Genomic DNA, 57671 nt, shown 5'->3' on the forward strand with positions numbered 1-57671 from the left:
CGGCAGATCGCGCACAGTCTCGACCCCGAGGTGGCCGAGATCGTTCGCGAGGTGCTCGCCGAGACGGGGCACTCGGAGTTCGTGGTGCACGAGGTGTCCGACCGGGTTCGCGCGAGCTCGCAGGACAAAGCACGACTGATGCTGTGGGGTCGTCGTCTGCTCGGTGAGGCCATCACCCAGGCGCAGTTCGTTCTCGCTCGCCGCGAGTCACTGACCGATCTCGTCATCACTGCGTCGGGAGACCTCAACGGAGTGGTCGCACTGTTCGATCGCATGCAGGAACAGCACGCCGAACGGATGTCCTCCCTCGGCCTGGACTGACCGCACAGGGCACTGTTCGCTGACAGCACAGGGCGGTGTTCGCTGACAGCACAGGGCGTCGGGCGTCCGGGGCGAGGCCGCTGCACTAGCCTGGCGTGAGCAGAGTTGTCGAGAGTTCGGAGGTTGACCGTGGAGGTCAAGATCGGTGTTTCGGAGAGTTCCCGTGAGCTCGTCGTGAACAGCACGCAGTCCCCGGCCGAGGTCGAAGCGCTCGTATCGACCGCCTTCGCCGGTAAGGACGGAGTGCTGTCGTTGGAGGACGAGAAGGGACGCAAGTTCTTGATTCAGGCTTCCAAGGTGTCGTACGTCGAGATCGGTCCGTCCGATGCTCGGAAGGTCGGATTCGCGACCGCCTGAGACGGCTCGGAACGAAAACACGCCCCTCACTCGCATCGAGTGAGGGGCGTGTTGCGTTCGTGGGTTCGTACCTACGGTGCCTGCAGGGGAACGTGTGACAGACCGCCCCAGGCCAGCGACACCGTGGTGTCGACGGCGTCTTCCTTGGAGATCGGCCGGTCGGCTTCGAGCCAGTACCGAGCGGTGAACTGGCTGGCACCGACCAGGCCGACAGCCAGTACGCGGGCCCGGTACGGATCGAGTCCGGAGTCGTGGGCAACCAGATCGAAGACGGCGTCGACACACGCTTCGGTCGCCTGCTCGACGCGCGCATTGACCTGCGGGTCGCCCATCAGATCGGACTCGAATACCAGGCGGAAGCCCTGAGTGTCGGTGTCGACGAAGTCGTAGAACGCCAGCACCGCAGCACGGACGCGTTGCCGATTGTCCGTGGTCGAGCGCAGGGCCTGGCGCACTCCTGCGATCAGGGTGTCGACGTAGCTCTGCAGCACCGCCAGATACAGCTCGAGCTTTCCCGGGAAGTGCTGGTACAGGACCGGTTTGCTGACACCGGCGCATTCGGCGATCTCGTCCATTCCGGATGCGTGATATCCGCGGGTCACGAATATTTCGCTCGCAGCAGCGAGCAGTTGCGCCCGACGAGCATCGCGCGGCAACCGTGCGCCGCGGCGATTGCCGGTGGTGGCCGGCCGGTCGGAAGACCGCCGGTCGTCGAGATCTGTCATCAATTATGTTCCCATCCGCGTCGACAGCTGCGCTCGTCTTGGTTCGACAACGAACGGTCCGGCATGAACTTCCGGCGGGTGGCCGTCGGTTCGGACCGCGCGTAGCGCAGATCACGGGCAACGATACTCGTGGCTGCCCCCACCCACGGGATCCTGGGGGGACCGTTGCGGAAAGTGGGCAATACCGGATCATGTCGAGCGGTTTGTTCGTACGATGTTTCCGTACCGAAAACCCGATAGTTCCGTTCCCGGTATCGGCGTGCCGAGCAGCGGGCGGTGAGGATTGTGAGATCGTGAGCGAGTGACTGACCGAGGCGGGCCGCGTATCCGCGGTGGTGTGCAGTCGGGCGGCGTCGACGAGAGTTACGACGATCGGTCGGACGATTTCCCACGCACCGTGGGAAGTCGTGGGTCGCATCAACCGCTTCGCGCGCAGTGGGACCCGACGCAACGCGAGGTCAAGCAACGCAGTCGTCGACCGGATCGCGACATCAGGAAGCAGAGCAAGCTCGGAAAGTTCGCGTCCACGTACGGCTGGCGGGCGTACGCGGTTCCGATTCTGATCGTTGTCACCGCTCTCGTCGTGTTCGATGCCGTGCGTACGGGTGACCCCGTCACCGGCACTGCGGCGCAGTCCACCAACGCCGATCCCGGATTCGGCACCTTGAGTGCGGATACGACGTCGGGCACCGGCGTCATCGGCGTGCCGCCGCAGGCCGACGGAAACTTCGCGGCTTCTATCTCATCGGGTGAACTACCCGACGGTGGTCCGTTCGCGGTGCAGGGAGCCGGAACGTGGCACATCGTGCCGGGCACCACCGAGCAGGTGGGTCAGGGGACCGAGCGGGTGTTCACCTACACGGTCGAGGTGGAGGACGGCGTCGACACGGTCGGGTTCGGCGGCGACGAGTCGTTCGGTCGATTGGTGGATCAGACCCTCGCCAACCCCAAGAGTTGGACGAACGACCCACGGTTCGGATTCCGTCGAATCGATCAGGGTGATCCGGACTTCAGGATCTCTCTGACGTCGCAGATGTCGATCCGGCAGGCCTGTGGCTACGACATCCAGCTCGAGGTCTCCTGTTACAACCCCGGCATCGAGCGTGTGGTGCTGAACGAGCCGAGATGGGTGCGTGGAGCGATCTCGTTCCAGGGCGACATCGGCTCGTACCGTCAGTACCAGATCAATCATGAGGTCGGCCACGCGATCGGCTACCAGCAGCACCAACCGTGCGAGACCGACGGCGGGCTCGCACCGGTGATGATGCAGCAGACATTCGGAACGTCCAACGACGACATCGCTCGACTGGATCCCGCGGGAGTCGTTCCGATGGACGGCAAGACGTGCCGTTTCAATCCGTGGCCCTACCCGCGAGGCTGATCGGCTGGGTTCAGGACGGGCCGGGGGATTAGATTCGAACGTGGCGAGCCGGGTACTCGGTCGCCGTGTCGAGTCGAGGAGCGTCGCTGCGTCGTGGTCCACCTACCCCCGCTGGTCGAACCCGCAGGCGAACTGACGCCCGAGGACGTCGCCCGATACAGCAGGCACCTGATCATTCCCAGTGTGGGAACCGACGGTCAGAAGCGACTGCGCAACGCCCGCGTACTCGTCGTCGGTGCCGGGGGACTGGGCTCACCCGCGCTGCTCTACCTCGCGGCCGCCGGTGTCGGGACTCTGGGCATCGTGGAATTCGACGATGTCGAACTGTCGAATCTGCAACGGCAGATCATCCACGGCCGATCCGACGTGGGTCGTCCGAAGGCCGACAGTGCCAGGGACTCGATTCTCGAACTCAACGACGGCGTCGAGGTGGCGCTGCACCGTGTTCGACTCGACTCGTCGAACGCGCTCGAGCTCTTTCGGCAGTACGACCTCGTCCTCGACGGGGCCGACAACTTCGCCACCCGATACCTGGTCAACGACGCGGCCGCGCTGGTCGGAATCCCGTACGTGTGGGGTTCGATCTACCGGTTCGAGGGGCAGGTGTCGGTGTTCTGGGATCAGGCCCCCGGCGACGCAGGCATCAACTATCGCGACCTGTACCCCGAGGCTCCGCCGCCGGGCATGGTGCCCTCGTGCGCCGAAGGTGGGGTGCTGGGGGTGCTGTGCGCGTCGATCGGATCGGTCATGGTGACCGAGGCCATCAAGCTCATCACCGGAATCGGCGAGACGCTGCTGGGCCGATTGATGATCTACGACGCGCTGGCGATGAACTATCGAACCGTCGGTCTGACTCGGGACCCGCATCGAACGCCGATCACCGAGCTGATCGATTACGAGACATTCTGCGGAGTGGCCCCGGCCACCGAATCCACCGGCGAGTCGATCACCCCGGCGGAGCTGCGCGAAATGATGGAGTCCGGTCGCGAGATCGCCCTCATCGACGTGCGTGAGCCGGTGGAGTGGGACATCGTCCGCATCGACGGTGCGCGTTCGATACCGAAGGATCGGATCCTGTCGGGGGCGGTGATGGCGGATCTACCGCAGCACATCCCCATCGTGCTCTACTGCAAAACCGGCATCAGGTCCGCGGAGGTGCTCTCCGCCCTCGTCGGTGCCGGTTTCGCCGATGCCGCCCATCTGCACGGCGGAATAGTGGAGTGGGCCAAGCAGATCGATCCCGGTTTGCCCATGTACTGATGCGGTCCGTGTGCGCGTCGTCCGCAGTGGCACCGCGATCGGCGGTAGCGTGACGCTCGTGAGCTCTGTCGAACCTCCTCAGCACGTGATCTCTACGTTCGGGCTGCGCGATGTCGAGCCTGCACCTCTCGGTGCGGACTGGGACGGTGGATGGCGTCTGGGTGACGTCGTCCTGTCTCCGGTGGCAGACCATGCCCGCGCCGCGTGGTCGGCCAAGGTACGCGAGACATTGACCGTCGACGGGGTTCGTCTCGCCCGACCGGTGCGTTCGACCGACGGCCGATACGTCGTGTCGGGCTGGCGCGCAGACACGTTCGTCGCCGGCGAACCGGAGCCCCGCCACGACGAGGTCGTCTCGTTGTCGATGCGGCTGCACGCGGCGACCGCGCAACTCGAGCGACCCCGATTTCTGGTTCAGCCTCCCGTGGCCCCGTGGGCCGACGTGGACGTGTTCGTTGCTGCCGACAGAGCTGCCTGGGAAGCGGTTCCGCTGCGCTCTGCTCGCGGCGCCGGGGCACCCGAGCCGTCGTCCAGTGATGGCAAGAGCAGCCTGGAATTGGTCAAACAGCTTGCGACACTACGCAAGCCCGTCGAGTCGCCCGACCAGTTGGTGCACGGTGATCTGTTCGGAACGGTGTTGTTCTCCGGAAGCGACGCTCCCGGGATCAGCGACATCACCCCGTACTGGCGTCCCGCGCCCTGGGCTGCCGGGGTGGCCGTGGTGGACGCACTGTCCTGGGGTGACGCCGACGACGGTCTGGTCGGCCGCTGGGACGATCTTCCGGAATGGCCGCAGATGTTGCTGCGCGCGTTGATGTTTCGTCTCGCAGTGCACGCACTTCACCCGCGATCGACGTCGGAGGCCTTTCCCGGCTTGGCGCGAACAGCCGATCTGGTGCGCCTCATTCTGTGAATTCCGCTGCGCGAGCTGGGAGATCCGTTGCGCGAGCCGGGGATTCGGAGAGTTCGTGGAACAGTGACCTGGCCGCCTGCATCGCACGGGCGGCGTCACCTCCGATGACCGCTGCCACGAGTGCGGTGTGTTCTTCGATGTAATCGTCGTCGTGCTGGGTGGCATGGTGGCGCATGGCATCGTGGATCACCGGTAACAGCGAATCGTAGAACTCCAGATAGATGGCGTTGTGGCTGGCCGCGACGATGGCGCGGTGCAGGCGTGCGTCGATCCGAACGGCATCGGCCAGCGGAGTCTCGTCGGACCATGCCGCATTGCGATCGGCCAGCGCGGCCAGCATGGCACGGATGTCGGCGTCGTCGCGTCGGTCGGCCGCAAGTGCCGCTGCAGTGACTTCCAGGGTTTCGCGTAGCTCGGTGACGTCGCGGTGCCGGGCGTCCGAGAAGTACTTGCCCAGGGTTCCGCCGACGTCGGAGCACGTCATGACGAATGTGCCCGAGCCCTGCCTGCGTTCGACCATGCCTGCATGAACGAGTGCCTGCACTGCTTCGCGCACGGTGTTGCGCCCGGTACCGGTCATCTCGCACAGTTCGGCTTCGGTGGGAATGCGGGTACCCACCGGCCATCGCTGCGACGTGATCTCCGCGCGCAGCGCAGCCGTTACCTGGGAAATCAGGCTCGATCGCTGGACCTGCCGCACGTGGGCTCCTCATGCCGGGGATGGTGCAGCGTCGATAGTAATACTTTGCACCCAATGATCCGGTCATCCTATGATTGCGCGGTGAGTGCGCCCACCGTCCCCGCCGGCCGAATTGTCGGTACCTCGCTCCTGCGCGGGCGGATTCTGGTCTTCTCCGCCATCGTTCTGTCCGCATTGACTCTGCGCGCTGCCGTGACCTCGATCAGCCCGCTGTTCGGCAGAATCGGCACCGACCTCGAATTCGGTGCCACGGTGATCGGCATCGTGGGCATGTTGCCTCCCGCGATGTTCGCAGTGTTCGGTTTGGCAACGCCGTTTCTTGCCAAGCGCACGGGGCTCGAGCGGGCCGCATTGCTGGCCATGGCACTGACCACCATCGGTATGGCCACCCGCGCGTTCGCGCCGAACACCACGGCGTTGTTGGCGCTGTCCGCGATCGCCCTCGCCGGCATGGGCATCGGCAACGTCGTCATCCCGCCGCTGGTCAAACGCTACTTCTCCGACCGACTCGCCGTGGTGAGCACCATCTACATCTGCGCCCTGCAGGTCAGCACCATGGTGCCGCCTCTGCTGGCGGTCCCCGTCGCCGACGCCAACGGGTGGCGGCTGTCCATCGGAATCTGGGCGGTCGTCGGCCTGGCAGCAGCACTGCCGTGGCTCGGTGTCGTGGTGGCCCGACGCGGCCACGACGAGAAGGATGTGACGGCCGAGGCCGGATCGGACGCGGTGCACGTGGAGCCGAGCGGCCGAATCCACCGGTCCTCGCTGGCGTGGGGGATGGTGCTGATGTTCGCGATGACGTCCACGATCACCTATGCGATGTTGACGTGGCTGCCGACGCTGTTGATCGATGCGGGTATCGGCGAAGCCCTGGCGGGTGCGTCGGTGGCCGCATTCGGGGCGATGGGCCTGATCACGTCGCTCGCCGCGCCGACTCTCTGTGCGCGGGTGCGTAATCCGTACGGCATCGTGGTGGTCGCGGCGGCGTGCTATCTCGGCGGCTTCGCGGGCCTGCACTGGTCGCCGACGGCCGGTACGGTCGTGTGGGTGTGTCTGGTCGGGCTGGGCACGATGACCTTCCCGATGTCGCTGACGCTGATCAACCTCAGGACGCGCACTGCGGTGGGATCGTCCTCGCTCTCGGGATTCACCCAGGGGTTGGGCTACGTGGTGTCCTCGACCGGTCCGATTCTGTTCGGGCTGCTGCACACGCGGTCCGGCGGCTGGGGACTCCCGTTGATGCTGCTGACCGGTTGCGTGGCGGTTCTGCTGGTCGGAGGGTTCCTGTGCTGCCGACCGAGGATGCTCGAAGACACCTGGTGACGCAGAGCGACTGTCGACGCTTCATCTCACGACGGTGTGGGTGAGCGCGTGAGACCAAGTTAATCTTCCGAGTCACCGCACGCAGCGCCGCTGCAACATGGCTTTCCTATCTTCGGTTCACACACCGATCAGGAGGCCACACGTGACCAGCCTTTCTCGCAGCGCTTCGGCAGACGCCGGCTCAGCCACCACGGCGACCGTTCCACCCGGAACGGTTCCCGTCTCCGTGAACCATCACATCGCGCACTGGAATTCCGAGGACGTCGAGGCCTGGGAGGCCGGGGGCAAGCAGATCGCCAAGCGCAACCTGATCTGGTCGGTCATCGCCGAGCACGTCGGATTCTCGATCTGGTCGATCTGGTCGGTGATGGTGCTGTTCATGCCGTTGTCGGTCTACGGCATCGACGCGGCGGGCAAGTTCTTCCTCGTGGCCGTCCCCACGCTCGTCGGCGCAATTCTGCGGATTCCGTACACTTTTGCCACGGCCAAGTTCGGCGGGCGGAACTGGACCATCTTCAGTGCGCTGGTGCTCCTGATTCCCACCGTGCTGACGATGTACTTCATGCTCAACCCGGCGTCGTACACCACGTACATCATCGTTGCGGCGTTCGCCGGACTCGGCGGAGGTAACTTCGCATCCTCGATGACGAACATCAACGCGTTCTATCCTCAACGCGAGAAGGGATGGGCGCTCGGCCTGAATGCGGGCGGCGGCAACATCGGTGTACCCGTCATCCAGCTCATCGGCTTGCTCGTCATCGCCACCATCGGCAACACCGCTCCCGAGATCGTCTGCGCCGTCTATCTCGTGTTCATCGCAGTGGCCGCCGTCGGTGCCGCGTTGTACATGGACAACCTCGACAACCAGAAGACCAACGGGCGCTCCATGATCGACGTGTTGAAGTTCTCGGACTCGTGGTGGATCGCCTTCCTGTACATCGGCACGTTCGGATCGTTCATCGGCTTCAGCTTCGCGTTCGGCCAGGTACTGCAGATCAACTTCCTCGCCGGACTCACCGACGGCGGACCCTCGACTCCCGCTCTGCAGGCGCAGGCATCGCTGCAGGCCGCTCAGATCGCCTTCATCGGACCGTTGCTGGGATCGCTGTCGCGTCCGTTCGGCGGCAAGCTCGCCGACAAGATCGGTGGCGGCAAGATCACCCTGTACACGTTCGTGGCCATGACGTTCGCCACCGGAATTCTGGTCGCGGCCAGTACCTGGGACGATTCGACGCCGGGGGCGGCCAGCGGCACGGTGATGGTGCTCTTCGTCGTCGGATTCATCGCACTCTTCCTGCTCTCCGGTATCGGAAACGGATCGGTCTACAAGATGATCCCCGCAATCTTCGCCGCGAAATCGGTTGCGCTGCAGGGCATGACCGTCGACGAGCAGCAGCACTGGTCGCGCAAGATGTCCGGGGCACTCATCGGCATCGCCGGTGCGATCGGCGCTCTCGGCGGAGTGGGAATCAACCTGGTGCTGAGGGCGTCGTACTCGGGCACCGCGAAGTCCGCGACGACGGCGTTCTGGGTGTTCCTCGCCTTCTACGTCGTGTGCGCCCTCGTCACCTGGGCGGTCTACCTGCGCAAGACGAATTCCGCCGATGCCGACGCCCCGGTCGCCGTCTGAGGGTCCATCACCGGATACAACGAAACACACTGCACGGCAACGTAGATCGGAAGGACCCGCAATGAAGAACGCGGTAGTGGTAGGTCACGGGATGGTCGGACACCGATTCGTCGAAGCATTGCGTGCGCGGGACGAGGCGGCCGAGTGGAAGATCACGGTCCTGTGCGAGGAGGCACTGGCGGCGTACGACAGGGTGGGACTGTCGTCCTACGTCGGTGCCTGGGACCACAAGGAACTCGCTCTGGCGGGCAACGACTATCCCGGTGATGCACTCGTCGAGATGCGCACCGGAGTACGGGCCGATCGCATCGACCGCGACCACCGCACAGTCCTGACCTCGGCGGGAGACACGGTCGACTACGACGCTCTCGTCCTCGCCACCGGTTCCTACCCGTTCGTGCCGCCGATCACCGGACACGACCTGCCCGCGTGCTTCGTCTACCGCACCCTCGACGACCTGGACAGGATCCGTGCCCGGGCCGACGCCGCGGGACCGGGAGCCGTCGGCGTGGTTGTCGGCGGTGGCCTCCTCGGCCTCGAAGCGGCGAATGCGCTGAAGAAGATGGGTATGACCCCGCACGTCATCGAGTTCGCTCCACGGTTGATGCCGCTGCAGGTGGACGAGGGCGGCGGCGCGCTGTTGGCTCGCCTCGTCACCGAACTCGGGTTGAACGTGCATGTGGGAGTGGGCACGTCGTCGATCTCCGAGAACGACAGCGCAGGCCTGACGGTCGAACTGAGCGACGGCAGCACCATCGACGCTGCGCTGTTGGTGTTCTCCGCCGGTGTACGTCCGCAGGACCGACTGGCACGCGAGAGCGGTCTCGAGGTCGGTGAGCGCGGCGGCATCATGGTCGACATCGGTTGCAGCACCTCCGATCCTGCCGTCTACGCGATCGGCGAATGTGCCGCAGTGGAGGGTCGCTGCTACGGCCTGGTCGCCCCCGGATATTCGACGGCGGAGGTCGTGGCCGACCGATTGCTCGGCGGCGCAGCGCAATTCCCGGGTGCCGACATGTCCACCAAGCTCAAGCTGATGGGCGTCGACGTCGCGAGTTTCGGCGACGCGATGGCGGCCACACCGGGTGCACTCGAGGTGGTGTTCAGCGACGCGCCCAAGGGCACGTACGCCAAGCTCGTCGTGACCGACGACGCGAAGACCCTCCTCGGCGGCATCCTCGTCGGCGACGCCTCCGCGTACTCGCTGCTGCGGCCGCTCGTCGGACGCGAGTTGCCCGGCGACCCGGGTGCCCTGATCTCACCGGCAGCCGAACAGGTCGGTATCGGTGCGCTGCCCGACGACGCCGAGATCTGCTCGTGCAACGGCGTGAGCAAGGGTGCGATCTGCTCGGCGATCGCCGACGGGGCGTGCGATCTGGCGGCCGTGAAGAGCTGCACCACTGCGGGCACCACCTGCGGCGGATGCCTGCCGTCCATCAAGTCGTTGCTGGCGGCATCCGGGGTGGTGCTGTCGAAGTCGTTGTGCGAGCACTTCGCTCAGTCCAGGGCCGAGCTGTTCGAGATCGTTCGGGCCACGAACACCCGCACCTTCTCGTCGCTGATCGCCAAGTACGGCACGGGAACCGGCTGCGACATCTGCAAGCCCGTCGTGGCATCGATTCTCGCGTCGACGTCCTCGGATCACATTCTCGACGGCGAGCAGGCGTCGCTGCAGGACACCAACGACCACTTCCTGGCCAACATCCAGAAGAACGGCACCTACTCGGTGGTGCCCCGCATGCCAGGAGGCGAGTGCACGCCCGAGCAGCTCATCGTCATCGGTGAGGTCGCTCGCGATTTCGGGCTGTACACCAAGGTGACCGGAGGCCAGCGCATCGACATGTTCGGTGCCCGCGTCGAGCAGCTGCCGGCGATCTGGAAGCGGCTCGTCGACGCCGGCATGGAATCGGGCCAGGCGTACGGGAAGTCACTGCGGACGGTCAAGAGTTGCGTGGGGTCCACCTGGTGCCGCTACGGCGTCCAGGACTCGGTGGGGATGGCGGTCGATCTCGAGAACCGCTACCGCGGTCTGCGGTCGCCGCACAAGATCAAGTTCGGCGTCTCGGGTTGCGCGCGAGAATGCGCCGAGGCCCGCGGCAAGGACGTCGGGATCATTGCGACGGAAGGCGGCTGGAACCTGTACGTGGGCGGTAACGGCGGTCAGTCGCCCAAGCATGCTCAATTGCTCGCCTCGAACCTCGACGATGCCACCCTGGTCAGCTACATCGACCGCTACCTGATGTTCTACGTGCGTACCGCCGACCGGCTGCAGCGCACGGCACCGTGGCTCGAATCGCTCGACGGGGGACTCGATCACCTCAGAGCCGTCGTGTGCGAGGACAGTCTCGGGATCGGCGCGGAGCTGGAGGCCGACATGGAACGCCACGTCGCCGGGTACAAGGACGAGTGGGCCGGCGTGCTCGAAGACGACGAGAAGCTCGGTCGATTCGTCTCCTTCGTCAACGCTCCGGACGAGGCCGACCCCACCATCGCGTTCGACGAGTCCGGGGCGCGCAAGGTACCCGTGCTGATGGGAATGCCACGTATCGGCGCGTGAGCCGACGCGGGAGCTGACAACCGGCAGGTCACGAAACTGAGTGCATGTGCACAGACGAGTAATCGCGACTTAACGGGTCAGAAACACTAGCAACGTGGAATAGCTGATCAGGAGGTGCGCCATGACTGTCATCGATTCATCAACAGTGAAGTCACCAACAGCGGTACCGAACGGCATCGCTCGTGATTGGACCCCGGCCTGCACGCTCGACGCGCTGATTCCGGGGCGCGGAGTGGCGGTGCTCCTGCGAGGCGGCACCCAGGCGGCGCTGTTCCTGCTCGACGACGGACGACTGTTCGCGGTGGGCAACATCGATCCGTACGGGCACGCAGCAGTGATGTCACGCGGACTGGTGGGAGACCGTGGAGGCGAACCCACCGTCGCATCGCCGTTGCTCAAGCAGGTCTTCTCCCTGGCCGACGGGCGCTGCCTCGACGACCCGCAGGTCACCCTCGGATCGTTCGAGGTCTCCTGCGTCGAGGGTGTCGTGCTCGTCCGCGGCGGATCTACGTGAGCGAAATCGCCGGGGCAGCAACGCCTCTGGCCGGGTTCACGGTCGGAATCACAGCGTCGCGTCGAGCCGAGGAGTTCGCGACTCTGCTCGAGCGGCGCGGTGCCACCGTGATGCATGCACCCGCAATCCGCATCATCCCACTGGCCGACGACGCCGAACTCGAACGCGTCACCGCCGCCGTCATCGCCGATCCGCCCGAGATAACCGTGGCCACAACAGGAATCGGATTCCGTGGCTGGATCGAGGCAGCGGACGGGTGGGGGCAGGCAGAAGAACTGGGACGCGCACTGGGCGCGTCCCGCCTGCTGGCTCGCGGACCGAAGGCGAAGGGAGCCATTCGAGCGGCCGATCTGCGCGAGGAATGGTCGCCCGCCTCGGAGTCCTCGGCCGAGGTACTCGAACATCTGCTCGCCGAAGGGGTGGAGGGCAAACGCGTCGCGGTGCAGCTGCACGGTGCGACCACCGAATGGGAGCCCGTCCCCGACTTCTGCGAGGTGTTGCGCTGCGCGGGCGCCGAAGTGGTTCCGGTGCCGGTGTACCGCTGGACTGCACCCGACGACCAGAGCCCGATGGACCGGATGATCGAAGCCGTCGTCGTCGGCGATCTGGACGCCCTCAGCTTCACCTCGGCACCGGCGGTGGCGTCGATGCTGATGCGCGCCGACGAGAACGGCGTGCTCGAACCGCTGCTGCAATCGATGCGATCGAGAGTGCTGCCGGCCTGCGTCGGGCCGGTCACGGCCGCACCCCTCGAACAACTGAATGTGGCCACCACCCAGCCCGCACGGGCGCGTCTGGGGGCACTGGCACGGCACATCGCCGAGGAGCTGCCGAGGCGATCCGGCCGGCTTCATGCGGGTGGGCACGTGGTCAGTGTGCGCGGAAAGTGCGTGGTGGTCGACGGTGAGGTTCGACCGGTGTCCCCGGCAGGCATGGCGCTGATGAAGACATTGGCGCGCAATCCCGGACGCGTCGTCTCCCGCGAGGACCTGTTGGCGTCGCTGCCCGGCGGAGGCGGCGACACCCATGCGGTGGAAACCGCGATGACCAGACTCAGGTCCTCGCTCGGCGCGCCGAAAGCAATCCAGACCGTGGTCAAGCGCGGCTATCGCATCGCACTCGATCACATCGAGACCGAACCGGACTGCGATTCCGACGAGCCCGCCGTGCACGCGCGTGCGGCCGTCGTCGAAGGAGGAAAGTACTGATGACACCGACTCTGGTGTTGGTTGCACACGGCACCCGAAACCCCCGTGGTGTCGAGATGATCGCCGCACTCGCCGATGCCGTGTCGACGCAGATCGGTACCACGCGAGTGGCGTTCGTCGACGTCCTCGGGCCATCCCCGGCCGAGGTGCTGCGCGACACCGCCGAGTCGGCGGTGGTGGTTCCGGCTTTTCTCGCATCGGGCTATCACGTGCACACCGATGTGCCGCGAGAGATCGCAGACAGCGCCCACACCTCGGTTGCCGTCACCCGCGCTCTCGGACCCGACCTCGTGCTGGCCGAGGTCATGCTCGACCGACTGCGCGATGCCGGATGGCAGTCGGGTGACTGCATCGTGCTCGCTGCCGCAGGATCTTCCGACACTCGCGCGTTGGAAGAACACCGGCGCGCCGCGGCGATGTTGGCCGACATCGCACGGGTCCCGGTACGGATCGGGTACGTCGCCACCAGTACCCCCACCGTGTCCGACGCGGTGTCGACCCTACGAGAGGACGGGCACCCCCGTGTGTTCGTGGCGTCGTATCTGTTGGCGCGCGGGCTCTTTCACACTCGTTTGAGTGCCGCCGGTGCCGACGGCGTCGGTGAACCGCTCGGAGTGCATGCCGCGATCGTCGATCTCGTGGTCGCGCGCTACCACGAGGGTGTTCGCGCTCTCGGTGAATCTAGCGGTGCGGCAACGGAAGAATTGTCACCGGCTCGTCGGCGCTGACCTCGGCCGGAATCACTGCCAGTGCATCGCGGCCGACGAGGTGAGCCAGGTGCGCCGTGCGGACCTGGGTGTCTGCTCGCCACCGCGTGCCGTCCGCGGTGACCGGGACGATGCGAGGAGTGGTGGATCGAACCTCGGCGGCATTGGACAACAGGCCGATTCGTGGGGGGCGCACCGTTCGACCGGTCAGGGCATCGACGATGGCGGGCGCGGTGAGCATCGCGGTGCCGACGGCCGCCAGCGGGTTCCCCGGTAGGCCGAGCACCACCGTGCCGTCGGGCAATGCCGCGGTGATCTGAGAACCGCCGGGACGCATCCGCATTCGCCCGACGACCGTCTCGGCATCGAGGCCGGCGAGGGTGGCGCGGAGCTGATCGGCGGCCCCGCCTCCGGTTGCCCCGACGACGATGATCACGTCCACATCTCGGGTTCGGGTCAGCACGTCTCGAAACCCCGTCGCGGTGTCGTCGAGCAACGTCACATCGACGACGGCGATACCGCAGTGGGCCAGGTACTCCGGCAACACCGAGCCGAGAACGTCCCTGGTCTCGCCGGGGGCGAGTGGTCCGGTGGATCGAATCTCGTTGCCGCTGATGACCACTCGTCCGCGGACCGGACCGCGCACCGCCACCTCGAACACCTCTGCGCTGGCGGCGAGCGACCGTACGGCGGCATCGATCGGGGCGCCTGCGGCGACGAGTTCGGTACCGGGCAGCCAGTCCTCGCCGCGTCGACGTGTGTCGTCGGACTGCGGGGCCGTCGGCATGCGCCGAGCCGGACCGTCGGGCTCGCGGGTCATGTGCTCGTCTCGAACCACCGACGTCGCTCCTGGCGGGAGCGCAGCGCCGGTCGCAATACGCACGGCCGTTCCTTCGGTGAGTCGGGCGATGTCGGAGCTTCCGGCGTACGCGATATCGGGCCGCAGCGTCCATGGTTCGGTGCCGCAGACGGCGTAGCCGTCCATCGCGGAGATGTCGACTGCCGGCAACGCGGTCCGGGTCACGAGCGGTTCCGCGAGGACAGTTCCAGCACTGTCCGGCAGAGGAATTCGCCGGATCGGCAGGACGGAGATCCGGTTCCGAATGCGTTCGAGTGCGTCGCTCACCTCGAGTGTCTCCGACGGCCGTACGGCGAGGCGGGCGGCGAGAAGATCGGCGCGGGTGTCGCAGTCCTCGACACCGGACACCGCGATCACCAGATGATCGGGCGGAAGGATCGTGCGCATGGGCGCACCCTCCACCGAATCCAGCTGTGCCAGTGCGGAACGCAGTGCGGATCGTCGCCAGATCCCGAGCAGGAATTGCGTGCGGCCAGCATTGTCGCGGGCGAAGACGGCGTCGGTCTGCGAGTGCGAGATGGAACCGATCAGCGATTCGACCGCCGCGGCATCGAGAAAGGGCAGATCCGACGCGACTACGACAACCAGATCTGCAGTGCCCTCCGAATCTGCACAGTCGTCGAGTGATCGCAGTCCCGCGGCGAGGGCGGCGACGGGCCCACCGCCTGCGGGCGACTCGCGAGTCTGCATCACATGCTCGGGCACTCCGGTACGGGTCGGGCCCACCAGAACCGTTCTGCGACAACTCGATACTGCGTCCACGGCGATGTCGACCATGCGCCGCCCGCCGACGGTCATGGCAGGCTTGTCGACCTCTTCAGGCGTGGTGGAGTGCTCGGGATCTGCCATCCTCGATCCTCGACCGCCGGCGAGAACGATCGCGTCGCAGATCGGCGTCATGGTGCGAGCGCTGTCATGTCGGCAGTGGCACGTTCTGCAGGCGAACCTGCCCACGCGCAATGGTCTTGCCGCTGTCCGAGGCGGTGATCGTGACCAGCCACAGTTGCTGAACGCGGCCCTGCTGCAACGGTTCTGCGACAACGTCGACGCGTCCGCCCTTGCTGGCGCGCAGAAAGTCGGTGCCGTTGTGGACGCCGACCGCGAACTCACCGCGATCCTTGACCGCCTCGCTGGCACCGATGCTGGCGGCGCTCTCGACGGCGGTGGAATAGACACCGCCGTGGACCACGCCCCACGGAGTGAAGTGTTCGTCCGTCAGATCGATGTGCCCCGCAACCCTGGTGCCCGAGACCTCGTCGACGACGAGACCGGCGGAGGCGACGAAGCTGCTCGCCTTCGACAGCGCGTACTTCGCCGTGGGGCGTGGGTCGAACTGCTCGAGTGCGTCCCTGATGTTCATTCTCCGAGATTAGTGGTCGGCGGCGGTGGCGGTGGGAGCGCCCCGAAGTCGAACCGTATCGAGTTCAGTGGCACGCGCCCGTCGTGTATCGGCACGCCTTCGCCGGCCAGGGTCTCGAGCTGTCGCGAGGCCAGGTGCGCGGCGGGCTTTCCGCTCGCGCCGAGAACTCGATGCCAGGGCAGATCGGCAGAGTCGGTGCGCATGATCCATCCGACGATGCGGGGGCTGGACAGATCTGCGGCAGCCGCGATGTCTCCGTAGGTGGCAACGAACCCCCGGGGGATCGACGCGACCAACGCGCGAACTCTCTCGACCTGGGCTTCGGTGATCGGGGCCATCTACAGCAGGGATCGCACCAGTTCGGCGACCTCGACCGGCTTGGCCTGGCCGACCATGTGATCGCAGTCGAGTTCGACGGTACGCAGATTCTCGCCCAGCCGGTCTCGCAGAGCCGAGAGGAATTCCTCTGTGACATAGGGAGGTTGGACGCGCATCGCCCGCACCACGACGGTCGGGATGCTCTCGGCCGGAACGACCAGCGGGCGGGCCAGCTCGCCCCACGTCGCGACGACGGCCGGAATGGACATCCGCCACGCGACTTTCCCGTCGTCGGTCGGCACCAGATGTTCGGTGATCTCGCGGTCGAGGAGTTCGGTCGGCACGTCGGCCCACGCTCCGTGGATCTTCTCCGAGCGCGCTTCGTCGGCGTCGGTGTAATCGGGGAACTTCGCGGTCGCCTCGGCCACTTCGAGCAATTCCTCCGGCGGCAACGCGATCGCGGGATCGAGCAGCACCAGGGCGCGTACCGCTTCGGGGAATTTCTGCGCGAGGTGCACGGCCAGCGCGCCGCCGTACGAGTGCCCGAGAACCACCACCGGTCCATGCGCATGGGCGTCGAGCACGGATTTCAGAGCGGTGACCTGTGCGTCGATGTCCCAGGGCGGTGTGGATGTCGAATGGCCGTGACCGATGAGGTCCGGTGCCAGAATCCTGGCCTCGGGCAGGTGGTTCTCGGCGAGATCCCACCACCGGGCACCGTGGCCGGTCACACCGTGGACGGCAAGGATTTGGGGACCGTCTGCGGGTCCGAACGTATGCAGATTCAACTCGGGCACGTCGACCACTATGCCGCATGCGCGATCGCGTCTCCGGTTCGACGGGTGTCGACGACTGCCGTGGCCCGGTCTGTCGGTAGCTCGTGATTGCATCTGTGTCATGAGCTCGGACGGCAGACACGGCGCGACGGTCACTCTCGTCCGTGCACCCAAGGAGGCTCGCCCGGCACGGGAGTGGACCGGCTCGGCAGCTCGGCTGCTGTGCTCGACACCCGACGCGGCAGCCGAGGCCGCGAAAGGCGCGCCGCGATGGAATCCATGGCAGATCCTGGGTGGCCCCGGCGCGGGTAAGACCTCGCTCGTCGCGGACTACGCCGTCTCGCGCATCGTCACCGGTGATCCGGAGTCGGTTCTGGTGCTCACGCAGTCCAAACGAGCGGCAACCGCGGTCCGCGAGGTCATCACCTCGGGTCTGTTCAGCGGCGATCACGCCCTGCGGGCGACGCGTGAACCGTTGGTGCGCACGGTGCACTCCTATGCCTTCGCGGTGCTGCGGCTGCAGGCCTCGCTGTACGGCAATCCGCCACCCCGATTGCTGACCGGAGCCGAGCAGGACGCCGTGGTGCGCGAGATGCTGCGCGGCGATCTTGAGGACGGGGCAGGCGACTGGCCGGAGCGACTGCGTCCGGCCCTCGGCACCGCGGGATTCGTCACCGCGGTGCGAGACATGATGCTCAGGTCCGCCGAACGCGGGATCGGTCCGGAAGATCTCGTCAAACTCGGTCGCAAGCACGGCAGACCCGAGTGGGTTGCCGTCGGGAGGTTCGCGGCCGGATACGAGCAGGCCATGTTGTTGCGAGGTGCCGTCGGAGTGGAAGCGGCCGGGGCCACTGCACCCGGTCTGGACGCCGCCGAGTTGATCGGTGCCGCGCTCATGGCGTTCGCCACCGATCCCGAACTCCTGCGCAGCGAACGCGCCCGCATCCGGCACCTCGTCGTCGACGACGCCCAGCACCTCGATCCGCAAGCGGCACAGCTGGTTCGGCTGATCGGCACCGACACCGAATCCACCGTCGTCGCCGGAGACCCCGATCAAGCCGTGTTCACCTTCCGTGGTGCCGACCCCACCTTCGTGGCCGACCTGGTCGAGGCGGATTCGCCGCGTCGCGTGCTGCTCACACGCAATCACCGCTCCGTGCCCGAGGTCGCCGAGCTGACCGACATCGTGGCGAGAAGATTGCCGGGCCTCGGTCGGCACCGCTGCCCCGAACCGGTGGGCAGCGCCCGATTCGGAGCGCCAGCAGCGCGGGTGCACGTCGTGTCCTCGCCTGCGAAGGAGGCGGCGATCATCGCCGACGCCATGCGTCGAGCCCACCTGATCGATGGCATGCCGTGGTCCGAGATGGCGATCGTGGTGCGGTCCGTGCCGCGTACCCTCGCACCGTTGCGCCGGGCTCTGCACGGCGCAGGGGTTCCGATGATCACCCCGACCTCGGAGCTGCCGCTGCACCGCCAGCACGGGGCCGTGGGTCTCCTGCTGGTACTGCGGGCGATCTCCGACCCGAGCTTCGACGGTGAAGACGCACTCGCGTTGCTCTCCGGGCCGATCGGCGGAGCCGACCCGGTGGGTCTGCGCCGATTGCGCCGGGGCGTGCGCAGGCTCGAGCTCGCATCGGGCGGCGAGCGCGACTCGGCCGAGTTGCTCAGAGTCGTACTCACCGACGACGCTCGGGGGAGTGCCGGGTGGACGAACGGACTCTCGGACGTGGAGTCCGCCCCGTTGCGCAGAGCCCTCGGTGTCATCCGGAAGGCACGGGCGCTCGCCCGCACGGGCCGCGGTGTCGAGGACGTGTTGTGGGCGGCGTGGCAGGCTTCGGGACTCGAGCGGCGTTGGGCCGCCGCGTCCGCCTGGGGTGGTTCGGCCGGTGCCCAGGCCGACCGCGACCTGGATGCGGTGGTGGCACTGTTCGACGCGGCGGCAGCATACGTCGACAGGTTGCCCCGGGCACAGATCGGTGGATTCCTCGATTACATTGCGCAGCAAGAGATTCCCACTCTGAACACACACCGACCCACGGTCCGGGCCGACGCGGTGACGCTGCTGAGCGCGCATTCTGCCGCGGGTCGGGAATGGGAGCTCGTCGCGGTTGCCGGGGTGCAGGAAGGGCTGTGGCCGAGTCTGCGGTCACGCGGCAGTCTCCTGGGCACCGACACCCTGGTCGACCTCTCGTCCGGCAAGGTCGATGCCGCCGCGGCGCTCGACGGGCGACTGTCGAAGTCGGCACCGTTGCTGGCCGAGGAGCGCACCCTGTTTCTGGTGGCGTGCAGTCGCGCTCGATCGACCTTGCTCGTCACCGCCGTCGATTCCAGTACCGGAGACGCCGATCTGGTCCGGTCGCGATTCGTGGACGAACTACGCGGCGTCGACGGCGGAGAGGAGTCGGATCTCGCACCCGAGCTCCCCGGGCCGGAGGCTGCACACCGAGTGTTGGCGCTGCCGATGCTGGTGGCCGAACTGCGGAGTGTGGTGTGCGATCCGGTTGTCGCCGAACAGGATCCGGACAAGCGAGCCCGAGCGGCCCGGCATCTGGCCACTCTCGCCCACGCCGGTGTCCGCGGCGCACATCCCGACGAGTGGTTCGGGGTGGCAGGGCCCAGTACCGACGCGCCGCTGTGGCAGCTCGGCGACGGTCCGGTGCCGCTGTCGCCGTCCACGGTGGAACAACTCACCACCTGTCCGCTGCGGTGGATGCTCGAACGTCACGGCGGCAACGACGGCACCAACACCCATGCGGTCACCGGCACGCTCGTGCACACTCTCGTCCAGGCAGTGGCCGGTCGGATACCACCGGAGCAACTCCGTCGCGCTCTCGAAACAGCATGGGATGCAGTGGATCTCGGATCGCAGTGGTACTCACGGCACGAGCTCGATCGAACCGGAGCGATGCTCGAGACCTTCGAGACCTGGCTGCAGGGCAGTCGAGGCGAGCTCACCGAGGCCGGAGTCGAAGTGCGCGTCGACGGCATACTCGACGCCCGGTCCGAGGACGAACCGGCGGTGGCGTTGCGCGGCCGCATCGACCGACTCGAGCACGACCCGGACGGACGGCCGGTAATCATCGACGTCAAGACGGCCAAGACCGTGATGTCCAAGGAGGATGCCCAGGGCCACCACCAGCTGGCCACCTACCAGGTCGCCGCAGCAGCCGGTGCCATCGAGGGCGAGCCTGCGGGCGAGCCCGGCGGAGCGCGGCTGGTGTTCGTGGCCAAGCCTCACAACAAGGACGGGGCGACGCAGCGTGTCCAGGACGTGCCGACACCGGAAAAACTCGAGGAGTGGCGAGACACCGTGCACCAGGCCGCATCGGCAACGCAGGGACCCATGTTCGAGGCGCGGATCAACGACGGTTGCAGGCACTGCCCGGTCAAGTCCAGTTGCCCGGCACACGAGACGGGTAGGCAGGTGACCGAGCAATGACGACTGCGACGAAGGCACGGACCGGTTCGGTGCGGGTGTCGCCGGTCGAGCTCGCCCGTGCGCTCGGGCAGAAGCATCCACCGACCGACGAACAGGCTGCCGTGATCGCCGCCCCGCCCGGCCCGACGCTCGTCGTCGCGGGAGCAGGTGCGGGCAAGACCGAGACCATGGCGGCCCGCGTGGTGTGGATGGTGGCCAACGGTTTCGTCGACCCCGACCAGGTTCTGGGTCTGACCTTCACTCGAAAAGCCGCACAGCAGTTGACCTCTCGGATCAGAGCTCGGCTGGCTCGGCTGGCCGGATCCGATCTGGTGCGCGCACTCGATCCGAGTCTTGCGCTGCGCGAGCGAATTCTCGGTGCCGAGCCGGAAGTGAGCACCTACCACTCCTATGCCGGCCGTTTGCTCACCGAGCACGGCTTGCTGTTGCCGATCGAACCGTCCGCGACACTGCTCTCGGAAACCGAACTGTGGCAGCTGGCCCACCGTGTCGTCAGTACCTGGGACGGCGACCTGGACACCGACCGCAACCCCACGTCGGTGACCGAGGCCGTACTCGCGCTGTCCGGTCAACTGGCCGAGCATCTGGTAGATGCAGAGGATCTGCGCCACGCGCACGTGGAACTGGAGAAGCTGGTGCACACGCTCGGGCCGGGGCCGCGACAACGCGGCGGCCCCACCAAGGAGCTGCTGAACATCCTCGACGCACAGCATCAACGAATCGGGTTGCTGCCGTTGGTGGAACGGCTGGCGCAGACCCTGCGGCGCGAGGGCGCACTGGACTTCGGCTCGCAGATGTCGATGGCCGCGCGGGTCGCCGCCGAGCATGCCGAGGTCGGAATCGCCGAACGGCAACGATTCCGGCTGGTGTTGCTCGACGAATACCAGGACACCGGGCATGCCCAACGCGTCCTGCTGTCGTCCCTGTTCGGTTCCGGCAACGACCCACACTTGGCCCTGACCGCCGTCGGCGACCCGATGCAGTCGATCTACGGATGGCGCGGCGCATCGGCAGCCAATCTGCCTCGGTTCGCCACCGATTTTCCGAAGGCCGACGGAAGTCCGGCACCTCGGCTCGAATTGCTCACCAGCTGGCGAAACCCGCCCGAGGCATTGACGCTGGCCAACCTGATCACCGACCCATTGCGCCGCGTCGGTGTGCCGGTGCCGACTCTGCGGGCCCGCCCTGGTGCGATTCCCGGCGATGTTCGACTGGCCGTCACCGATACCGTTCCGGACGAACGCGAGTGGATCGCGGATCGAATTGCGGGGGAGTACCGAGCTGCCCTCGAGCAGGATCGCACGCCGCCCACTGCCGCGGTTCTGGTGCGCCGCAACGCCGACGCCGAGCCGATCGCGGAGGTACTGCGCAGCCGCGGATTACCGGTGGAGGTCGTCGGGCTCGGTGGATTGCTGCACGTTCCCGAGGTGGCCGACGTCATCGCGATGCTGCGGCTGGTCGCCGACCCCACTGCCGGTAGCTCGGCGATGCGCATCCTCACCGGTTCCCGGTGGCAGATCGGGCCGACGGATCTGCGGGCACTCTCGCAGCGCGCCCGAGAACTCGAGATCCGCGGCGGGTACGGCACCGCGGGTCGCGTCGACGACCCGGAGGCACTCGAGGCGGCGCTCGGTAGCGTCCTGCCCGGCGAGCAGTCGGAGCAGGCCGGTCTTGCCGACGCGATAGCCGATCCCGGTCCGGCCGAGCGGTACTCGGAGGTGGGGCAACGCCGGATCGTCGCCCTGGCGGGCGAGCTGCACCTGCTGCGCGACCGAATCGGTCAACCGCTGACGGAGTTGGTCGGCGACATCGAGCGGATCATGGGTATCGGTGTCGAAGCTCAGGCTCGTACGCCGATCAGCACCGACGGCGCGGTCGGTCGTGAACATCTCGACGAATTTGCCCATGTGGTGGCCGATTACGCTGACAATCCGACCGCAACGGTCACCGGGTTCCTGTCGTTCCTCGCCGCCGCGGAGACGGTCGAGGACGGCCTCGCCCCCGGTGAGGTCGACGTTGCCCCTCATCGCGTTCAGGTGCTCACAGTCCATTCCGCGAAAGGCCTCGAATGGGAGGTGGTGGCGGTGCCGCACGTGGCGAAGGGTGTGTTCCCGTCCTCGAACGCATCCTCGACCTGGCTCGGGGCGATGGCCGAGCTGCCGCCGTCGTTGCGCGGTGACCGCGCGCTCGACGGCGAAGGCTCGGAAGGGGTTCCGGTCCTCGAACTCGAGGGGCTCCACAATCGCAAGGAACTGGAGGATGCCGTCAAGCGTCACAAGGATGCGCTGGCGAGGCGTCGACTCGCCGAGGACCGCCGACTGTTCTACGTGGCACTCACCCGAACCGAACGGGTGCTGCTGGTATCCGCGCATCACTGGGACGAGACCTCCACGAAGCCGCGTGGGCCGTCGGAATTCCTCGACGAGTTGCACACTCACATCGAGGAATTCGCCGACATCGCGGTGATCGAGCAGTGGGCCCCGGCCCCGGAGGACGAGACGTCGAACCCACTCGGGGCCGTGCCGCACACCGCGTCCTGGCCGCGTGATCCACTCGGTCCCCGACGAGGAGCGATCGAGAGCGGAGCGCAGGAAGTGCTGCGCGCGCTGGCAGACATCTCGGCCACACCGAGCGAAGACGACGGCACCGATGACCGAATTCAGGAGGACCCCGAGAACTGGGCTGCGGACGTCCACACTCTGCTGGCCGAGCGGGCCGCAAGATCGGTTGCAGGAGTCGACGTCGCTCTTCCCGGCAACCTGTCGGTGACGCAGCTGGTCGACCTCGCGGCGGACCCCGATGCCTTGGCCTCACGCCTGCGGAGGCCTCTTCCGTTTCCGCCGAATCCGTTGGCGCGCAGAGGAACTGCCTTTCACGCCTGGATCGAACGGAGGTTCGGTGCGACCCGACTGCTCGACCTCGACGAACTACCGGGCTCGGCCGACACCGGGGCCTCGGCCGACGTGGACCTCGAAACCCTCCAGCAGGCGTTTCTCGAATCGGAGTGGTCGCTTCGTAGCCCCGTCGAAGTGGAAGTGCCGTTCGAGACGTCCGTGGCGGGAACGGTGCTGCGAGGACGCATCGACGCGGTGTTCGCGGACCCGGACGGCGGCTGGACCGTCGTCGACTGGAAGACGGGCGCAGAGCCGACGGCGTCGGAGCAGCGGGCGGTAGCGATGCAGCTCGCGGCCTACCGATTGGCGTGGGCCGAGCTGATGTCGATCGGGCGCGCCGAACCGGTACCGCTCGACCGAGTACGCGCAGCGTTCCACTACGTACGCAGCGGTCTCACCATTTCGCCCGAGAACCTCCCGGACGCAACAGAATTGGCCCAGCTGCTGGAAGGACCGGCCGGGCCCGAGCAACCGGGGGCTACGGTGCGTTCCGACGAGCCTTCAGAGCCTCGGTGACCAGGGGAATCTGCAGCGGCAGTCGGGCGATCATCGCTGCTTTGAGAGCCGGCGAGGTCTTCGGGCTCTGTACGTACTTGTATGCCAGGTTGATGTTGGCGGGGAAGACCACGACGAACAGGGCAGCCGCGAGTGCACCGCCCAGTCGACGGGTCTGCGGTGCGGCAAGCGTTGCGGCCACGGCAAGTTCGGCGACTCCCGAGACCTGCGTGTAGGTCCGCGCCGAGCCGGGCAGGGCCGTAGGTACCTGTGCATCGAAGAACTTCGGCGTGGCGAAGTGCAGAACTCCGGCTCCGGCGAGCAGTCCTGCGAGGCGCATTGCGGCTGCCTGACTCGATCTCTGTGTCATGCCCATACCGTGCCACACCCGGCGTCGTCGGCACAGAAGCCTGGCATGGGGTTACGCTGCGTGCCGTGAATGATCTCGACTTCGGTGGGTACCTCGGCGGACGACGTGGCAGGTAGGTTGCGAGCGCGCTTGAGTGACAGTGGCGCGCTGACCGACAAGCCCGACTTCGCCCTCGTCGGAGTGCTTCGGGTTCCGGAGCTGGAGTCGAGCCCGTGGCGCGCCATCTACAAGCGGGTGCTGATGGCGCTCGGAATCCTGTTCCTCGCGGCATTCGTTGTCTATCTCGATCGAGACGGCTACAGCGACAACCAGAACGGCGAACTGTCGTTTCTCGACGCGTTCTACTACGCGACGGTGTCGTTGTCGACCACGGGATACGGTGACATCGCACCGATGAGTCCGTCGGCGCGACTGGTCAACATCCTGGTCATCACACCCCTTCGGGTCCTGTTCCTCATTCTGTTGGTCGGTACGACGCTGTCGGTTCTCACCGAGCGGTCCCGGCAGGCATTCAAAATTCAGCGATGGAGACGCAGCGTGCGCAATCACACCGTGGTCATCGGTTTCGGCACCAAGGGCCGTACCGCAGTCGACGCGATGCTCGGAGACGGCGTGTCGGCGTCCGACATCGTCGTCGTCGACACCGATCAGACGGTTCTCGACGCCGCATCGGCACTGGGTCTGGTCACCGTGCACGGTTCGGCGACCAAGTCGGACGTGCTCCGGCTCACCGGGGCGCAGCACGCGTCGGCGATCATCGTGGCGACGAACCGAGACGACACCGCTGTGCTGGTGACTCTGACCGCACGGGAGATCGCTCCCAAAGCAAAGATCGTCGCGGCTATCAGGGAAGCGGAGAACACGCACCTGCTGCGTCAGTCCGGTGCCGATTCGGTCGTCGTCTCGTCCGAGACCGCGGGCCGGCTACTCGGGATCGCGACGTCGACTCCGTCCGTTGTGGAGATGATCGAGGATCTGTTGACGCCGGAGGCGGGCTTCGCGATCGCCGAGCGTGAAGTCGAGCGTGACGAGGTGGGCGGTTCCCCGAGGCACCTGACCGACATCGTTCTCGGAGTGGTGCGGGGCGGCAAACTGTTCCGAGTCGGCACTCCTGAGGTCGATGCAGTCGAGGCATCCGATCGCTTGCTCTACATCCGTCGCGTGGGTGACTAGGCGAGGCCAAGTAGGGTCGTGCGCGTGCCGAACTTCCAACTCGCCCACCCACCTCGACTGTCCCGATCGCCACTGAACAGGGCAGAGGAACTGCGCCGAGACACCGCAGCGTTGACAGCGGGTTGGCCGACAGCTCGCATCCTGAACGTGGACGGCAGAGGCAGATTCCCGGTGGACGAGAACGGCCTGGTGCTCGGCTCTGCCGCGGACGTCGGTGCCGAACCGACGGCCGATGCGGTCTTCCTCGGAATTCACGGCGATCGACACCTGTGGGCCCGCCGGGTGGAGGTCGTGGCAGGCACGGTCGGTGACCTGCGTACCGACGGAGACCGACTGGACAGCAACGCGTTGTCGATGGTGACCGGTGCCCTGGCGATCCTCAACTGGCACGCGAGTGCTCAATTCAGTTCACTCGACGGTGCGCCGTCCGTTCCGTCGAGCGCGGGGTGGTCGCGGACGAGCACGTCCACCGGTCACGAGGAATTCCCGCGTACCGATCCGGCGGTGATATGTCTGGTTCACGACGGCGACGATCGAGTGCTGCTGGCCAGAGCCCCTGCATGGCCCGAGCGTCGGTTCTCGGTGCTGGCGGGTTTCGTCGAGGCCGGTGAGTCGCTGGAAACCTGTGTGGCACGGGAGATCAGAGAAGAAGTTGGCCTCGATGTGTCCGAGATCGAATATCTGGGGAGCCAGCCCTGGCCTTTTCCTCGTTCGGTGATGATCGGGTTCTCCGCCGTCGCCGACCCGGAGCAACCTCTGCACTTTCAGGACGGCGAGATCGCCGAGGCCCATTGGTTCGATCGAGCAGAGGTTCTCGCAGCGCTCGAACTGGGTGACTGGGGATCGGATTCGACCTCCCGGTTGCTCCTTCCCGGCTCGATCTCCATCGCCCGTGGAATGCTCGAGGCGTGGGCGGCGACGGCCTGACGGTCGGTCAGAGCGACAGCGCGCGCTTGACCTCGGCCAGAGTGGGGTTCGTGGCCGTCGAGCCGTCGGCGAAGAGCACGGTCGGCACCACGTGGTTGCCGTTGTTGACGCTGCCGACGAAGTCGGCCGACTCCGGGTTCTGCTCGATGTCGATCTCGGCGTACTCGATTCCGGCCTGGTCGAGCTGGGTCTTGAGCCGGCGGCAGTAACCGCACCACGTGGTGGAGTAGACGGTCAGCGCGGCCGGGGTCTGCGGGGTGTTCTCGGTAGTGGTCACGCCAACAGTCAACAGGAGTGCCGACGCGATTGTTCCGGCCGACACCCGCATCGGCCGTCGGCCACCCGGTTCGGCCCCGAGTGGAACTGTCGGTACGCACTGACACAATGGACCTCATGGCTGACGACGCGATGACCGCCGGACTCGATCCGGAGCAATCCGCGGCGGTACTGGCTCCCCGCGGCCCGGTCTGCGTCCTTGCCGGTGCGGGCACGGGGAAGACCCGCACGATCACCCGACGCATCGCGCATCTCGTTTCGGCGGGGCACGTGTCCTCGGGGCAGGTGCTGGCGGTGACGTTCACCGCGCGCGCGGCCGGCGAGATGCGAGGCCGTCTGCGCGAGCTCGGCGTGGGGGGCGACGGCCCTCCGGTCCAGGCTCGTACGTTTCACGCCGCGGCCATGCGCCAGCTCAAGTATTTCTGGCCGCAGGTGGTCGGTGACAACGGATGGCAGCTCCTCGATCGCAAGTTCACCGTCGTCTCGCAGGCGGCCAACCGCGCCGGGGTGTCGACGTCGACCGACGCCATCCGGGATCTCGCGGGAGAGATCGAATGGGCCAAGGGATCGTTGATCGCACCCGAGGACTATCCGCGCATCGCGGCGAGCAATCGCCGCGACGTTCCGATGGACGCGACCAAGGTCGCTGCCGTGTACGCCGGCTACGAGGAGCTCAAGTCCCGCGGCGGCGACTCGATGTTGCTCGACTTCGACGACCTTCTGTTGCACACGGCCGCTGCGCTCGAAGAACATTCGTCGGTGGCCGACGAGTTCCGCGAGCGCTACCGCTGCTTCGTCGTCGACGAGTATCAGGACGTGACGCCGTTGCAGCAACGGGTGCTCGACGCCTGGGTGGGCGAGCGTGACGATCTCACCGTCGTCGGCGACGCGAACCAGACCATCTATTCCTTCACCGGCGCATCCCCGCGGTATCTCCTCGACTTCTCGCGGAAGTACCCCGAGGCCACCGTGGTTCGGCTCGAGCGCGACTACCGTTCGACGCCCGAGGTGGTGTCGCTGGCGAACCGCGTCATCGGAGCTGCCCGCGGTCGCATCGCCGGCACCCGACTGCAACTGATCGGTCAACGCGAGCCGGGACCCGAGCCGGAGTTCTTCGAGTACGACGACGAGCCTGCGGAAGCCGACGGCGTTGCGCGAGCGATCAAGAGGTTGATCTCGAAGGGCGTGGAACCGGCCGAGATCGCGATCCTCTACCGCATCAACGCTCAGTCCGAGGCACACGAGCAGGCGTTGACCGAGCTGAAGATCCCCTATCAGGTGCGCGGGGGCGAAGGGTTCTTCACCAGACCCGAGGTGCGGCAGGGCGTCAACGCGTTGCGGCAGGCAGGCGGTCGCGACGATCTGCCCGACGGCGCGCAGTCGGGCGAGGGACTACCGGCTCTGGTGCGAGCGGTGCTGGCTCCGCTCGGCCTGACGGCCACCGAGCCGACGGGTGCGCAGGCCCGCGAGAAGTGGGCCTCTCTCGGCGGTTTGGTGCAGCTCACCGAAGAGTTGCTGGTGCACGAGCCCGACCTGACTCTCGACAAACTGCTGGGCGAGCTCGCCGCACGCGCCGAGGCTCGGCATCCGCCGACGGTTCAGGGCGTCACTCTCGCCTCGCTGCACGCGGCGAAGGGACTCGAGTGGGACGCGGTGTTCATCGTCGGTCTCGCCGACGGCACTCTGCCGATCTCGCACGCGATCGGCAACGACCCCAGTGCCAGCAACGAGGCGGCCGTCGAGGAGGAACGCAGGCTGCTCTACGTCGGTGTCACGCGTGCCCGTGTGCACCTGCATCTGTCCTGGGCGCTGGCCCGCAACGAGGGCGGACGCAAATCGCGGCGCCGGTCGAGGTTTCTCAACGGTCTGATCCCCGAGGACTCACCTGCTTCGCGTATCGCCGCGCCTGCCGCCAAGAAGTCCGGTCCGAAGTGCCGGTTGTGCGGCAAGCCGTTGATCGGCACGTCCGCGACCATGCTCGGTCGATGCGACAGTTGTCCGTCGAACGTCGACATGGCTCTGCTCGATGCGCTGAAGTCGTGGCGATTGGACAAGTCCCGTGAACTGAAGGTGCCCGCGTACGTGGTGTTCAGCGACAACACACTGACGGCCATCGCGGAACAGCAACCGCAGGACGAGCGTGGGCTGGTGGCGATTCCGGGAATCGGAGCCAAGAAGCTGGAGCGGTTCGGCGACGAAGTCCTCACCGTCGTGCGGGCCTCGGACACGTGACGCGGGTATGGAAATTCTCGCGAAACCGCAGGTAGAAAATAACTTGTGCAGATATCGGCAGGGGGCTTAGTCTGTTTCACGTGCCGCGGGAGACCGCGCACTGTCCAATCCGCCAACGAGACCAGAACAGGAGCTGAAGAAAATGATCAACACATTGCACGCCGCCGTTGCCCACGCAACCGTCGCGTTCAGCCCTGTCCTCGGTACGGCACCTTTCGGAGTTGCCCCCCTCGGCACTCATGCCGCCGCCGCAGGCTCTGTTGCGCAGACGTGGATTCGTTGCTCCTCTTTCGCCCCCATGCACGAGTCCGCATACGCGGCCTCGGGGTCGAATTCCCCCCAGGTCGCCCTGGCACCAGGAGCAGAAGCCGTTGCTCAGGCAGCCCGACGTCACCGCGCACCACGTGCGTCCGTGCTCGACAGCAGACACCGACTTCACTGTCGGTAGACGCTTCGACAAGCCCCACCAGGCCACGGACCCGCACTCGCGGACCGTGGCCTTTCTCGTTCAGGTAGTTCCTCTATCCGAGCGTGAGGCCGACAGGTTCGCACTACCCCTCGAACCGATAACGACGCCGCACGAAAAGTAGAGGAGACCGACGTGTCAACCGCCACGATCCGGACGACATGCCGACCAGAGTCCGAGAGTGCCTACGCTGCACAGTATTCGACCGAATCGGTCGAGCTGGCACTGTCGGTGCCCTGCCGAGCGGCGAACCCCGACATGTGGTTCGCCGACACCCCTGCCGAACTCGAGCAGGCCAAGGCGCTGTGCGCCGAATGCCCCATCCGGCGTACTTGCCTGAGCGCGGCTCTCGACCGCGCCGAGCCGTGGGGCGTATGGGGCGGCGAGATCCTCGAGCAGGGTGTCGTCATCGCCCGCAAGCGTCCCCGCGGACGGCCGCGGAAGAACGCAGCATGATGTCCGAGACCGGTGCCCGGTTTCGCCGAACGAATCAGTCGGCGAAGCCGGGCAGCCACTCGGTGAGAATGGCCATGTACGGCGCGTAGGCGTCCAGCTGCGCGCAGATACCGACCAGCCCGCCGAGCACTCGGAAGATCATCACGTACTCGGCAGGCATGTTCAACGCGCGAACGGTGCGGAACTGCGCACTGTTGAAATCCGCGGCGGTGCCCGCAGCCTTCTGCAACCAGGCCCTGGTGAAGTGGAACGATTCGGTGTGAATCGGATCGGTGAACGGACGTAGATAGTCCTCGATCTCCTTCTGCGTCACCGTTCGGCCCGGCACCACGAAGCCGCTCTCGGTGAACAACACCACGAGTTCGTCGAATTTCTCGTCACGCGCGAGCGAGACCATTCTGCCGAGAACCGGAGGGAGGCCGTCGGGCATCGGAGCGCAGGCACCGAAATCGATGACGCCCATGCGTCCGTCGTCGAGCATCATGAAATTGCCCGGATGGGGATCGGCGTGCAACAACTTCGCCCGCGCCGGAGACACGAATGCGAACAGTGCGAGCAGTTCGCCCGCCCGATTGCGTTCCTCGGCCGTTCCGTTCGCGATCACATCGGCCAGCGGCCGACCGGTCATCCATTCGCTGACAACCACTTTGGGTGCACTGGCGACGATCTTGGGAATGGCGAACTGTGGATCGCCCGCAAATTCCTTGCTGAAGGCACGTTGATTCGCCGCCTCGATGCGGTAGTCGAGCTCGTCCTCGGTACGGGCCGTCAATTCCTCGAGCACCGGCTTGACGTCCGTGCCCGCGAGCACCGTGCTGAACAGGTTCGCGAACCTGTTCAGCGTCTTGAGGTCGGAGCGCAATGCGTCGTCCGCGCCGGGGTACTGGATCTTCACCGCGACATCGCGTCCATCCGACCACGTAGCTCGGTGCACCTGTCCGATGCTGGCCGAGGCGATCGCAGTGTCGTCGAAATCGAGAAAACGTGACCGCCACGCAGTTCCGAGCTGTTGGTCCAACACCCGATGCACGGTCTTCGCGGGCATCGGCGGTCCCTGCGCCTGCAGCTTGGTCAGCGCCTCGCGGTACGGCTCCGAAAACTCCTCAGGAACGGCCGCTTCCATCACCGAGAGCATCTGCCCGAGCTTCATGGCACCGCCCTTGAGTTCCCCGAGGACGGAGAAGAGCTGTTCTGCTGCTTTGGCGGCCATGTCCGCATCGATTTCGTCGCGATTGCCGCCGGCGAGCTTCTTGCCGAACCCTACGGCAGCACGACCGGCCATTCCGAGGGGAATGCTGGCCAGTTTTGCAGTACGAGTCGATCCACGGCGCGGTATGTCAGACACAGCTCCATCATGGCTGAACCTTCCGACAATTGCTCGGACCGCCCCGCACCGACCGCTGTCGGTCGAGGTGAACTCGCGTTCGGTGCGTTTCGTCAGTGCCAGCAATCGCAGTGCGGATGCTTGGACCACAGCCGTTTGTGCACGGTGGTTCCGGCTGCCGCGAAGTCCAGCTCCATGGTGCAGTCGGCGGTCTCGGGGAGCGCGGCGTCGGAACGGCCGATGAGGTTCTCCAACTGAGCGAACGCGAACGCTGCCGTGGCCAACACCGTGGCGCTGCTCGCTTGGCCGACCGTGCCGAGCAGTTGGGCGGACAGATGCGGCCACTCGGGCTCGAAGTCACAGCGCGTCAGATCTGCGCACCGCAGGCAACTCGTGCGGCCGGGCACCACGAAAGGACCGACTATGCCCTTGCCGTCTCGTAACCGCACCTGCAGATGTGAGATGCGCAGACGCACCAGATCGGTCACCAGTCGAGGTTCGGCAACCAGATCGTCGGCCAACACCACGACGTCGTAGTTCCACGACCTCACCACCGAGTGCGGGTAGCGCGTCGGAGTAAGGCTGGTCCTGCTCACCGTGACACCGGTTCGACTCAGACCGGAGGCCAACGCGTCGGAGATCGGACCCCGCCCCACGAGGTGGACGGTCTTGACCGCTCTCGGCCCGGCCTGCGAGGCCCGAAGCGAATTGTCGGGCTGCTGCACCGGTTCGCTGGTGCCGTGCATCAGCAACCCGGAATCTTCCAGTTCACCGAGCATCGACGATGTCCGATTGGCGGACAGCCCCAATGTCATTGCGTGACAGACGATGTGAGGCCTGGAGTGACCCGCGGCGAGGAGTCGGAGAATTTCGAGTATCGAGCCCGGCTCGGCACCGGGAGGTGGAGTGACGACGACGCTGGTCTCGGGATTCCAACCCAACTGAACGGTGCCGTCTCGACGCGGCAATATTGCCACCGCAGGATCGAGTCGAACGGTCGGTGTGATCATGGAACACACTCTGACAGCGCCGACAGCGAAGAACGCCCGCTCGGGGCACGTTATCCACAGGGTGGAAGGGCCTCCGAGCAGGCGTTCGACGATTTCGATCGAAGTGGTGCGAAACCGGCCGGGTCAGGTTGTGGATGAACCCTTCTCGGGATCACCGTCGGTGCCCTTGTCGTCGTTGTCCGCGGCGCGCTCGGCGCGCTCTTCGGCTTCCTTGGCCTCCATCGCTTCGAGCTGCGCGATCGGGTCGTCGAAGCTCGACGTTCCACCGCCGACGACTCGGTCGATGAACGCCGCGGGGTTGTCCAGATCCGACGAGTCGGGCAGCAGATCGGGGTGTGCCCACACACCGTCGCGTCCCTCGATGTCGGCTGCGGCGAGGAGCTGACGCCACAGATCGGCTGCCTCGCGGACCTTGCGGGGTCGCAGTTCGAGGCCGACCAGCGTCGCGAAGGTCTGTTCGGCAGGGCCTCCCGACGCTCGGCGTCGCCGGATCGTTTCGCCGAGCGCGACGGCACCGGGCAGGCGGTCGCCCAGAGCGGCCGCAACCACCGTCTCGACCCATCCTTCGACCAGGGCCAGCAGTGTCTCGAGACGCTCGAGTGCGTGCTTCTGCTCCGGCGTCGTCTGTGGCTCGAAGGCACCCTGTTGCAGGATCGCCTCGATCTTCGACGGATCGGTCAGCGCGGACGGATCGAGTCCCGCGGCGGCTTCCTCGATGGCCGAGAAGTCCATTCGGATTCCGCGTGCGTACTCCTCGACAGTGGCCAGAACCCGCTGCCGCAGCCACGGGACGTGGCTGTATAGCCGCTGATGGGCGGCCTCACGTGCGGCGAGGAACACCAACACCTCACGGTCGGGCTGCTCGAGTCCCTCACTGAACGACGCGATGGCCGACGGCAGCAGCGCCGCCGTTCCCGACGGTCCGAGGGGCAGGCCGATATCGGTGGACGTCAGAACCTCCTTGGACAGCTGGCCGAGAGCTTGGCCGAGCTGCGAGCCGAACGCCATCCCGCCCATCTGCGTCAGCATCCCCATCATCGGCCCGGCCATCTGCTGGGCCTCGGCGGGCAGGCCCGAGGTCCACATGCCCGAAATCTGCTCGGCGACGGGGTCGCACAGGCGCTTCCAGGTGTCCATCGTGTTGTCGAGCCAGTCGACCGGTGTCCACGCGACGGTCTTCGTGGCACCGGCGGGCAGCGTCGTCGCCCCGTCCAGCCACAACTCGGCCAGGTGCGCTGCGTCGGTGACGGCCTCTCGTTCGCCCGCCGACACCGGGCTGAAGTCGCCCATCTGCTGACGTGCCAGCTGCTTGGCCAGGTCGTAGTTCACCGGTCCCGAACCGGTCCCGCCTGCCGCTCCCATTCCGCTGAGCATCTGGCCGAACTGGGTGAGCATCTGGCCCAGCTGGGCGGGGTCGAAGCCCTCGCCGCCGAAACCGAAACCGGCGGGGTTGCCCGAGCCGTCCGGATCCTTCTTCTTGTCCGGGTCGTCGTCGGAGGCACCGAAACCAAAATTGCTCATGTCTCAACGGTACAAGCCCGGCGAACGGAGAGAGTGGTGGATCGTCACGCTGACGGCGAACACCGGGACCGTGAGAAGTCGGCACGGACGCACTCGGTAGGGGCGGTCTGCACCGTCGACCGTATTCGGATCTAGTGTCTACGGAGTGAACCGAAGGATCGCCACTCTTGTCGCTGCCCTGGTACCCGTGGTGGTGCTGGGCGTCACCGGCTCGGTCGTCACCGTTCCGTTCGCCGCCCTCGGCCCCGGCCCGACGTACAACACTCTCGGCGACGTCGACGGGGTGCCCGTGGTGCAGATAGACGGAACCGAGGTCGACCCGACCACGGGTCACCTGAACATGACGACCGTGGCCGTGCGCGATCAACTCAACCTGTTCGAGGCTCTCGGCTTCTGGGCCAGCGGCAGGCAAGGACTCGTTCCGCGCGAGGAGGTCTATCCGCCGGACAAGACGAAAGAAGAAGTGCAGGAAGGCAATCAGGCGGATTTCGAGGAGTCCGAATCGAGCGCCGAACTCGCCGCGCTGCATCACCTGGATCTGCCGGTCTCGCTCGCGGTGGCCAGCGTGGCCGACGACGGGCCCGCTGTCGACGTGCTGAACGTGGGGGACACGCTCGTCTCGGTCGGCGGCACCCCCGTGGCCACGGCGGCCGCGGTTCGTGAGGCGGTCAGCTCCCGGGCTCCGGGTGATTCCGTCGATATCGAGTACGTCCGGGACGGCATCACGCAGACGGGTTCGGTGGTACTCGGAGCCCGGCCCGACGACGACACCAAGGGCTACCTCGGCGTCACGCCCGAGGAGCAGCCCGATGTGCCGTTCGAAGTGAAGTTCAATCTCGCCGATGTCGGCGGACCCTCGGCCGGACTGATGTTCAGCCTGGCGGTGGTCGACAAGCTCAGTCCGGGTGAGCTGAGCAACGGAGAGTTCGTCGCGGGGACGGGAACCATCGACGCCGAAGGCACAGTCGGCCCCATCGGCGGCATTCCGTACAAGCTGATCGCCGCCCGCGAAGCCGGAGCCACCACGTTCCTGGTGCCGGACGCCAACTGCGGTGAGGCGCAACAGAACGTCCCCGACGGCCTCAGATTGGTGCGTGTCGAATCGCTGGACAGTGCTGTCGACTCGCTGCAGGCGATCGGCTCCGGCGGCGACGCGCCGTCCTGCAGCTGACCGGACCCTGCGGTTAGTCGTCGTCGACGACGTCGAACGTCGCGTAGAGGCCGTGTACGACGTTGGGGGCCAGGTCCTCCGCGATGCGAAGGTCGATGGGTGCGAAGGGGTCGGCGTCCTCGTCCGGGTGCAACTGCAGCAGAGTCAAGGACGGACCGTCCTTGAGGACGGCGACGATCAATCGAGCATCGCGTTTCTCGGGATGGTTCTCGGCAGCCGAGCGCGCGGCCTCGTCGGCCGCATCGGGATCGGCGAGCAACGGCATCAAGGCGTCGTCGAGGGTCGATTCGGCGGCGGGGGGAAGCACGACGATCTCTTGCACCAAAGCGCATCCGACGACACCCTCGGGCCACGTGGAGGTGGCCAGGAACTCGTCCAGCGCAGGGGAGCCGCCGGTGATGTCCTCGGGCAGCGAGTGCTGTTGGATCGGAGTCAGAGCAGCGCCGTCGGCGAGATCGTCGAGCAGGCCGGGTTCGGCCGCGGCGAGCGCAGCCGTGGGCACAAGCGCGAACATCTGCGGGGCCTGGTGCCAACCGCCCGCATCGACGAAATCCGCCACCTCTCGGGCACATCGGGCCAGAGCCTCGGCCACGTCCTGCCCACCCGACTCGGGGTCGAACTCGCTTCCGAAATCGTCTCGGCCGGGCAGTCCGTTGCTGTCGTTGCTCACCGCACTATCCTCGCATTCCGATGGTTCCGTCGGACGCGACGCTCCTGACCTGCGGTCGGCGGAGGCCGCAGTACGGTTGTCGCAGCCGTAGGATCAACGTACGTACAGTAGGGCGAAACGGACATGCGGTGCACACTGAGTGCATCGCGGAAGTCATCTGCGGCGCCGATCGGCGCCGCCCGAAGTTGGAGTGTGGCACGTGGGCATGAGGCCCCCCACCGGTATGCCGTCCTTGTCGCGGCGCAGCCGGATCTTGCTCGTATTGGCCTTGGTGGCAGCAGGTTTGCTACTGATCGGTCCCCGTCTGATCGACATCTACACCAACTGGTTGTGGTTCGGAGAAGTCGACTTCCGCGGCGTGTACACCACTACTCTGCTGACGCGGTTGGTGATCTTCCTCGTCGTTGCCCTTGTCGTCGGACTCATCGTGTTCGCGGCTCTGGCGGTGGCGTACCGCAACCGGCCGGTGTTCGTTCCCGTCGCCGGGCCCAACGATCCGATCGCTCGGTACCGCACCACGGTGATGAGCCGGTTGCGCCTGTTCGGCATCGGGATCCCGGTGGTGTTCGGGTTCCTGTCCGGCATGATCGCCCAGACCAACTGGGCGACGGTGCAGTTGTTCCTCAACGGCGGCGACTTCGGGATAACCGACCCGCAGTTCAACCTGGACGTCGGGTTCTACTCGTTCGATCTGCCGTTCTACCGCTTCGTTCTCAATTGGCTGTTCGTCGCCATCCTGGTTGCGTTCTTCGCGAACCTGGTGACGCAGTACGTGTTCGGCGGGATTCGACTGGCCGGACGCGAGGGTGCGTTGACCCGCGCCGCACGCATCCAGCTCGCCGTTCTGGCCGGTACCTTCGTCCTGCTCAAGGCCGTCGCATACTGGTTCGACCGGTACACCCTGCTGTCGAGCAGTCGTAAGGAACCCACGTTCACCGGTGCCAGCTTCACCGATATCAACGCGGTGCTCCCGGCCAAACTGATCCTGCTGGCGATCGCGGTGATCTGCGCGATCGCCTTCTTCGCGGCGATATTCCTGCGTGATCTCCGGATCCCGGCGTTGGCCACGGCTCTGCTGGTGCTCTCGTCGATCCTCATCGGGGCCGTCTGGCCGCTGGTGATGGAACAGTTCTCGGTGCGCCCGAACGCGGCGGACAAGGAGAGCACGTACATCGAGCGGAACATCGCGGCAACCAGAGATGCGTACGGGTTGAACGACGACGTGGTGACCTACCGGAACTACTCCGGTGAGGCGGCGCTGAGCCCAGGTGAGGTGGCTTCGGAGTCGGCCACGATGTCCAACATCCGCCTCCTCGATCCGAACATCCTCGCGCCCACGTTCACCCAGCAGCGTCAGATCCGTAACTTCTACGGGTTCCCCGACACTCTGGCCGTCGACCGCTACCCCGATGCGGACGGCAACCTGCGCGACTACGTGGTTGCAGCCCGTGAGATCTCACCGCAGACGCTCGACGCGAACCAGCGTGACTGGATCAACCGCCACACCGTGTTCACACACGGCAACGGCTTCGTCGCAGCACCGGCCAACTCCGTCGACGAGGCCGTCGCCGACGAATCCAGCGGTGGGCGCGGCGGATACCCGAACTACCAGGTCAACTGGATCGAGAACGATTCCGAGGGCACCATCCGCAAGGACGGCCCCGGCGACCTGGACCAGCCGCGCATCTACTTCGGCCCGGTCATCGCCAACTCCGATGCGGACTACTCGATCGTCGGTTCCACCGGCGAGCCTCGGGAGTACGACACCGACAGCAAGAGCTACACCTACACCGGTGCGGCGGGCGTCGACGTCGGCAACTTCTTCAACCGGCTCGTCTTCGCCAGCAAGTACGCCGAGCGCAACATCCTGTTTTCGAGCGTGATCGGCGACGAGTCGAAGATCCTGTTCAACCGTGACCCCCGCGACCGCGTGCAGAAGGTCGCACCGTGGTTGACGACGGACGGATCGACCTACCCGGCGATCGTCGAGGGCAAGCTCGTCTGGATCATCGACGGGTACACCACGCTGGACAACTTCCCGTACGCCCAGCGGATGTCGCTCGAGGACGCCACGGCCGACAGCATCGAGTCGACGACGACTCGTGCGCTGCCGAGCCGAGAGGTGTCGTACATCCGAAACTCGGTGAAGGCCACCGTCGATGCGTACGACGGCACAGTCAAGCTCTACGAGCAGGACGAAAACGATCCCGTGCTCAAGGCATGGGAAGGCGTGTTCCCGGGAACCGTCATTCCGAAGGACCAGGTGTCCGACGAGCTTCGTGATCACTTCCGTTACCCGGAAGATCTGTTCAAGGTCCAGCGTGAACTGTTGACCAAGTACCACGTCAACGATCCGCGAGAGTTCTTCACCAACAACGCGTTCTGGGAAGTTCCGACCGACCCGACCGCCGAGAACACCGCGGCCAAGCAGCCTCCGTACTACGTCGTCGCATCCGACATCTCCAACGAGGAGAATCAGGCGTCGTTCCAGTTGACCAGCGCGCTGGTCGGATATCGCCGAGAGGTGCTGGGCGCGTACGTCAGTGCGGATTCGGACCCGGAGAACTACGGCAAGATCACCGTGTTGCGATTGCCGACCGATACGTCGACTCAGGGTCCGAATCAGGTGCAGAACCAGATGACGACCACGACGGACGTGTCCGAGAGTCTCGGCATCGTGCGCCGTGAGAACACCGTGGAGTTCGGCAACCTGCTGACACTTCCGGTCGGCAACGGCGGATTGATCTACGTGGAGCCGGTGTACGCCTCTCGTACCAACGAGGCGTCCGCTTATCCGCAGTTGATTCGTGTGTTGGTCTCGTACGAGGGCCGCGTCGGGTACGCCGCGACACTGCCCGAGGCCATCGAGCAGGTGTTCGGAGCGGGTGCCGGACGAACTGTCACCGCACCCGGTGAGACCGACGGAACCACGCAGCCGGGCGCTGTTCCCGAGACCGCGCCGTCCGACGGTGGCACGCCTGCGGCAACTCCTGCCCCCGCCACCGGCGGTTCGGCGACGAGGGATGCTGCCGTCACCGGTCTGAACGCTGCACTGTCTGCTGTGCGCACTGCGCAGCAGAGCGGAAATCTGGCGGAACTGGGCACTGCGCTCGAGAACCTGCAGACCGCGGTCGACACGTACAACCGGGCCGGCAACTGATCGGTTCGGGTCAGGTCCGCTGACCTGAACCGGTCGATACGAGCGGAAGGGCCGCCTCACCGAATGGTGAGGCGGCCCTTCCGTCGTTCGTCACCTACTCGCGCGTGAGACACGAGGCAAGGTGAGAGGCAGTTCGAGGAACTGCCGGGTGATCAGCGTCCGATGGGCGCGAGCACCGGGGCGTTGGCAGCAACGAGGTGCTGGAACTGCGTGCTCAGGCCGTACTGATCGGCGAGCGTGGACACTGCGTCGAATGCGCCCTGTGCAGCCTGCGTGGCCGCTGCGGCCTCGGGAGCCACGGCCGGTGCCGGTGCGGGAGCCGGCTGCGGTGCCGGTGCGGGAGCTGCCTCAGGCTCGGGAGCGGAAGCACCCTTGCTCAGCTGCTGACCGCACACGGGCCATGCGCCCGGTCCCTGGGTCTGAAGAGTGTTCTCCGCGACGCGGATCTGCTCGGCCTTGGATGCGTTGGCAGGTGATCCGGATCCGCCGTTGGCCGTCCAGGTGCTCTGCGAGAACTGCAGGCCACCGTAGTAGCCGTTTCCGGTGTTGATGCTCCAGTTGCCACCGCTTTCGCACTGTGCGACCGCGTCCCAGTTGTTCGGGGCTGCGTTGGCGGTTCCGGCAGAGACGCCGAGGGGGATTGCTACAGCGGCACCGGCGACAACGGCCAATCCGAGTGCGCGCCGGAGCGGAGCCTGCGTAGCGATCCGGGTCTGCTTGCCGAGATTGTTCTGTGTGGTCATGCGGGGTGAATCCTCTCCGCGCTCGACTGGCGCGACTGGCCTGCAATCACCTCGCCGGGATGTACGGCGTTCGTGACCAGGCACTTCGTATCGTCGCGGCTCTGCCCCCGTACGTATTGGGGACCACACCCGCGGGGCAGAGCGAAGGAAGCGGCGGGGTGGTGCAGGCCCAGCGGTTTAGGGCCGTCCGTGAAGGTAGTCGAGGATCTGCTCACCGTCACTGAGCCGAAATGGGACGGCAGGCGTCCACATGTTGGGATAGAAAAGGGTATTTACGCAGCTCAACCCATCTCGTGGCGCTATTGTTTCAAGTCTGTAACCCGACCGTTATGTGACTCGAAACACGCAACAAAAGAGACGCGGAGCACTATTTTGGACCACCTTCGACGTGATAAACGCGCGCCGTGACGGGTCGCAGTGCACTCGTTCGGGTGCGCGAGTGCGCCGAGAAGTCACGTGATTTGCATTGGCCGTACGCACGGTAGTAACTTCGTAGATGCAACGCGGGGTGGAGCAGCTCGGTAGCTCGCTGGGCTCATAACCCAGAGGTCGCAGGTTCAAATCCTGTCCCCGCTACTATCGAAAAAGACCCAGGACAGATGTCCTGGGTCTTTTTCTGTTTCCATTGGTGAATGACCGCCGCTCGGGCGACGGGCGAACGCGATACCGCCGAGAGGACGACTCGTTTGATTCTTCCCGCCGTCCGAGACCCACGCCTCATCACAGTTCAGCGCGGCGGACTGTTGTCCGAGGACGACCATCGGAGCCTCGCGCTCTGGGCGGCCGAGTGTGCGGAACACGTTCTCCATTTGTTCGAGACGGTCGAACCCGCCGACCCGCGACCACGCGAGGCGATCGAGGCCACCCGCGCGTGGGTGCGCGGCGAACTCGCGATGATGGCGACCCGCGCCCTGGGCGGCCACGCCATGGGAGCGGCACGGCCGCTGGACGGTTGCTCTCGCTTCGCCGCATACGCCGCGGGTCAGGCAGCCTGCGTGGCTCATGTACCCGAACACGACCTCGGAGCGGCCGCCTACGCCATCAAGGCAGCTCGGGCGGCGGCACCTGCCGGTCGAGAGACGAGTGCAGGTAGGGAAGAGCTCGAGTGGCAGCGCGACCGGCTTCCGAACAGCGTTCGGCAGCTGGTGCTGGAAGACCAGAAGAGAAGAAACAGTATCTGTTGGTCCGTGTTCGACTGATTCCGGCTACCGGTTGGTGTGTTCGAGCATCTCGGACAGTGCCGCGACGGTGGACATCCCGCGTCGGGCATGGCCGTCGTCGAGCAGAACGGGTTGAAGTTCGTCGACGAAACGCACATCTTTCGTGCTGACGACAGGCTTTCGTACCGCGACGCCGTTGTCGAGTCCTCGACCGGTATCGGATACCTCGATCGTCCCGTCCGAGTGCACAGTCACGGTCGCGTGACCACCGCCCTGGTGCTCGGCTTCGTCCGCCGCGTACGCGAGTACCTCGAGAACGAGGTGCAGGACTCCGCCGGGCGCGTATTCGCCGGGTCGGGACCTGATGTGCGACAGATGATCCAGATCGACGTCCACCGACCAATCGTGTGTCGTCGTGGTCCAGGTGTGACGACTGGACATCGGGGGTTCAGTCCGAGACCTGCTCGCGGGCATCGTCACTGGTGACCGTTTCGGAACGGGCGGTGTCTTCTGTGTCTTCCGCGTCGTCGTCGGCATCGGCGGTGAGATCGATCGTGTCCACGCCCTCGAGCGCCGTCAATTCCTGCTCCGCCTCCGCGATGAGGCCCTTCGCGTTCTCTTCCATCTTCTTGACCCACTCGGCCATGACGGTCACACCCTTCGCTCGATCGTGTACCACCGGTCTACCAGACTTCGTCGCCCTAGGATTCACGGTGTGCGAACACGAACCTCGCGTCTCGACCTCGACGAGCCGGTCGGCACCGATCTCGATGCGCTGTACGCGATCTGCAGCGACCCGCAGTCGTGGACCCACTATCCGAGCCTGCGGCACACCGATCCCAGAGCAACCGAACGAATGTTGCAAGGCTGGTCGGAGCAGTGGCGGCGGGATGGATTGGCCACCTGGATCATTCGTGAGCGCGGCAGCCGCACGGTCAGTGGCTACGGCGGGTGCTCGAAGCGTCGGAACGCCTTCTGGAACCTCGGCTATCGCCTCCATCCCGATGCGCAGGGCAACGGGTATGCCGCGGAGATGTGCGAGATCGCAGTCGAGTGCGCACACCGAATCGAGCCCGAACTGCCGATCGTGGCGTATCTGCTCGAACACAACGTCGCGTCGGCCCGGGTGGCCGAACGCGCCGGCCTGGAGTTGATCACCCGTGGACCCGACATCGGCAATCCAGACGCCGACGCAGTTCGCCTGGTGTACGCAGACCGCGCGTTGACGGCAGATCAGGTGGACGTGGTTCTCTCGGCCTGACCGCAGCAGGTTCCCACCTCGGCGAGCCGACGTCGGAGCAGGCGCTTCTCCGGTGCGGTTCGGGCGAAATCCAACGCTCGGCGATACTCGACCGCGGCCTCGTCGAACCTACCGAGTCGTTGCAGCAGATCGGCTCTCGCCATGGGATACGGATGATAGCGGCGCAACGACGCCTCGTCGGCAAGCTCGTCCAGCTCTCGAAGTCCTGGTCCGGGGCCGTCGCGCATCGCCAGTGCAACAGCCCTGTTCAGCGCGACGATTGCGCTCGGTGTCCGTGTCATGAGCAAGTCGTAGAGCGCAACGATCTGGGGCCAGTCCGTGCTGTCGGCGTCCGGCGACTCGTCGTGCAGTGCAGCGATAGCGGCCTGCACGGCGTACGCGCCGCCCCGGCCGCCGCCGAGGGCCTCGACCACGAGTTCCGTCCCTTCACCGATGAACTCGGCGTTCCAGAGTCGACGGTCTTGATCTGCCAACAGCACGATCTCGCCGTCCGGGCCGGTCCGAGCGTCGCGTCTGGCCTCGATCAGCAACATCAACGCCAGCAGCCCTGCCACTTCGGGTTCGGTCGGTAGTGCGCTGTGGAGAAGTCGTCCCATAACGATGGCTTCGGTGGTGAGATCGACTCGCCCGATGCTCTCACCCGAGGTTGCCGAATAACCCTCGGTGAAGATCGAATAGACCACCTCGAGCACCATCGGCACCCTGCCTGCCAGCTCGTCCGGGCCCGGGAGGCGAAACGGAATCCGTGCGGCCCGAATCTTGTTCTTGGCTCGCACTACTCGCTGCGCTGCCGTGGCGGGCGGGATGAGCAGCGCCCGGGCCACCTCGCCGGTGCCGAGGCCGGCCAGGCATCGAAGAGTCAGTGCGAGCCGGTCACCGGGGGCGAGGGCCGGATGCGCGCACGTGAAGAACAACTGCAGTCGGTCGTCGGGCAGAGCATCGTCGAGCGAATTGCGGCGGTTCGGTTCGCTGCGATCCGTATCCGCCTGCAGCACTCCTACTTTCGCGGCCAGGCTCTGGTCGCGTCGCAGGCGATCGACCGCCTTCCGGCGGGCAGTGGTGAGCAGCCACGCACCAGGCCTGACCGGGACGCCATCGACCGGCCAGTGTTTCAGGGCCGATTCGATGGCGTCCGAGGTCACTTCTTCTGCGAGGTCGAGGTCGCGATACCGCTGCACCAACGAGGCGAGCAGAATCGAGCGCTCGGCTCGGAAGACCGATTCGAGCGCTCGGTGAACCCCGGAATCGTTCACCGACGAATTCAGCGTGTCCGGACTGCGCCGGTCAGAATTCTGCAAGGGGTCGCACGATCACCGCGCCGCCGTCCTTGGAACCCGGGCATCTGGCCGCCCACTCGAGTGCCGCGTCCAGGTCGGGAACGTCGATCACGTCGTAGCCGCCAAGAACCTCGTGAGACTCGGCATACGGTCCGTCGGTGACGGTGCGCTCTCCGGTGGCGGCGTCGACACGCACCGCCGTGGCTGTCGTGAGGTCGGCCATCGCGTGACCGGAGACGTGAACGCCTGCCTCCTTCATCTCCTTCTCGTAAGCCATCCAGTCCTCGACACTGCTGCAACCCGGTGCTGATCCGGGCGTGGTGTCGGCGTTGATCAAGAGGATGTACTTCATGGTGCGCTCCTGGGGTTCGGTACCTCGTTGTCGCGGCGCGAGTCGCCGTACACGATGACGACGTTCGACAGACCACGATATCGACACCGGTCACGGAAATTTCTTTCTCAACCACGAAAAACGGCACCGGACACATGGTCCGATGCCGTTTCGCGGTAATTCCTCGGCTCGACTACGAGCCAGGTGGTCACTTCAGTTCTGCGGACGACTTTCCGAGCACACGACGAGCAACGATCAGCTGCTGAATCTGCTGCGTTCCCTCGAAGATGTCGAGAATCTTGGAGTCGCGGCTCCACTTCTCGAGCAGCGGGCGCTCGGAGTAGCCGTACGTGCCGGCCAGCTCCACTGCCTTGAGGGTGATGTCGACCGCCGAACGACCAGCCTTGGCCTTGGACATCGAGGCCTGGAGGGAGTTCGGCTCCTTGTTGTCGGCCATCCACGCTGCCCGCAGTGCGAGCAGATGCGCTGCCTCCCAGTCCGCTTCGAGGCGCAGGAACTCCGCGGCCGCCGCGTGCTGGTTGTAGGCAGGGGTCTCGTACGAGATCTCGACTCCGGCCTCCACCAGGATGGACCTCAGCTCTTCGAGTGATGCCCGTGCCACGCCGATCGCCATGCCTGCCACCAACGGGCGGGTGTTGTCGAAGGTCTGCATGACGCCGGCGAAGCCTTTTTCGACGTTCACCTCGGCGGTGCCGAGCAGGTTGTCCTTCGGGATGCGGCAATCCTCGAGCAGCAGGGCTGCGGTGTCGGACGCCTTGATGCCCAGCTTGTGCTCGAGGCGCGCAACCGACAGGCCCGGAGCGTCACGCGGGACGACGAACGACTTGATGGCCGCGCGGCCGAGAGACTTGTCGACCGTTGCCCATACGACGATGTGGGTGGAACGTTCACCGGCGGTGACGTAGATCTTCTCGCCGTTGAGAACCCACTCGTCGCCGTCGAGGACAGCGGTGGTGGTCACGGCTGCGGAGTCCGAGCCGAAGCTGGGCTCGGTGATGGCCATCGAAGCCCACACCTTGCCGAAGCGCTCGAGCTGCTCGTCGGTGGATACCGCTGCGATGGCTGAGTTGCCGAGTCCCTGGTAGGGGATCGACAGCGTGAGGCCGACATCGCCCCAGCAGGTCTCGATCACGTTCACCAAGGCGGACATGTTGCCGCCGTTGGCGTTCGCGGTCTTGCTGGGCTTGGCCGACTCGCTGTCCTTCTCGCGGCCACCGGCGGCTCCACCGATTTCGCCGCCGGCGTCGGACATGCCTTCGACCATGGACGCCATGGTGTCGAGCTCCACCGGGTACTCGTGCTCGGCGAGGTCGTACTTGCGGGAAATCGGGCGGAAGATCTCGGCAGCGACCTGGTGAGCCTGATTCGCCTGCGCCCGAAGCTTCTTGGGAAGTTCAAGATTGATCATCGTGTATGTCCTTGGGTGAGTGCCATGGAATTCGGGGCGGCGAGCTAGATGAGAACGATGCCCTCGGCGACGCCGACGGACCGCAGATCGCGGTACCAACGCTCGACCGGGTGCTCCTTGGTGAAACCGTGACCGCCGAGCAGCTGCACGCCGTCGGAACCGATCTGCATCCCCTTCTCGGAGGCGAGTCGACGCGCGAGCGCCGATTCACGAGCGAACGACAGTCCTTGCTCGGCCCGCGAAGCGCCGCGCAGCGTGACCAACCGCATGCCGTCGAGTTCGATGGCGATGTTGGCGACCATGAAGGCCACGGCCTGACGGTTGCTGATCGGCTCACCGAAGGCGACACGATCGTTGACGTACGGAATGACGTAGTCCAGTACGGCCTGGCTCGTACCGACGGCCAGTGATGCCCAGCCGAGTCGAGCGAGACCGATGGCGGCGCTGTACTCGGCGGCCCGCTGGTCTGCGTCACCGTCACCGAGCAGTGCCGACTCGGGAACTGCGACGTCGGTCAGGATCAGGCGACCGAGACCGGCTGCGCGCAGGCCCATGCTCGGGTCGGCTTCCACGACGAGGCCCTTGGAGTCGGACTCGACGATGAAGAATGCCGGACGGCCTTCGAGTTCTGCGGCGATGACGAACAGCTCGGAACTGCCTGCAGCGGGCACCAGGCTCTTGACGCCGTTGAGCTTGTAGCCGCTGGGGGAGCGAACGGCCTTGGTCTGCAACGCATACGGATCGAACAATGCGCGCGGCTCGTTGACGACGACAGCAGCGTTGGGCACCTTCTCACCGACGAACGCGGGAAGATAGGTCTTCTGCTGCGCGTCCGTACCCCACTGTGTGAGGGCGACGGCTACGCCGCTGGGCGCGAGGATGGGCAATGCCAGGCCCATGTCGCCGTGGGCAAGCGCCTCGGCGACGAGGGAGTTGGTGACCGCGCCACGCTCGGTGGCTGCGCCGTCGAGCTCTTCGGGAACATTGATCAGGGTGATGCCGAGCTCGGCGGAACGGCGGACCAGATCTTCTGGGGAGGAAGCGTTGTGGTCTGCATCGAACGCGGCCGGGCGGAGAATCTCCTCGGCGAACTCCTTGACCGTCTCGACGATCATGCGCTGTTCGTCGTCGGGCGTCAGGTCGAAGTAGCTCAGGTTCTTGGCGGCACCGTCGTCGAGACGCTTGGGCTTGCCGCCACCGGTGACCTTGGCGAACGTGCGATTGGCGGCGCCGAGGGTCTTGAACCCGGTCTTCGTGCTCTCGTACGTCACCCGGTCGATGGTTTGACGAAGGTTGTACTTCTCCGCCAGTTCCGATCCGGTGATGGCGGTCAGAACGCGCATGGCGGTTCCGATCGCATCCCTCTTGAACGGGTTGAGGCCAACCGCTGAAGTATCGCGGGGCACCTTGGGGGCCTTCGCGTCGACCACACTGTCTTGCTTGCTCATGATCACCAGTTCCTCGGCGTCGGGCACGGACTCCATAGATCTTACTCCCGAGTAAGTTAGCTGTCTACTGTCGAGTAAGTTCATTCACGGTGTCGGGCGACGGCGCGATGCACCACGCCGGGCGGCCGCACTATGGCACGCTGATCCGGTGAATTCGATCGCCCAGGTTTTCGCCGCCCTCGCCGCGGCCCTGCACGCCGTCATCTTCGTCATGGAAAGCGTGGTGTGGTCCAAGCCTGCCGTGTGGTCGCGCTTCGGCGTCGCCAGTCAACACGACGCCGACGTCGTCAAACCGATGGCCTTCAATCAGGGCTTCTACAACCTGTTCCTGGGTATCGGCATCGTGGTCGGCCTCGTCGTGGGCGGCTCTGCGGGCGACGCCATCGTGTACTTCGCCTGTGCGAGCATCGTCGGCGCAGCACTCGTGCTCGCGACGGGCGGCGCGAAGTACTTTCGAGCGGCGTTCGTTCAGGGCATCACACCGCTGATCGCGCTGGTTGTGGCTGCAGTTCTCTAGGCAAGTGTCAGGCCCGCGGGGACAGGTGCTCGAGGACCGCGTGCTGCAGTAGGCCGTTGGTGGCCACGGCACTGCCGCCGTGTGGGCCCGCGGTGCCGTCGAGCGCGGTGAACTCGCCGCCTGCCTCGCGCACCAGGACATCCAGGGCCGCCAGGTCCCACAGCGAGACCTCGGGTTCGGCGGCGATGTCGACTGCCCCCTCGGCGACCAGGCAGTACGAGAAGAAGTCGCCGTAGCCGCGCACCCGCCACACGGCGTCGGTCAGGTCGAGGAACCGATCCCTGGTACCCAGTTCGGCCCAGCCGGACAGGCTGGAGAAGCTCAGACTCGACGACGCCAGCGAATCGACCTTCGAGACCTCGAGCCGGCGCGGGGTGCCCCCGTCCGATGCAGTCCAGGCCCCCTGATCGAGTGCGGCCCACCAGCGTCGGTTCAAGGCAGGTGCGCTGACGACTCCTACCCGCGGTACTCCGTCGTCGAGCAGGGCGATCAACGTCGCCCACACCGGAACGCCGCGGACGAAGTTCTTGGTGCCGTCGATGGGATCGACCACCCACTGGCGTCCGCGCAACGTCGCCGTGCCGCCGAACTCCTCGCCCAGCAATGCGTCGGCGGGGCGCTGCGCTCCGAGCGAGCTGCGGATCGCCGTCTCGACGGCCAGATCCGCGTCGGACACCGGTGTGAGATCAGGCTTGGAATCCACCGACAGGTCCAAGGCGAGAAATCGTCGGCGGGTGATGGCGTCGGCGTCGTCGGCGAGCCTGAGGGCGAGAGAAAGATCCTCGGAGTAGTCGGTCACCGGAGAAGACTATCGCCGCGCGTACGGCGTCTCGCATGCGGCGATATGTGTGGCTTGGCCTATTCGGTGACTTCGTTCAGCTTCCCGGTTGCCACGTCGAAAACGAAGCCTCGAATGGATTCGTGCTTCGTGACGAACGGGCTCTGCTCGATGCGTGCCAGCGATTGGCGAACATCACGGTCCAGATCGGTGAACGACTCGGCCGCCCAGTGTGGCTCGATGCCCGTCTCGTCCTGCAGATCTTTCTTGAATTCGTCGTCGGTGAAGGTGAGCATGCCGCAGTCGGTGTGATGGATCAGGATGATCTCCTTGGTGCCGAGCAGACGCTGACTGATGGCCAGCGAGCGAATCTCGTCATCGGTGATGACACCGCCCGCATTGCGGATCACGTGTGCTTCGCCGTCGTGGAGACCGAGAATGCGGTAGACGTCGAGTCGAGCGTCCATGCACGCCACCACTGCCACGTGCTTCGACGGCGGCAACGGTAGGGGACCGTCGAACGTCTCGGCGTATGCCTTGTTGTTCTCGAGGTACTGGTCGGTGACGGTCATGCGACGCTCCTGTGTACTGCGGGTGTGGCCGGCACCGGGCGGTGGCAGGCATGTCGAGATGCGAATATGTCGATGAGCCGAAAGCTAGCAGTCCACCGATGGCCTGACGAGAGTTGAAATCTGCGCGGTTCGAACCCTCGACGTCGGTCTCCGTTCGGCTCGTGGGGGCCGGGGGAATCGGGGGCGGTCGGGTTCGGGTTCGCGTGCCGGTAACCTTGACTCTCGTGCATCCCGACGTTTCTGCAGACCTGGCCGAGCTCGACACCACTCTGTCCACCGTCGAGTCGGTTCTCGACGTCGAGGAACTGCGGCGACGCATCGACGAACTCGAGCACCAGGCCGCGTCGCCGGACCTGTGGAACGACCAGGAACACGCGCAGCAGGTGACCAGCCAGCTGTCCCATGCGCAGGCCGAACTCCGCCGCGTCGAAGAGCTCCGCCAGCGCCTCGAGGACATGCCGGTTCTGTACGAGCTCGCCGAGGGTGAAGAAGGCGAGGCAGCCCAATCCGCCACCGCCGACGCCGACGCCGAACGCGCCTCGCTCCGGGAGGACATCGCAGCCATGGAAGTGCGGACCCTGCTGTCCGGCGAGTACGACGCGCGCGACGCGCTGGTCAACATCCGGTCCGGCGCAGGCGGAATCGACGCCGCCGACTGGGCAGAGATGCTCATGCGCATGTACATCCGCTGGGCCGAGAAGCACGGCTACGGCGTCGAGGTCTACGACACCTCCTACGCCGAAGAAGCAGGCATCAAGAGCGCCACGTTCGCAGTCAAGGCTCCGTACACGTACGGCACGTTGTCCGTGGAACAGGGCACGCACCGACTCGTCCGGATCAGTCCGTTCGACAACCAGGGTCGGCGCCAGACCTCGTTCGCGGAGGTGGAGGTGCTTCCGGTCGTCGAGACCACCGACCACATCGAGATCCCCGAGAACGACATTCGTGTGGACGTGTACCGCTCGTCCGGGCCGGGTGGGCAGTCGGTCAACACCACCGACTCCGCCGTCCGGTTGACGCACATCCCGACGGGGATCGTGGTGACCTGCCAGAACGAGAAGTCTCAGCTGCAGAACAAGGTGTCGGCCATGCGAGTGCTGCAGGCCAAGCTGCTCGAGGTCAAGCGCAAGGAAGAGCGCGCAGAGATGGACGCGCTCAAGGGTGACGGCGGTAGCTCGTGGGGTAACCAGATGCGCTCGTACGTGTTGCACCCGTACCAGATGGTCAAGGATCTGCGTACCGAGTACGAAGTCAACAATCCGTCTACAGTTCTCGACGGGGACATCGACGGATTCCTGGAATCGGGAATTCGTTGGCGAATGCGAGGGGAGCAGTAGATGACCGGTCATTGCGCAGGATCCACTCCGTCGATCCGATGACGAGCTGGCTGAACCCGACGCTCGACCTGAAGCTGAACGCCCTCGGGATCGTGCTGTACATCCTGGGCGGAATGCTGGCGGCGCGGTTCGTCACCTGGACCGGGTCCCGCATCACGGCCCGGATCGACCAGAACTACCAGCACAGCGATGCCCTCGTGCGGTCCGAGGCCGCCAAGCACCGGCATGCGCTCGCCCAGGTGATCACCTGGGTCGTGGTCACCCTCATCTACATCCTCGTCACCATCGAAGTGCTGCGTCGCTTCGGATTCGGCGTCGGCGGGCTGGTGGCACCCGCCACGGTCATCGGCGCAGCACTCGGCTTCGGAGCTCAGCGCGTGGTCCAGGACATCCTGGCCGGGTTCTTCATCATCACCGAACGTCAGTACGGATTCGGTGACGTCGTGCAGATCGCCGTCAACGGTTCTGCGGAGGACGCCGAGGGCACGGTCGAGGACGTGACACTGCGCGTGACTCGGGTCCGCAGCGTCGACGGTGAGGTCATCACCGTGCCGAACGGGCAGATCGTCAAGGCGATCAACCTGTCGAAGGACTGGGCGCGCGCCGTCGTCGACGTTCCCGTGCCGAGCACCGCAGATCTCACCCAGGTCAACGCGCTGCTCCGATCGGTCGGCCGCGACGCGTTCGCGGACACTCGGTTGCGTCCCCTGCTCCTCGACGAACCGACGGTGATGGGCGTGGAGAGCATCGAGGTGGGGCAGGTCAACGTTCGCCTGGTGGCGCGTACGTTGCCGGGCAAACAGTTTCAGGTGGGACGAGAACTGCGAGTCCGGGTGGCTGCCGCGCTGCGGCCCGAGGGGATCAGCGTTGCTCCCGACGTCAGTACGGCCGGGGTCGCGCCGGAATCGTCGGGACGAGATCGGACGGAGGATCGATGAATACGCCCGATACCGGAACCGAACGCCCGCAGCGGAGCTGGCGACAGTGGCGCATTCCGGCCAAGATCTACGGTCGCGTGCGGACGTCCACCGTCGCGTTCGGAATCTGCTTCGTGCTCACCGGACTGTGGTACGGCCAGGTCAGTGCAGAGATCGCCGAGCGAGACAGCGAACAGGTTCAGGGCCCGGTCGCTGTGGATCCAGGCCAACTCACCCCCTACACCCAGCCGCAGACCTCGGAACCGACCTACTCGAGTACCACGGTCACACCCACTCCGACCGCTACCACCGATCCGGATGGATCGGGAAGCGTCGACGAATCCGGGCAGCCGGCGACGACGACCCTGCCGTCGACGACCACCGCGCCGTTCGGTGTCCCGCTGCCACCGGTGATTCAGTCGCTGATACCCAGCCAGCCAGCGCCGACGTCGTCTCGCTGAGTCACTCTTTACCGTCCCTCGGGACTCGCCGCGACGCCCGAGCGGTTCCGGCGGTTACCGGCGAGTAAGGACTACACTGGCGACCCGTGATCAGCACCTCGAATGTCTCCAAGTCCTACAAGACCTCCACCAGGCCTGCCCTGGACAAGGTGACGGTCTCCATCGACAAGGGTGAGTTCGTGTTCCTGATCGGCCCGTCGGGTTCGGGCAAGTCGACGTTCATGCGGCTGCTCCTCAAGGAGGAGACGCCCACCTCCGGTGACATCCACGTCGCCGACTTCCACGTCAACCGATTGGCGGCCCGACGGGTCCCTCGGCTGCGGCAGAGCATGGGCTGCGTGTTCCAGGACTTCCGCCTGTTGCAGCAGAAGACCGTCGTGGAGAACGTGGCGTTCGCCCTCGAGGTGATCGGTAAGCCGCGCTCGATGATCAAGCGCACCGTTCCGGAAGTTCTCGACCTGGTGGGACTGGGCGGCAAGTCGGATCGTCTGCCCAACGAGCTGTCCGGTGGAGAACAGCAGCGAGTGGCGATCGCTCGGGCGTTCGTCAATCGTCCACTCGTGCTGCTCGCGGACGAGCCGACCGGAAACCTCGATCCGGACACCAGCCAGGACATCATGCTGCTGCTCGAGCGCATCAACCGCACCGGAACCACGGTGCTGATGGCCACCCACGACAACCACATCGTCGACTCGATGCGCCGACGCGTCGTCGAACTCGACAACGGACGAGTCGTTCGCGACGAGGCCCGCGGGGTCTACGGCGTCGGTCGCTGACGCCGCCACCGACTCAGGACCGCACAGACGTCACGACCGAACGAATCGAAGGGCTCGGATTCCGCGATGCGCGCAAGTTTCATCTTCAGCGAGGTCTTCACCGGACTTCGCCGCAACATCACCATGACGATCGCCATGATCTTGACGACCGCAATTTCCCTGGGCCTGTTCGGCGGTGGCCTGCTCGTGGTCCAGATGGCGGGGAAGACTCAGCAGATCTTCCTCGATCGGGTGGAGGTGCAGATTTTCCTCACCGACGACATCTCGGCGAGCGACGCCGATTGTGCGCAGGAGACCTGTGCCACCCTGCGATCGGATCTCGAGAACACCCCGTCGGTGGTGTCGGTGCAGTACCTCAACCGTGAGGACGCGGTGAAGGACGCCACCGAACGCGTATTCAAGGATCAGCCGGAGTTGGCCGAACTGGTCAGTGCCGACAGCTTTCCCGCGTCGTTCAAGGTGCGTCTGAGCGATCCCGAACGGTTCGGGGTCATCAACGACAACTTCGAGAATCGACCGGGCGTGCAGAGCGTGCTCAATCAGCGCGATCTCGTCGAGCGTCTGTTCAGTGTGCTCAACGGCGTGCGCAACGCGGCATTCGCCATCGCCACGGTGCAGGCGATCGCGGCAATCCTGTTGATTGCCAACATGGTTCAGATCGCAGCGTTCACCAGACGAACCGAGGTGGGCATCATGCGGTTGGTCGGTGCCACTCGGTGGTACACCCAGCTGCCCTTCTTGCTCGAGGCGGTGGTGGCGGCGTTGATCGGGTCGGCGCTCGCGATCGCCGGCCTGTTCACCGCGAAGAACATGTTCATCGACGACGTTCTGTCGGATGTGTATCAGGCCAACATTCTGGCCCGAATATCCAACAGCGATGTCCTCCTCGTCTCGCCGTTCCTCGCGCTGGTCGGAGTCGGCATGGCTGCGGTGACGGCGTACATCACGCTGCGGTTGTACGTGCGCGAATAAATTCGGTTGCCGTTCGGTTCTATGCTGGAGCGGTTGCCCGTGGAACCGATCCACGCGGCGCATGCTCGAGAAAGGGCCCTGCAGTGAGAGAGAAGGGCCGCAAGGCCATCGCGACCAATCGCAAGGCGCGGCACAACTACTCCATACTCGACGTTCTCGAGGCCGGAGTCGCCCTCGTCGGTACCGAGGTCAAGAGTCTGCGCGACGGTAAGGCCTCACTGGTCGACGCCTTCGCGACCGTCGACGACGGCGAGATCTGGCTGCGCGGGCTGCACATCGCCGAATACACGCTCGGGAGCTGGACCAACCATGCGCCGCGGCGAAATCGCAAACTGCTCCTTCATCGCCGCGAGATCGACCGCCTGGCAAGCAAGGTCAAAGAGGGAAACCTGACGCTGGTGCCGTTGTCGATGTACTTCTCCGACGGCAAGGTCAAGGTCGAGCTGGCATTGGCCAAGGGCAAGCAGGACTACGACAAGAGACAGTCGCTGGCCAAGCGCACCGCCGAACGCGAGGTCACTCGCGAGCTCGGTCGTCGCGTGAAGGGAATGCGCTGACCGCTGTACTGCTCGCCCTGGTAGCCGCCGTCGGCTACGGAGTGAGCGATTTCGTCGGCGGAGTCGCATCCCGCCGAGTCGCCGCCCTCCGGGTGGTCATCGTGTCGTACCCCCTGTCGCTGGTGATCGTTCTGCTCGTCGCACCGTTCGTCGGTGGCACCATCGAGCTCCCGGCGATGCTCTGGGGGCTGGCCTCGGGTGTTGCCGGTGGCGTTGCGGTGTGGTGGTTCTACTTGGCCCTCGCTGCCGGGCCGATGGCCGTGGTCTCACCGGTCACCGCCGTCCTGGTCGCCGGGATCCCGGTGCTGGTGGGGCTGTCCATGGGTGAGCGTCCCGGAATCATCGCGTTCGTGGGTATCGCCGTCGCACTGGTGGCCGTGGTGCTGGTGAGCAGAGAATCCCCGGACGAGGTGACCGGCGAGGTGGCCGGCGGACGCGAGATGAAGTTCACCCGAACGGTCGCCTGGTTGACGGTCGGTTCGGGGGTGACCTTCGCTTTCGCGTTCATCTTTCTGCATCGGATCGGCGACGGCAGCGGGCTGTGGCCGCTCGCGGCATCGCGCGCATCCGCGACCGCGGTGGTCTGGATCGTGGCCCTCGCTTCCGGTCACTTCGCACCGCCGCACGGCAGCGTGCTCAAACTCGCGGCCTTCGTCAGCGTGCTCGACGTCGTCGCCAACGCTGCGATGATCTACGCCTATCAGGGTGGTCTGCTCTCCCTGGTCAGTGTCATCGCATCGCTGTATCCGGCGGCGACTGTACTGCTGGCGATGGTGATGCTCGGCGAGCGAGTGGGAACGTTGCAGAAGATCGGAATGGCGTTGGCGCTCGGTGCGATCGCGATGATCGCGCTCTCTGGTTGAACCGCATCGCCCGGGGGTAATGACTCCGGTTATGACAGCTTTCGACTCTGCCTCCGACACCCCCGCGCCCGAGAAGTCGCCGCGCGTCCTCGTCACCGGTGCCACGGGGTACCTGGGCGGTCGGCTGGCCCCGCGACTCCTCGACGAGGGGTACACGGTCCGCGTGTTGGCACGAACGCCCGCCAAGCTCGACTCCGTGCCGTGGGCGACCGATGTCGAGGTCGTGCAGGGCGATCTGAGCGATCGGGAATCGTTGAAGGAAGCGCTCAGCGGAGTCGACGTCATGTACTACCTGGTGCACTCGATGGGCACCGCGGGGCACTCGGATTTCGCCGACACCGAACGCGACAGCGCCGAGAACGTCGCGGCCGTGGCGGCGGAATGCGGTGTGGGGCGCATCGTCTACCTCGGCGGGTTGCATCCGCCGACCGGTGAACTCTCGCCGCACCTCAAGTCGCGTGCCGAGGTGGGACGCATTCTGATCGACTCGGGAGTTCCGACGATCGTGCTGCAGGCCGGTGTCGTGATCGGATCCGGCTCGGCGTCGTTCGAGATGATCCGGCACCTGACCAATCGGCTTCCGGTGATGACCACACCGCGGTGGGTACACAACCGCATCCAGCCCATCGCTGTGCGTGACGTGTTGCACTACCTGATCGGGGCCGCGAGTGCGCCCATCACCGAATCCAGGACCTTCGACATCGGCGGTCCCGATGTCATGCAGTACGGCGAGATGATGAACATCTATGCCGATGTCGCGGGTCTGCGGCAGCGTCGGATCATCGTGCTCCCGGTGCTGACTCCGCGACTGGCCGGCCACTGGATCGGGCTGGTGACTCCCATTCCGCGTGGGCTGGCGATGCCGCTCATCGAATCACTGCAATACGACGCCGTCGGCCACGAGATGGACATCGATGCCGTCGTGCCGCGTCCACAGGACGGCTTGACCGGCTACCGCGATTCCGTGAGATTGGCGCTGCGCAAGATCGACGACGGCGAGGTGGAGACTCGCTGGACCGATGCCACCGGAACCGCGGCACCGTCGGATCCGTTGCCCTCGGATCCGGCGTGGGCAGGCGAGGTCGTCTACACCGACACCCGGGTCGCTCGCAGTGCAGCGCGGTCGGCCGCGATCAGGCCTGCGCTCGAACGACTGGCCGATGCCGATGTTCTCACCGGCTGGCATCGCGACGTCACCGGACCCGACGCATCCGCGTCGGGCACCGAGCACACCACTCGGCTCAAGTCCTCCACTCGACTTCCCGGCGAGGCCTGGCTGGATCTGACGGTCGGCGGAACTGCGAAGCAGCCGACGATCGAGCAGCGGTTGGTGTTCTTCCCGCGCGGTCTGGCAGGCCGGGCGGTGTGGTACGCCTCGATGCCCGCACGCCTGGTGATGGCGCGTCGGATGCTGCGCACGGTGGTGCAGCGAGTCGACGCCGACGCTGCCTCGAATTCTGCGGATCGCCGAGTCGGCCGTTAATGGAATGAATGTGTCCGGGAGAGGCGTTACACTGAACAGCCCGGGCACGGTGTTCGGGAACATACGGGGCTGAACGGTTTCGACTTTGTATGTTGAGTCAGGGGAAGCGTGTCGGTGCAGGCGAGAGACCACCGTAAGCGTCATCGCAACCTTATAAGCGCCGATTCCAATCAGCGCGACTACGCACTCGCTGCCTAAGTAGCGACTGCGTGTCTGTCAGTCCGGGCTCGCCCTCGGTCCGGGTACTGGCATCAGCTAGAGGGCTCACCGATTCATCCGGCCGCGGGATGATGAGGAACATCAAACAGTGGCTGGGATCGTCATCCTGACTTGTTCGCGAGATCGGGAGATCCAAGTAGAGACATAGCGGACTGCACACGGAGAAGCCCTGGCAATGCAGCAGAGGACCCGGGTTCGATTCCCGGCAGCTCCACCGCAGAAGACCGGGCCGAGAGACACACTCTCGGCCCGGTCTTCTTTCTGTGTCGGCCAGGTCACAATCGACTCGACTCGACCCATCCCACCCGAAGCGACCGCGGTGCCGAATAGTGGTCATGAGCAACGAGCCGACTCCAGTTCTGCGCACCGGCAGAAGAGTGTCCGAGCCTGCACTGGTCGTGTTGGTCCTCGGCGGCGGCAAGGACGTGAGCCGGGCGCGTAGTAGGCCGTGGCACCTGGCCGGTCTGCGAATGTGGCCGTTCACCTGGATGCTTCGGCGCGCGGGCCGTACACGCGGCATATCGGTGCAGCAGCTGCAGTACCGGTTCCGGGGCTGGAACGCCCCCCGACGCTCTCCGGTCGAGGACGCCCGATGGGCGCTGAACCGAATTCACGACGAGTATCCGGACGTTCACGTGGTGGTCGTCGGCCATTCGATGGGTGGCCGCACCGCCGCTGCCCTGATCGACGATCCTTGCGTCGTGGGCGTCGTCGCGCTGGCCCCGTGGTGGCCGGAAGGTGTGGAGGCCGACGGATTCGGCGCGCATCAGGCGTTGCTCGTCGTACACGGGACTGCCGACAAGTGGACCGATCCGCGAACCTCGCGCCATGCGACCGAACGTGCGAAGGCTCGCGCGGCATCTGCTCGCTATCTTTCCGTTCCGGGTGGGCATTTCATGCTGCGCAATCCGCGGGTCTGGTCCAGGGCAACGCGCGACTTCGTTCTCGGTATCGCTGCCGATGCGCGGGCCGACTGCATGGGCAGGCAATCGTGACGCGGCGTCGAGTCGCGGTGGTGGGGAGCGGTGTTGCCGGTCTGACGGCGGCGTACGCGCTCTCCTCGACGTCGTCGGTGACGTTGTACGAGGCGGACTCCCGCCTCGGCGGCCATGCGGACACCCACTACGTGGACGGACCCGACGGTCGCGTCGGCGTCGACACCGGGTTCATCGTGCACAACGACCGGACGTATCCGACGCTGCTTCGACTGTTCGACGAACTGAACGTGCCTACGCAGGATTCGGACATGAGCATGTCCGTGCGCTGCGACGGGTGCGGCCTCGAGTACTCGGGAGGCCAGGGCATGCGCGGAATTCTCGCGCAACGCACAGCGGTGTTCAAGCCGCGATTCGTCTCGATGTTGCTCGAAGTCAAGCGTTTTCATCGCCTGGCCAACGAACTGCTGGACAGCGCCGAACCGGTGGAGTCCGAGACGACTCTCGCGCAGTTTCTGGCAGAGCATTCGTTCTCCGCGTACTTCGAAGCCCACTTCATGACGCCGCTGGTGTCTGCGGTGTGGTCGTGCGATCCGGACACTGCCCTCGCGTACCCCGCTCGCTACCTGTTCACCTTTCTTCGGCACCACGGAATGCTCACCGTCACCGGGTCTCCCACCTGGCGCACCGTCACCGGTGGATCCATCGAATACGTTCGCCGGGTTGCACAGCACATCGACGAGGTGTTGCTCGATACCCCCGTGCACGCGGTCTACAGGTCCGAGGACTGCGTACAGATCCGGGACGCCCGCGACGACCTGCGTACGTTCGACGCGGCCGTGATCGCGGTGCACCCCGGTGCCGCGCTGAAGATGCTCGCGGAACCGACTGCGCTCGAGCACAGCATCCTGGGAGCGATGCCGTACTCGACCAATCACACGCAACTGCACACCGATTCGTCTGTACTGCCGAAGAACACGAGAGCACGAGCGTCGTGGAACTATCACCTCCCGTCGTGCGCGGCCAAACCCGACCGGGTGCTGGTCAGCTACGACCTGACCAGGTTGCAGCGCCTGGGCGAGACCGATCGAAGAATGCTGGTCACCCTCGGTGGAGCGGATCGTATCGACTCGGGTCAGGTG

General features: G+C 65.8%; 53 protein-coding genes, 1 tRNA gene and 1 other RNA gene (2 of these 55 cut by a window edge). 34 read left to right on the forward strand and 21 right to left on the reverse strand.

What is annotated here, in order from left to right; all coding sequences use genetic code 11:
• Positions 1-321 carry the final stretch of a ferritin-like domain-containing protein gene (locus CH251_RS17495; RefSeq protein WP_256979143.1) on the forward strand. 402 nt of this gene lie to the left of the window's left edge, so 321 of the gene's 723 nt are visible here — the last part of the coding sequence; the start codon falls outside the window, past its left edge; its stop codon occupies positions 319-321.
• Between the two features lie 129 nt (positions 322-450).
• Positions 451-678: a DUF3107 domain-containing protein gene (locus CH251_RS17500; protein WP_032397679.1), complete on the forward strand. Its 228-nt coding sequence runs from the start codon at positions 451-453 to the stop codon at positions 676-678.
• A 71-nt stretch (positions 679-749) separates the two neighbouring features.
• Here the strand turns inward: CH251_RS17500 and CH251_RS17505 are convergent, their stop codons facing one another.
• On the reverse strand, positions 750-1403 hold the full coding sequence (locus tag CH251_RS17505; protein WP_032397680.1) for a TetR/AcrR family transcriptional regulator: 654 nt from the start codon (positions 1401-1403) through the stop codon (positions 750-752).
• A 301-nt stretch (positions 1404-1704) separates the two neighbouring features.
• Here CH251_RS17505 and CH251_RS17510 point away from each other — a divergent pair, with 301 nt between their 5' ends.
• The 3 genes from CH251_RS17510 to CH251_RS17520 all read left to right on the forward strand — a co-directional run bounded on the left by CH251_RS17510 (position 1705) and on the right by CH251_RS17520 (position 4957).
• Positions 1705-2784 carry a DUF3152 domain-containing protein gene (locus tag CH251_RS17510; RefSeq protein WP_179273395.1) on the forward strand — a complete coding sequence of 360 codons (1080 nt, stop codon included), beginning with the start codon at positions 1705-1707 and terminating at the stop codon, positions 2782-2784.
• Between the two features lie 93 nt (positions 2785-2877).
• Entirely contained in the window at positions 2878-4044 is a 1167-nt protein-coding gene (moeZ, locus tag CH251_RS17515) for an adenylyltransferase/sulfurtransferase MoeZ (protein WP_094614275.1), read from the forward strand.
• Between the two features lie 58 nt (positions 4045-4102).
• Complete coding sequence (locus CH251_RS17520; protein WP_094614482.1) at positions 4103-4957, forward strand: TIGR02569 family protein; 855 nt, start codon at positions 4103-4105, stop codon at positions 4955-4957.
• On the opposite strand, the gene CH251_RS17525 is transcribed toward CH251_RS17520, so the two are convergent.
• Positions 4947-5657 carry a FadR/GntR family transcriptional regulator gene (locus CH251_RS17525; RefSeq protein WP_094614276.1) on the reverse strand — a complete coding sequence of 237 codons (711 nt, stop codon included), beginning with the start codon at positions 5655-5657 and terminating at the stop codon, positions 4947-4949. The genes CH251_RS17520 and CH251_RS17525 overlap by 11 nt on opposite strands.
• An 81-nt stretch (positions 5658-5738) precedes the next feature.
• Between CH251_RS17525 and CH251_RS17530 the strand changes: the two genes are divergently transcribed.
• The 6 genes from CH251_RS17530 (at position 5739) to CH251_RS17555 (ending at position 13617) form a co-directional block, all read left to right on the forward strand.
• A complete protein-coding gene (locus CH251_RS17530; RefSeq protein WP_094614483.1) occupies positions 5739-6980 on the forward strand; it encodes an MFS transporter in 1242 nt (413 codons plus the stop codon).
• A gap of 226 nt (positions 6981-7206) precedes the next feature.
• Positions 7207-8610, forward strand: a complete 1404-nt coding sequence (locus tag CH251_RS17535) for a NarK/NasA family nitrate transporter (RefSeq protein ID WP_094614484.1) — start codon at positions 7207-7209, stop codon at positions 8608-8610.
• Positions 8611-8671: 61 nt separating this feature from the next.
• Positions 8672-11167 (forward strand): nitrite reductase large subunit NirB, encoded by a 2496-nt coding sequence (gene nirB / locus CH251_RS17540; protein WP_094614277.1) that lies wholly within the window; start codon positions 8672-8674, stop codon positions 11165-11167.
• A 121-nt stretch (positions 11168-11288) separates the two neighbouring features.
• The gene (gene nirD, locus CH251_RS17545; RefSeq protein WP_032398305.1) at positions 11289-11681 is read left to right on the forward strand and encodes a nitrite reductase small subunit NirD; all 393 of its coding nucleotides are present in this window, start codon (positions 11289-11291) and stop codon (positions 11679-11681) included.
• Positions 11678-12889, forward strand: a complete 1212-nt coding sequence (locus CH251_RS17550; protein ID WP_094614278.1) for a uroporphyrinogen-III synthase — start codon at positions 11678-11680, stop codon at positions 12887-12889. The genes nirD and CH251_RS17550 overlap by 4 nt, the downstream gene beginning before the upstream one ends.
• A complete protein-coding gene (locus tag CH251_RS17555; protein WP_094614279.1) occupies positions 12889-13617 on the forward strand; it encodes a sirohydrochlorin chelatase in 729 nt (242 codons plus the stop codon). The genes CH251_RS17550 and CH251_RS17555 overlap by 1 nt, the downstream gene beginning before the upstream one ends.
• Here the strand turns inward: CH251_RS17555 and CH251_RS17560 are convergent.
• The 4 genes from CH251_RS17560 to CH251_RS17575 are packed head-to-tail and all read right to left on the reverse strand — an operon-like array spanning position 13571 to position 16930.
• Complete coding sequence (locus CH251_RS17560) at positions 13571-15355, reverse strand: NTP transferase domain-containing protein (protein ID WP_094614280.1); 1785 nt, start codon at positions 15353-15355, stop codon at positions 13571-13573. The two genes, CH251_RS17555 and CH251_RS17560, sit on opposite strands and share 47 nt — an antisense overlap.
• Before the next feature lie 13 nt (positions 15356-15368).
• Complete coding sequence (locus CH251_RS17565; protein WP_256979144.1) at positions 15369-15815, reverse strand: PaaI family thioesterase; 447 nt, start codon at positions 15813-15815, stop codon at positions 15369-15371.
• Positions 15812-16153: an MGMT family protein gene (locus CH251_RS17570; protein WP_094614281.1), complete on the reverse strand. Its 342-nt coding sequence runs from the start codon at positions 16151-16153 to the stop codon at positions 15812-15814. The genes CH251_RS17565 and CH251_RS17570 overlap by 4 nt, the downstream gene beginning before the upstream one ends.
• Positions 16154-16930, reverse strand: coding sequence for an alpha/beta hydrolase (locus CH251_RS17575; RefSeq protein ID WP_094614486.1), 777 nt, complete (start codon positions 16928-16930; stop codon positions 16154-16156).
• A 100-nt stretch (positions 16931-17030) separates the two neighbouring features.
• On the opposite strand from CH251_RS17575, the gene CH251_RS17580 reads away from it, so the two are divergent.
• Positions 17031-20348, forward strand: a complete 3318-nt coding sequence (locus CH251_RS17580; protein WP_094614487.1) for an ATP-dependent DNA helicase — start codon at positions 17031-17033, stop codon at positions 20346-20348.
• Positions 20345-23758: an ATP-dependent helicase gene (locus tag CH251_RS17585; RefSeq protein WP_094614282.1), complete on the forward strand. Its 3414-nt coding sequence runs from the start codon at positions 20345-20347 to the stop codon at positions 23756-23758. The genes CH251_RS17580 and CH251_RS17585 overlap by 4 nt, the downstream gene beginning before the upstream one ends.
• Here CH251_RS17585 and CH251_RS17590 read toward each other — a convergent pair.
• On the reverse strand, positions 23721-24107 hold the full coding sequence (locus CH251_RS17590; RefSeq protein ID WP_094614488.1) for a hypothetical protein: 387 nt from the start codon (positions 24105-24107) through the stop codon (positions 23721-23723). The two genes, CH251_RS17585 and CH251_RS17590, sit on opposite strands and share 38 nt — an antisense overlap.
• Positions 24108-24212: 105 nt before the next feature.
• Between CH251_RS17590 and CH251_RS17595 the strand changes: the two genes are divergently transcribed.
• Positions 24213-25280 carry a TrkA family potassium uptake protein gene (locus CH251_RS17595; RefSeq protein ID WP_094614489.1) on the forward strand — a complete coding sequence of 356 codons (1068 nt, stop codon included), beginning with the start codon at positions 24213-24215 and terminating at the stop codon, positions 25278-25280.
• A gap of 24 nt (positions 25281-25304) precedes the next feature.
• Positions 25305-26207, forward strand: coding sequence for an NAD(+) diphosphatase (gene nudC, locus CH251_RS17600; RefSeq protein ID WP_094614490.1), 903 nt, complete (start codon positions 25305-25307; stop codon positions 26205-26207).
• A 7-nt stretch (positions 26208-26214) separates the two neighbouring features.
• On the opposite strand, the gene CH251_RS17605 is transcribed toward nudC, so the two are convergent.
• On the reverse strand, positions 26215-26484 hold the full coding sequence (locus CH251_RS17605) for a mycoredoxin (protein ID WP_032398313.1): 270 nt from the start codon (positions 26482-26484) through the stop codon (positions 26215-26217).
• Between the two features lie 116 nt (positions 26485-26600).
• Here CH251_RS17605 and CH251_RS17610 point away from each other — a divergent pair, with 116 nt between their 5' ends.
• On the forward strand, positions 26601-28715 hold the full coding sequence (locus CH251_RS17610; RefSeq protein WP_373454964.1) for an ATP-dependent DNA helicase UvrD2: 2115 nt from the start codon (positions 26601-26603) through the stop codon (positions 28713-28715).
• A gap of 601 nt (positions 28716-29316) precedes the next feature.
• Positions 29317-29637: a WhiB family transcriptional regulator gene (locus CH251_RS17615; RefSeq protein WP_037189857.1), complete on the forward strand. Its 321-nt coding sequence runs from the start codon at positions 29317-29319 to the stop codon at positions 29635-29637.
• Positions 29638-29671: 34 nt separating this feature from the next.
• Here the strand turns inward: CH251_RS17615 and CH251_RS17620 are convergent, their stop codons facing one another.
• From CH251_RS17620 to CH251_RS17630, 3 genes are all read right to left on the reverse strand, one after another.
• Entirely contained in the window at positions 29672-30982 is a 1311-nt protein-coding gene (locus tag CH251_RS17620) for an AarF/ABC1/UbiB kinase family protein (protein WP_094614492.1), read from the reverse strand.
• Positions 30983-31074: 92 nt separating this feature from the next.
• Positions 31075-31971: a hypothetical protein gene (locus CH251_RS17625; protein ID WP_094614283.1), complete on the reverse strand. Its 897-nt coding sequence runs from the start codon at positions 31969-31971 to the stop codon at positions 31075-31077.
• A 123-nt stretch (positions 31972-32094) separates the two neighbouring features.
• On the reverse strand, positions 32095-33492 hold the full coding sequence (locus CH251_RS17630) for a zinc-dependent metalloprotease (protein WP_094614284.1): 1398 nt from the start codon (positions 33490-33492) through the stop codon (positions 32095-32097).
• Positions 33493-33637: 145 nt separating this feature from the next.
• Here CH251_RS17630 and CH251_RS17635 point away from each other — a divergent pair, with 145 nt between their 5' ends.
• Positions 33638-34663 carry a PDZ domain-containing protein gene (locus CH251_RS17635; RefSeq protein ID WP_094614285.1) on the forward strand — a complete coding sequence of 342 codons (1026 nt, stop codon included), beginning with the start codon at positions 33638-33640 and terminating at the stop codon, positions 34661-34663.
• Between the two features lie 13 nt (positions 34664-34676).
• Here CH251_RS17635 and CH251_RS17640 read toward each other — a convergent pair whose 3' ends face one another.
• Positions 34677-35255, reverse strand: a complete 579-nt coding sequence (locus CH251_RS17640) for a PPA1309 family protein (RefSeq protein WP_094614493.1) — start codon at positions 35253-35255, stop codon at positions 34677-34679.
• Between the two features lie 277 nt (positions 35256-35532).
• Between CH251_RS17640 and CH251_RS17645 the strand changes: the two genes are divergently transcribed.
• Positions 35533-38493, forward strand: a complete 2961-nt coding sequence (locus tag CH251_RS17645) for a UPF0182 family protein (protein WP_179273394.1) — start codon at positions 35533-35535, stop codon at positions 38491-38493.
• 152 nt (positions 38494-38645) lie between these two features.
• Here the strand turns inward: CH251_RS17645 and CH251_RS17650 are convergent, their stop codons facing one another.
• Entirely contained in the window at positions 38646-39236 is a 591-nt protein-coding gene (locus CH251_RS17650; protein ID WP_094614287.1) for a transglycosylase family protein, read from the reverse strand.
• A 502-nt stretch (positions 39237-39738) separates the two neighbouring features.
• Here CH251_RS17650 and CH251_RS17655 point away from each other — a divergent pair.
• A tRNA-Met gene (locus CH251_RS17655) sits at positions 39739-39812 on the forward strand.
• Positions 39813-39922: 110 nt separating this feature from the next.
• On the forward strand, positions 39923-40435 hold the full coding sequence (locus CH251_RS17660; protein WP_094614494.1) for a putative immunity protein: 513 nt from the start codon (positions 39923-39925) through the stop codon (positions 40433-40435).
• A 6-nt stretch (positions 40436-40441) separates the two neighbouring features.
• On the opposite strand, the gene CH251_RS17665 is transcribed toward CH251_RS17660, so the two are convergent.
• Together CH251_RS17665 and CH251_RS17670 are read right to left on the reverse strand one after the other, a co-directional pair.
• Positions 40442-40792: a hypothetical protein gene (locus CH251_RS17665; protein ID WP_179273393.1), complete on the reverse strand. Its 351-nt coding sequence runs from the start codon at positions 40790-40792 to the stop codon at positions 40442-40444.
• A 52-nt stretch (positions 40793-40844) separates the two neighbouring features.
• Positions 40845-41042 (reverse strand): hypothetical protein, encoded by a 198-nt coding sequence (locus tag CH251_RS17670; RefSeq protein WP_094614495.1) that lies wholly within the window; start codon positions 41040-41042, stop codon positions 40845-40847.
• 69 nt (positions 41043-41111) lie between these two features.
• Here CH251_RS17670 and CH251_RS17675 point away from each other — a divergent pair, with 69 nt between their 5' ends.
• Positions 41112-41657, forward strand: coding sequence for a GNAT family N-acetyltransferase (locus CH251_RS17675; protein ID WP_094614289.1), 546 nt, complete (start codon positions 41112-41114; stop codon positions 41655-41657).
• On the opposite strand, the gene CH251_RS17680 is transcribed toward CH251_RS17675, so the two are convergent.
• The 4 genes from CH251_RS17680 to CH251_RS17695 form a co-directional block, all read right to left on the reverse strand.
• Positions 41630-42910, reverse strand: coding sequence for an RNA polymerase sigma factor (locus CH251_RS17680; RefSeq protein WP_094614290.1), 1281 nt, complete (start codon positions 42908-42910; stop codon positions 41630-41632). The two genes, CH251_RS17675 and CH251_RS17680, sit on opposite strands and share 28 nt — an antisense overlap.
• A 31-nt stretch (positions 42911-42941) precedes the next feature.
• The gene (locus CH251_RS17685) at positions 42942-43286 is read right to left on the reverse strand and encodes a YciI family protein (protein WP_094614291.1); all 345 of its coding nucleotides are present in this window, start codon (positions 43284-43286) and stop codon (positions 42942-42944) included.
• Positions 43287-43473: 187 nt separating this feature from the next.
• Complete coding sequence (locus tag CH251_RS17690) at positions 43474-44694, reverse strand: acyl-CoA dehydrogenase family protein (RefSeq protein ID WP_094614292.1); 1221 nt, start codon at positions 44692-44694, stop codon at positions 43474-43476.
• A gap of 44 nt (positions 44695-44738) precedes the next feature.
• A complete protein-coding gene (locus CH251_RS17695; protein WP_094614496.1) occupies positions 44739-46148 on the reverse strand; it encodes an acyl-CoA dehydrogenase family protein in 1410 nt (469 codons plus the stop codon).
• Positions 46149-46290: 142 nt separating this feature from the next.
• Here CH251_RS17695 and CH251_RS17700 point away from each other — a divergent pair, with 142 nt between their 5' ends.
• A complete protein-coding gene (locus CH251_RS17700) occupies positions 46291-46659 on the forward strand; it encodes a DUF1304 domain-containing protein (protein WP_094614293.1) in 369 nt (122 codons plus the stop codon).
• Between the two features lie 7 nt (positions 46660-46666).
• On the opposite strand, the gene hisN is transcribed toward CH251_RS17700, so the two are convergent.
• Positions 46667-47458: a histidinol-phosphatase gene (gene hisN, locus CH251_RS17705; RefSeq protein ID WP_094614294.1), complete on the reverse strand. Its 792-nt coding sequence runs from the start codon at positions 47456-47458 to the stop codon at positions 46667-46669.
• A gap of 59 nt (positions 47459-47517) precedes the next feature.
• A complete protein-coding gene (locus tag CH251_RS17710; RefSeq protein ID WP_094614295.1) occupies positions 47518-48009 on the reverse strand; it encodes a carbonic anhydrase in 492 nt (163 codons plus the stop codon).
• A 224-nt stretch (positions 48010-48233) separates the two neighbouring features.
• On the opposite strand from CH251_RS17710, the gene prfB reads away from it, so the two are divergent.
• The 11 genes from prfB to CH251_RS17765 all read left to right on the forward strand — a co-directional run.
• The gene (gene prfB, locus CH251_RS17715) at positions 48234-49346 is read left to right on the forward strand and encodes a peptide chain release factor 2 (RefSeq protein ID WP_094614497.1); all 1113 of its coding nucleotides are present in this window, start codon (positions 48234-48236) and stop codon (positions 49344-49346) included.
• Positions 49347-49384: 38 nt separating this feature from the next.
• Complete coding sequence (locus tag CH251_RS17720) at positions 49385-50284, forward strand: mechanosensitive ion channel family protein (RefSeq protein ID WP_094614296.1); 900 nt, start codon at positions 49385-49387, stop codon at positions 50282-50284.
• Positions 50281-50724 (forward strand): hypothetical protein, encoded by a 444-nt coding sequence (locus tag CH251_RS17725; protein WP_094614297.1) that lies wholly within the window; start codon positions 50281-50283, stop codon positions 50722-50724. The genes CH251_RS17720 and CH251_RS17725 overlap by 4 nt, the downstream gene beginning before the upstream one ends.
• A gap of 86 nt (positions 50725-50810) precedes the next feature.
• Positions 50811-51500 (forward strand): cell division ATP-binding protein FtsE, encoded by a 690-nt coding sequence (ftsE, locus tag CH251_RS17730; protein ID WP_027496574.1) that lies wholly within the window; start codon positions 50811-50813, stop codon positions 51498-51500.
• Between the two features lie 66 nt (positions 51501-51566).
• Entirely contained in the window at positions 51567-52472 is a 906-nt protein-coding gene (gene ftsX, locus CH251_RS17735) for a permease-like cell division protein FtsX (RefSeq protein WP_045195704.1), read from the forward strand.
• 83 nt (positions 52473-52555) lie between these two features.
• A complete protein-coding gene (gene smpB, locus CH251_RS17740; RefSeq protein ID WP_032397704.1) occupies positions 52556-53029 on the forward strand; it encodes an SsrA-binding protein SmpB in 474 nt (157 codons plus the stop codon).
• Positions 53030-53037: 8 nt separating this feature from the next.
• Positions 53038-53892: a DMT family transporter gene (locus tag CH251_RS17745; protein WP_094614298.1), complete on the forward strand. Its 855-nt coding sequence runs from the start codon at positions 53038-53040 to the stop codon at positions 53890-53892.
• A 31-nt stretch (positions 53893-53923) separates the two neighbouring features.
• Entirely contained in the window at positions 53924-55375 is a 1452-nt protein-coding gene (locus CH251_RS17750; RefSeq protein ID WP_256979147.1) for an SDR family NAD(P)-dependent oxidoreductase, read from the forward strand.
• A 65-nt stretch (positions 55376-55440) separates the two neighbouring features.
• Positions 55441-55811, forward strand: a transfer-messenger RNA (tmRNA) gene (gene ssrA / locus CH251_RS17755).
• A 118-nt stretch (positions 55812-55929) separates the two neighbouring features.
• Positions 55930-56589, forward strand: coding sequence for an alpha/beta fold hydrolase (locus CH251_RS17760; RefSeq protein ID WP_094614498.1), 660 nt, complete (start codon positions 55930-55932; stop codon positions 56587-56589).
• Positions 56568-57671 carry the 5' portion of an NAD(P)/FAD-dependent oxidoreductase gene (locus CH251_RS17765; RefSeq protein ID WP_373454966.1) on the forward strand. It continues 186 nt past the right edge of the window, so only the first 1104 of its 1290 coding nucleotides appear in the window; it begins with the start codon at positions 56568-56570; its stop codon lies beyond the right edge, outside the window. Before CH251_RS17760 ends, CH251_RS17765 begins: the two co-directional genes overlap by 22 nt.

It is taken from the genome of Rhodococcus sp. 06-462-5, from assembly GCF_002258315.1.
Taxonomy (GTDB): domain Bacteria; phylum Actinomycetota; class Actinomycetes; order Mycobacteriales; family Mycobacteriaceae; genus Rhodococcoides.

What these genes read in the sequence shown, in the direction of transcription:
- CH251_RS17760 (WP_094614498.1), top strand. Translation starts at nt 55,930, where the DNA reads ATGAGCAACGAGCCGACTCCAGTTCTGCGCACCGGCAGAAGAGTGTCC.
- CH251_RS17570 (WP_094614281.1), bottom strand. Translation starts at nt 16,153, where the DNA reads ATGGCCCCGATCACCGAAGCCCAGGTCGAGAGAGTTCGCGCGTTGGTC.
- CH251_RS17630 (WP_094614284.1), bottom strand. Translation starts at nt 33,492, where the DNA reads ATGAGCAATTTTGGTTTCGGTGCCTCCGACGACGACCCGGACAAGAAG.
- CH251_RS17590 (WP_094614488.1), bottom strand. Translation starts at nt 24,107, where the DNA reads ATGACACAGAGATCGAGTCAGGCAGCCGCAATGCGCCTCGCAGGACTG.
- CH251_RS17560 (WP_094614280.1), bottom strand. Translation starts at nt 15,355, where the DNA reads ATGACGCCGATCTGCGACGCGATCGTTCTCGCCGGCGGTCGAGGATCG.
- CH251_RS17690 (WP_094614292.1), bottom strand. Translation starts at nt 44,694, where the DNA reads ATGATCAATCTTGAACTTCCCAAGAAGCTTCGGGCGCAGGCGAATCAG.
- CH251_RS17685 (WP_094614291.1), bottom strand. Translation starts at nt 43,286, where the DNA reads ATGAAGTACATCCTCTTGATCAACGCCGACACCACGCCCGGATCAGCA.
- CH251_RS17585 (WP_094614282.1), top strand. Translation starts at nt 20,345, where the DNA reads ATGACGACTGCGACGAAGGCACGGACCGGTTCGGTGCGGGTGTCGCCG.
- nirD (WP_032398305.1), top strand. Translation starts at nt 11,289, where the DNA reads ATGACTGTCATCGATTCATCAACAGTGAAGTCACCAACAGCGGTACCG.
- CH251_RS17580 (WP_094614487.1), top strand. Translation starts at nt 17,031, where the DNA reads ATGAGCTCGGACGGCAGACACGGCGCGACGGTCACTCTCGTCCGTGCA.
- CH251_RS17610 (WP_373454964.1), top strand. Translation starts at nt 26,601, where the DNA reads ATGGCTGACGACGCGATGACCGCCGGACTCGATCCGGAGCAATCCGCG.
- CH251_RS17555 (WP_094614279.1), top strand. Translation starts at nt 12,889, where the DNA reads ATGACACCGACTCTGGTGTTGGTTGCACACGGCACCCGAAACCCCCGT.
- CH251_RS17625 (WP_094614283.1), bottom strand. Translation starts at nt 31,971, where the DNA reads ATGATCACACCGACCGTTCGACTCGATCCTGCGGTGGCAATATTGCCG.
- CH251_RS17725 (WP_094614297.1), top strand. Translation starts at nt 50,281, where the DNA reads ATGAATACGCCCGATACCGGAACCGAACGCCCGCAGCGGAGCTGGCGA.
- CH251_RS17720 (WP_094614296.1), top strand. Translation starts at nt 49,385, where the DNA reads ATGACGAGCTGGCTGAACCCGACGCTCGACCTGAAGCTGAACGCCCTC.
- CH251_RS17650 (WP_094614287.1), bottom strand. Translation starts at nt 39,236, where the DNA reads ATGACCACACAGAACAATCTCGGCAAGCAGACCCGGATCGCTACGCAG.
- CH251_RS17670 (WP_094614495.1), bottom strand. Translation starts at nt 41,042, where the DNA reads ATGGCCGAGTGGGTCAAGAAGATGGAAGAGAACGCGAAGGGCCTCATC.
- CH251_RS17505 (WP_032397680.1), bottom strand. Translation starts at nt 1,403, where the DNA reads ATGACAGATCTCGACGACCGGCGGTCTTCCGACCGGCCGGCCACCACC.
- nirB (WP_094614277.1), top strand. Translation starts at nt 8,672, where the DNA reads ATGAAGAACGCGGTAGTGGTAGGTCACGGGATGGTCGGACACCGATTC.
- CH251_RS17565 (WP_256979144.1), bottom strand. Translation starts at nt 15,815, where the DNA reads ATGAACATCAGGGACGCACTCGAGCAGTTCGACCCACGCCCCACGGCG.
- ftsX (WP_045195704.1), top strand. Translation starts at nt 51,567, where the DNA reads ATGCGCGCAAGTTTCATCTTCAGCGAGGTCTTCACCGGACTTCGCCGC.
- CH251_RS17710 (WP_094614295.1), bottom strand. Translation starts at nt 48,009, where the DNA reads ATGACCGTCACCGACCAGTACCTCGAGAACAACAAGGCATACGCCGAG.
- CH251_RS17750 (WP_256979147.1), top strand. Translation starts at nt 53,924, where the DNA reads ATGACAGCTTTCGACTCTGCCTCCGACACCCCCGCGCCCGAGAAGTCG.